We start from the raw sequence: 57,671 nt of genomic DNA, 5'->3' as shown, positions 1-57,671 counted from the left end.
ACGCCCAAAATCACGCTGCTTACATTGGGAGTGCGTAAACACCAGTTTAAGGCCAAGTGGTGTAATGGCATGTCTAACTGCTGAGCGAGCTGGTTTAGCTGGGCAATTTGCTCAAGTTTGTTGTTTTCACCAATTAACATGTCGCGCAACCATTCATAGCCAGGCAAACTTAAACGGCTATTCTCTGGCACCCCATTTAGGTATTTGCCAGTGAGCAAGCCACTCGCTAATGGAGAAAAAATAGTGGTGCCTAGCCCAGTTAAGGAATAAAGCGGCAGGTACTCGGCTTCTACTTTGTCACGAACCATCATGTTGTATTGTGGTTGCTCCATTACTGGGGCATGTAAGTTTTCGGCTTTAGCCACTGCCCATGCTTCGGTAATTTGTTGGCCGCTCCACTCAGATGTGCCCCAATACATTACTTTGCCTTGGCTAACCAAGTCATGCATAGCTCGCACTGTTTCGTAGATTGGCGTATCAATATCTGGGCGGTGGCAATAGAACAAATCTAAATAATCTACTCGTAATCTGGCCAGTGCGGCGTGGCAAGCATCAAATACATGTTTGCGGCTTAGGCCTCGTTGGGTGGGCTTGTCGCCTCCCCAAAAGACTTTGCTAGACACAACAAAGCTGTCGCGTGACCAGCCAAGCTGTTCGATGGCTTGGCCCATTAAGCGCTCACTTTCACCGCTTTCGTAGCCTTCGGCATTATCATAAAAATTGATACCAGCATCATAAGCCCTTGCCATGATCTGCTTGGCCGCTGATAAATCCACTTGTTTACCAAAGGTGACCCAAGAGCCTAAACCAAATTCACTCACTTGCAGGCCGCTGCGGCCTAATCGACGGTATTGCATATAGTTACCTACTTAAATGGAGGAAGTTGGCTCAAGTATAGAGTTAATAAAGCCACTGAAAAAAGAGGGTTAAAGCAAAAATACTGTTTGTTATATCAAACAAAAAATCTTACTTTGCGTATTATTATGGACAAGTTGATCCAGCGAAGTAGGTAAGCAGATGTCGAAGAATCATAAGAAGTTAGAGCGCTTATTGCTGTTCTATGAAGTGGCCCAGCACTTAAGTTTCTCTAAAGCGGCAGAGCACTTGGCTATTTCTCGCAGCTATTTGTCTCAGCAAATTCGCAGTTTAGAGCAAGACTTACATACCCAATTGTTGATTCGAACCACCCGTAGCGTGCGGCTCACCACCGAAGGCCATAAAGTGTTTTTGCAGGCGCAAGCCATGCACCATAACTTACTCGATCTGGAACGCGAGTTAGAACACAGTGGCGAAGATGTCGCAGGTATCTTACGGATTACCGCGCCAGCCGCTTTTGCCGAATCCTTCTTGCTAGAGGCCTGCGAAGGCTTTAATCAACGCTACCCAGAGGTGAGTTTTGAAATTGATGTTGGCCATCATCTAGAAGACTTACATGAACGCAATTTTGATTTAGCAATTCGGGTTACCGAGCAACCGCCGCAAAACATGGTGGCGCGCACTCTCATGCCTTATTGCCATTGGGTGTGTGCTTCCCCCGCATACTTAGCAGAGCACTTTGAACCAAAACAACCGAGCGATTTAGCACAATTGCAGTGTTTGGCATTTCCCAGTTGGCGCACTTGGCGTTTTCAGCAAGCCAGCCAAGTGGAAGAGTTTGAAGCACAAGGGCGGTTTGCGGTAAACGACAATAATATTTTGATTAAAGCAGCGCTGAATAGCCAAGGAGTGATACGCGTGCCGGAACACTTATTATGGGCGCATGTAAAGGCCGGGCGCTTGCAACGGGTATTGGCCGATTTTCAGGTTGAACCCCGACAAGTGTGGATGCTGTATCCGCCTAAAATTGAACACTCTTCGCGGCTACAGCAGTTTATGGCTTATTTGCAAGACTATATAAGCAGTTTGTTGACTAAATCTCGATGAGATCAACATGGATGATTCAATCACCCGTTAATGTTTATTTATCGGCCCTTTTAGCAGTTTGTGCCTATTATCACAGCACTTATCACAATTACTTTTATTATCAATAGTGCTGTGCTTTGATGTGATAAAATTTACGCCGCTTATTAGTGATCACGGAGCAGTGATACTTAGGGATTGAGATGAAACGACATAGCTTAGTAGCCTTAACCTTGCCTCTTGTTAGTGTGTTATTGGTGGGGGCTTGCAGCAGTTCTTCTTCCAACAGCAATACTTCTGAACAGAGTGAATTAGCTTGCGCTAATTACGCTGGCACTTGGGAGCTTTTTTTAGATGTTGATGACAGTGATTGCAATGGCTTTGGCAAACAGCTAAAGCAAGTATTTGTTGTGGAACAACAGCAATGCGAGCTGAGTATTGATAGTGGCGTAACAGGTAATATTAATGGCCAGCAAATCACTTGGTCTGTACCGAGTGTTCGGATTGATGGTGGGAAATTAAGTCACGCTTCGGCTACAGCTGAAATACTCGATGGAAACATTACTGGCTCTTATCAGTGGGAATGGCTCAACAGCACTTATTATTGTTCGGGCTCAACCACTGTAAAAGGGCGAATATTGCCGGAGCAAGAAGCCGCCAGCGCCGAGCTCGGCGAGTTTGATTTAACACCACCACACCCACTGCTTTCTCCGGCAGAAAACACCACCGCACACACCTTTACGGTAATGGCTAAACAGGCTGAGCAAGTGTATTTAGCCGGTGAAATGAGCGACTGGCGTCCCGATGTATTTCAAATGAAGGCGAATGACGATGGTAGCTGGTCAATTACCTTATATTTAGCGCCGGGGGCTTGGCAGTACAAGTTTGTGATAGACGGCAATTGGATAGCCGACGAAAACAACGAGCGCGCGGTAGATGACAGCAGAGGCGGATTTAACTCAGTACTGGTGATTGGCGAAGAGTCGCCGCTGCTTAGCGCAAACGATGAGATTGCGCATGGCCAGATAGTTGATGCAACCTTCGTCAGCAGTGCGCTTAATAAAGCTAGTCCTTATGCGGTTTACCTGCCACCCAGCTACCATGCTAGCGAGCAAAGCTATCCTTTAGTGGTGTTGTTGCATGGATATGGCAACAATTATCAGCAGTGGCTGGTGGACGGAAAAATTCAGCACCTTATGGATAACTTAATCGCCAAACAAGCGATTAAACCTTTCATACTGTTAATGCCGTCTGGCGAACAGAGTTATTACACTGGCGAATACGAGCAGCTCATTATGCAAGAGCTGCTACCGAGTATTCGTGAGCAATATAGAGTTAAATCAGGCGCACAAAATAGCGCAATTAGCGGTGTGTCTATGGGCGGGGCTGGAGCATTTTATTTAGCACATAAATACCCAGAGCAGTTCGGTTTATCGGTACCTTTGAGCGGCTACTTTGATATGAGCATTTACCGCGATTTTACTTGGCAGAACTTTACTATGCAGCCAGCCCTGTACTTATATTGCGGTGAAGATGACCATACCAGTTTTCAAACCAATCAGCGCTTGGTAGAGCAGCTAGAAAACCATAAGGTTGAATTTACTTATACCACAGCAGAAGGCGGCCACACTTGGCGTTATTGGAATGGCATATCAGCCCATTTCCTAAGCCAAATATCAGCCTTCTTCCATCCATAAACAATTAGCTAAGGCGGAGCGCTAACTCTAGTTAAGCGCTTCGTATACCCGTATATAATCCACTTCCATTTGGGCGGGGAATATTTGGTTAGATTGCGGGTTACCATCGTAATTGCCGCCTACCGCCAAATTCATAATGATATAAAAATCTTGGTCAAAGGGAGCAGGGAAGGCGTGGTCTTGGGTATACCAAGAACTTTGGCTAGCGTACAACTGGCCGTCAACGTACCAATATATGCCTTGTGGCGTCCAGTCGATTCGGTAAACATGAAACTCGCTAATATCGCTGTCGGTAAATAGGTAGTGGCGTTCCGAGTAGGTATTATTTGGCCATTGTGCACCATAGTGAATGGTGCCATTTACTTGTGAAGGGGTGCTACCCCGCGCCTCCATCATGTCGATTTCGCCCGAGGCCGCCCACGTGCCATATACATTGTCTTGCGGCATTAACCAAAAGGCAGGCCATAGCCCTTGGCCAACCGGCAATTTAATACGCGCTTCAAATCGGCCATAGGCTTGGGCAAATAAACCTTGGGTTTTTAAACGGGCAGAGCTGTAATTGTAATTGCCGTATTGGTCGCTACTGCCTTCGACTAGGGCTTGAATAATCAGTTGACCATTGCCGTTAAGTCGCACATTAGCGGCGTTGTTGGTATAGGCTTGCAGCTCGTTGTTTCCCCACCCTGAAATGTACTGGTCGTTGAGCATAAAGCCGTTGCCCATGTCAAAGGTCCACTTGTTCAGATCTAGCTGGCTGTCGTTAAATTCATCACTCCAAGTTAATTGCCACTGTATGTCCTCGGGTAGTGGATTGGGTGTTAGTGCTTGTTGATTTGAACCTCCTCCACCACAAGCGAAAAGTGCAGTGCTGAGAAAGCCGATTAAGCAGAGTTTATATTTGTTATTTGGCATTGAATGCTCCGTGCGTTGCTAATAATCCCATAGCCAGTTTGCCTGCTAGCCAAGCAGTGAGATAGTCAATTACAGATAGAGTTAGAGCTGGATCAATGGTGAAAAAACACTTTAAATTACGTAAGTTATTGCACTTGCCAAAGTAAACTCACTATTACTTTTCACCATAAACCTGAGCATAGTGGTGCTTGGTGATTAGCGACAAAAAACGCTGTATCAATACCGCTTATCACGATGCCTTCTTTCTCCAAATTCTCGTATTATTTGTTGCTGATGTTTTTGTTAATTTTTGATCTGGATGGCTGGTGAGGCATAGAAAAGGTGATAGTCTGGTTTTTATTAAAGGTGTGATAAAAGGAAAATTTCCTTGTTTAAAAAAGGTAATTTTCCTTTTAGTAAGCTGTTAGGCTCAGAAAATACTTAAGGAGAAATAGTGAAGCCAAAAATTTTTATCGGTTCATCTGTAGAAGGATTAAGTGTTGCATATGCAATTCAGCAAAATTTGACTCATGATGCTGAGCCTACAGTATGGGATCAAGGTATATTTGATCTGTCTCAAACGACTATGGATTCACTCACCAAAGCCGTAGATGAATCAGATTTTGGTGTTTTTGTTTTTAGTCCTGATGACGTAACGAAAATGAGAGGCTCTGACCACAACACGGTTCGTGATAACGTCATTTTTGAGTTTGGTCTTTTCACAGGAAAGCTAGGTAGAGATCGCGTATTTTTTGTGAGACCCGATGGATGTGATCTTCACCTTCCTACAGATTTACTCGGAATTACTCCCGGAGCTTATAACCCCAATCGTGAGGATGGTCGACTTCAGGCTGCAACAGGTCCTGCATGTAATCAAATACGTGAAGCCATGAAAAAGCTCCCAATTATTTCTTCAACAGGTATTAAAAAAGAATCGGATGAGTCTAAAGAGAAAAATACAGAAACTAATTCTGAATGGCTTTCCGACTTGTTTGATGATAATTATTCTGAAGCGAGAAAGAAGCTAAAGGTAGCAATGGAAAATAAAACAGGGGAGGATTTATTGGTAGATAATGCCTGGATGGCTTACATAGATCTTAAGGAAGATGAAGTTATAGGCTTAGATAAGCTACTTCAATTGGCTAGTGATAATATGGAGTCAAAAACTGTTTTATCGATCGTTTCTCAGATGTTTTCTTGGGAGAGCTATTATGATCAAGCTCTAGATATGGTAAACCGAGCATTAGAAAAATATGAGGACGACACCGGATTATTGGTCTTGAAATCAAGTTACCTTACTAGCATTGATGAAAAGGAGGATGCGATAGCACTCCTAAGCAATAAGAAATTTGCAACGAACCCTGATATTGCAGTTGCTCTTAGCGAGATCTATGAGGATGACGACTTAGATAAGGCTATCGAAGTAATTCATTCTGCATACACTAAATATCCGAACAATAAAGAGGTTGTATACAAATATGCTCGACTTCTCCAAGAAAAAAGCTGCAATAAAGAAGCTTTGTATCTGTTAAATTTCCTATGCACTGGAAATCCGAAAAGTGTCACTTACCTTGGCTATCTTAGCAATACGTGCCTTCGACTTAACCTCTATGATAAGGCAATGCTAACTTTAAAAAAGGCAAATGAGCTTGCCAAAGAAAAAGAAGCATGGCTTTTGCACAACGTTGGTAATTTACTAAAAAATAAAGGCTTCTATTCCGAGTCAGAGAAGTGGCTAAGGAAAGGGCTAGAAATAGAACCCTCTTCTGAATATGCACACGATAGGCTTTCAAAAGCAATAAAAAGTCAAAACGAAGAGAAAGAAAAGTTTTCGGCGCTATGTAAAGAAGGGAAAAGCCTTATCCGTAATCGAAATAAAGTCGAAGATAAGCCTAACAATCAAAGCCAGTCGAACGCGTAAACGCGCGGCTGCTTTGGGCGTTATGAGTCAGAATAACTCCGAGGGTTGAATGAGAAACGTTTCAGTTGATGCATCACTACAGCAAATGTTGAAGAAGGTATTGCTTGTGGTAATAGGTTCTGGGTTAATCAGTAATGCACTTTATATTTATGGTCTTGCCTATTATCAAGGCTATATAGGAAGGCTTGGATTTGAATACAATTTCTTTCCTATCGACTGGAATGACACTTTATTGTGGACTTATTTTGCAAGTCGTGAACTGGGTGCTAGCACAATTGGTATTTGGACTACTTTGACCGAAAAAGCAGTTTTAGTATTGTTTCTCGCTGTTTATATGCTTGCCAGAATATGGATGTCTATTAATGAAATGGGAGGGAGCGCCAACAAAAGGAAAGGTTCAAATAACCTATGGTTTTCAAGGCTCCTTGTAAGAATAAGGCGGTCACATCCTAAAAAATTTAAAATCTTCTACCCTCCTTTAAAGTGGTTTTTAATTAAAGAGCACTCTTTGTGGGCATTTGTCGCTTCGTATTTCTTTTTGATAGCAATTTTGTTTATCCCTATATTTATTTTCATATGGGTATATTTCCCAATGTTTGGCGTTAGTCACGGAGAAAGTATAGCTGGCAAAAGGCTCTCTAGTTATGAGGAAACCTTGTGTGGCGACTCAGAAGATTATTGGAGCCAGTGCATTGATTTTCCTACAGATCATATTAAGGGTAATAATATCCCCAAGTTAATTAAAGGAAGGTTAATTGCAAAAAATGGGGCATTGATCGGTGTGTTAACGGATAAGGGGCCTGTCACAATGTCTATGTCAAAACACCATTTTGGAAAAACTGTAAAAAACCCTTGCTACGAAGGTGAATGCACCAAGAAAGAAGGTTCGCATAACAAATCAAGCCAGATGGACGCCGAAAAACCTGACGCCTCTGCTTGAGGCGTTAGCGTGCGAAAGGAACTTGCATGAAGTACTTACAGAATTATGAGACTTTCCACCTTCATGAACTTGAAGGGGCATTAAAAAAATTAGATGTTGAGTCTAATCCAGACGAGGCCGCCTATATCAAAGAGTTAATTGATAAAGGAGGTTACCAATACCCATCTAGCGTAAAGAAGTCGAGATTGGCAGCTTGCACAATTAAGCATCGAGCATTTAAGTATTTTCTTGTTGTCTTCTTTAGTTATGGTTTATTAGTCCGGATTTCCATGCAGATGATCGAGTTCAATGCTGTGAAGTTAATCGGAGACTGTTTAACTTTCGCGATCATTGTATCTGCAATAACAGAATATAAATATTTGAAGCATATGCTAATGGTTTCATGCTTAGCTGGCTTGGTAGCTTGGTTGGGGATTGCTATTCAGTGGTATTACTCTCCTGATTTTGCGCAAACACAGGAGTATCCAGCTTATGTTGTTATTTCTTTTTTACTCTACCTATTAGCCTTCTATGGAACCTTAAAATGGGTGAAGATTGAGAGGGTGAAATTAAGCTTTAGCCGATAAGGCGAGCTTTCCCTGGCCTAGATGTTAACCACGGCTGGTTAACTCTTCGCACTGAGCTGCGCTGCTACAATACGAGCTGTTGTATTTAGCAATTGCTTGCTCGCTGTTGGTTTGTATTTGGCTGCTAAGATTAGTGGTTAAACACTGACAAGCGCCTTGGCAGTAGTCTTGGGCTTGCACGCCTGCTACGGTGAATAGAGTGCTTAAAGCGATTACTTTTATAAACGTTTTCATAGTGGCTTACCTTGATAGAGTTTGTGTGAATTCACGAATACTTTAAGGCCAGTTGCCAAGTTTTATGAATCGGGTCCTGACTTGTGTTTTTCTTTTAGCTGCGGTGCTTAGGCGTTTTGTGAACAGTGGTTTTGAGGAGGACTCAAAACCACTATTAGATGAAGGTTTAAGCGACGTTTTTACTTAAACCTTTATGGCTTTGCTTTAAGACAAATTCAATTTTGCGCTGTTCCATATCTACTCGGGCAATGGTGACCGAGATGGCTTGGCCAATGCCATAGCTTTTACGGCTGTTTTCACCAGTTAAACGTTGCTTGTTGGCATCGTAATGGTAGAAATCGCCTTTTAAAGCAGAAATATGAATACTGCCTTCAACCTGAGTGTCAGGCAATTCAACAAACAACCCAAAGCCGTTTACGCCACTTACAATGCCTTCAAAGCTCTCGCCCACTCGGTCTTGCATGTATTCGCATTTAAGCCAAGCATCAACATCCCAGCTGGCTTCGTCGGCGCGGCGAGATACTAACGAACAATGCTCAGCCAACATCAACATTTGTGCGGTGTCGTAAGGATAGCTTTGTTCAATGGCTAGTGGCGTAGCACCTTTTAGGCGCTGCACAGGATCAAAACCTTTACCACTTAGGCTCTTAAGTGCACGCTTCATGATGCCGCCAGACTCTTTGCTACGAATAATCGAGCGAATGGCGCGGTGTACCAGTAAGTCTGGGTAGCGGCGAATTGGCGAGGTAAAGTGAGCGTAAGCATCAAAAGACAAACCAAAGTGGCCTTCGTTTTCTGGGGTGTAAATGGCTTGGCTCATAGAGCGCAGCATCACCGTTTGAATAATGCTGGCGTCTTCTCGCTCACCAATACTGCTAAGTAGCTTGTTGTAGTCGGCTGGCGTAGGTTTGTCGCCACCGCCTAAGTTCAAACCTAGTTCGGCTAAAAAGCTACGCAAGCCCTTGAGTTTTTTCTCTTTAGGGCCTTGGTGTACGCGGTATAAAGCCGGAATTTTTAGCTGTTCTAAGAAACGCGCTGTGGCAACGTTGGCGCACAACATACATTCTTCAATCAGCTTGTGGGCGTCGTTGCGTACTAGCGGAACAATCTGTTCAATCTTACGTTCGCTATTAAATTCAAATCGGGTTTCTTGGGTCTCAAAATCAATGGCTCCGCGTAGTTCACGCGCCTGTTTCAATACGCCATACAAACGGTGTAAGTCTTGTAGGTGTGGCAGTACGTTGGCAAATTCTTTACACAGCTGTTGGCCTTGCGCTGAGTTGGCTTGCTCTAACATTGCGCCCACTTGGGTGTAAGTGAGGCGGGCATGTGAGTGAATCACCGCTTCGCAAAACTGGTAACTGGCCAGCTGACCTTGGGCATCTATGTTCATTTCGCAAACCATTACTAAACGGTCAACCTGAGGGTTAAGCGAACATAAACCGTTCGAAATCGCTTCGGGCAGCATAGGCACTACATGGCCAGGAAAGTACACCGAGGTGCCGCGTTTTTGGGCTTCTATATCTAAGGCACTGTTTGGCTGAATGTAGTGTGATACATCGGCAATCGCCACCAGTAAGCGCCAGTTACCGTTACTTAGCGGCTCTGCATACACAGCATCGTCGAAGTCTTTGGCATCTTCACCATCAATAGTGACAAAAGGCGTTGCGGTGAAATCCACCCGGTGTAGCTTATCTTGCTCGGCCACTTCTGGGGCTAATTGTTTGGCTTGGGCTAGTGCTTCTTCAGGCCATTCAAAGGGAATATCGTGGCTGCGGATCGCAAGGTTGATTTCCATGCCTGGCGCCATAGGATCACCAATCACTTCGCTAATGTGGGCGATGGCATTGTCACGTTTATGTGGGTAGCTAATTAGCTCTGCAGTCACGTATTGGCCATGCTTAGCACCTAAGGTTTTCTCTGCTGGTATTTCAATGATTTGGCTAATTTTTTGGTTGTCTGGCTGGAGGCTAAAGTGGCCATTGCTTTCAACTAACTTACCAATGATTTGCTGGGTGTTTTTTTCCAGTATTTTAATTACTCGGGCTTCTTCACGGCCACGGTTATTAAAGCCATTAGGTAGCGCTTGAATAAGGTCGCCATCAAATACTTTGCTCATTTGCGAGCTATGCAATACAAAGTCGGTATCGTAGCCTTCACATTTTAAGAAGCCAAACCCTTCACGGTGACCGATTACTTTACCTACCAAATACTCACTGTCGTCTACTGGCCAGTAATTGCGTTTACGATCGCTATGCAGCTGGCCGTCGCGGCTCATCGCAATTAAACGGCGGCGTAGGGCTTCTAGGTCGTTTTCACTGTCTAGGTTTAGGGCTACCGCTATTTGTTCGCGGTTAAGTGCTTGGCCTTGCTGATCGAGCAGCGCAATAATCGCGTCGCGGTCGGGAATGGGATTAGCATATTGTTGCTCTTTAGAGCTTGAGTGTTTACTCATAGTTATTGTTCTCTGTTAATAGGGCCAATAACCTTGCTCTAGGGAAATCATGAAATGTTTTAAGTATGCAGTTCAGATATAACTCTCAAGGTTGTTAGGCCTGGGCGCTTGCTTTAAAGCAAGTCGCTAAAATTTGTTACTTGCTGGCGCCATTAGTTGGCCTTGCAAGTGATGTAGTTGGTCTGACTTATAAGCCGCTTATGTGACACATAGATGACAGACAATCATATAGTTGCCGAAAGGCAAGATTGGAAAAACAAGCTTGAATTTAAAACGACGAAACGAAGGTTAAAAGAAGGCAACCTTAAAGCGGAGTTCAAAAAATAGACTGAATTTCTAATGGCCGCCACTTTATAGACTTGTGGCGGAAAGTCAACTTTTGTCGTTGAGCCTAGGTTCTTTTAGGCACGAGTGATGAGGTATTTCCTCAAATATCTAATATTGACTTAATTATTATCTAGTTCACAAATTGTTCAGCTTTGAGTTGTCCTTTATTTTTGTGTGGTTATTATTTGCTCGCTTAAAAAACATAATTAGAAACAGCGGGAATGAAAATGAGAATAACAATAGCGGCGCTAGCACTGCTGCATTTTAGTGGGCAAGCTACTCCCTTTAGTAGCAATGTGATTAACGATGTATATCACAATCAAGCCAACGGAGTCCCGACTGCTCGGGATCACAATGATGGAGTACCGGATCTTTACGATGCTGTAAATCTGTTATTGGGCACCAACTACCAAAGCAATGCCGATTTGGATAATCGTTTTGTAGCTAATGATCAATTGTTTGTTGGTGAAGGCTCTCAAAGTGTGGCCTTAGTGGGCCTAACAGCCGGTAATCACAATACCTTAGGTATCTATACAGATATTGGTGTGGGTAACGATAAAACAGCTATTTTACCCTCCGATCCATATTATGGTTTTAAGGGGGATGGCTCTACAAGTCAGCCATTTTCAGGTGTTACTTTGGATATTAATGGCGAATTTGGTTGGTATTTGGAGCAGGGTGGTCCACTTACTTACTCAACGTTCTATTCGGAAAATCAGCTAAATGGTGGTTGGGATCATACTATGACTTTTGCAATGCCTGAGCTTAACGGACAATCACGCTATCTAGATATTGGTGGAAACATTGTCGAACACATATTTACTAATGCCTATTTAATCGGTTGGGAAGATCTACCTTTTGGCTTTTTTGAGCCAGGCATGTTGGGGGATGATGATTACGACGACATGATGTATTTAGTGGATTTTAAGCCGGCCTCTATAACAACTCCTGTAGAAGCTTCAGAGCCGCTATCTGCATGGCTGCTAGCCAGTGGTTTGCTTGGTTGTTGTTTACAGCGGCGTAAACGCCGCCTGTCTGCAATGGTGGGTTTACAGAGCAAATAGCTCTTTATGAGCAAACTGCACTAGCGCCAATATCAGTGCATGCACATAGTTATCTTCGCGGGTTGCTAAGCCATTGGTGAGTAGTCCAATGGCGCCGCCTTTTTGCTTAATATTCTTAGTATTAAACAGCTTGTCCATTAGTGGGCCAAGTTCCTCACCTTGCTCTAGCGCTTGATAAACGCTTGGCGGCAGAGGCATGTTGGCTCCACGCCCTACCGAAAGGTGCTCACCACGTGCGATTGCCACATAAGCAAACGTAGCGGGGCCATCTTCAAACATATCTACGCCGCCTTCAATTGCGGCATAAAAGTCGGCAGCTTGGTGCTGCTGGCAGTAACGTAGGCGATTTACTGCACCATCGCGAGTCTGCTGAGTGGTAATGGGTTGCTCGGGCACTTGAGAGGGGGCATCAATGCCTTGGCAGTCAATCTCAGCATCTGGGTAATACATTGCGAGGGCTTTAGCAACTGCTCGCACTTTGACTGGGTTACGCGACCCTACCACTACTGTAAAATTTTGCTCTGACATATTTACTGTTCTTCAATTTAGTTGGAAAAGGCGAGGCCCTGATTTAGCGCTTGGCCAAGTTATATAGCCAGTTGCTCGGCGATGCTGCCACATGCGACTCGTGAGTCGATAATTCGGCCATCTCGCTGTGGATCGCTACCGGGGCGAATGTCCCAGTTTAATTGGTACTTTTGATTGATCATTTGCACCAATTGGTAGAAAGACAAGCCTTGCTCATTACCGCCTACATGATATATCCCCGGTTTGGCTTGCTTAGCCAAAGTGACTAAGCACTGCATGCTATGTTCAACAAAGGCCACGGCTGGTAACCACTCGGTGCTAGCAGCCAAGTAACCTTTTTCAGCATGCATATCTCTAACATGTGTGAGTAGGTTGTCTTGCTCAAAGTTATCGAACATTTGCCAGCCTAGACGAGCAATGATGGTATTGGGGTTAGCGGCAAGGGCTGCCTGTTCACAGCTTATTTTGTATAGCCCATAATCATTTACCGCATCTGCGGGATGCTCTGGGGTGAAAGGGCCGGTGCTCTCTGGGTTAAATACACTTTCGGTGCTGGTAAATAGCATTGGAATATTTTGTTCACCAGCAATGCCAGCTAGACAAGCCAGCCACTCTTCGGGCCCTGTAGCTAGGTGAAATATTGCATCGATGTGGTTGCCGCGAACATAGCCTAGCTGCTGCGCGCGGTTGGTAATGTCTAGCTCTTGGCGATTAAAGCCATGTACTGCAATGCCTTGCTTTTCTAGCGCTTGTTTAAGGTAAGGTGCAAGTCGACCATTTAGACCGGTTACTAATACGTTTTGCATTGCATAATCTCATCACTTTCTAAGAAGTGGCTATTATGCGGTTAGACGGCGTTAAGCGCTAGAGTAGGGCAAATTTAGTTAGCCAGTATTTGTTCTACTTTGTCTTCTTGTAGCCAGCTAATACAGTAGCGAATAGAGCCGGAAGGTGGGACATTTTTAGCGCCAGCTTCAGCTTCGGCGTATACCGCTTCAAAGTGTTCGGTAGGTAATACGCTGTACTGGTAGAACACTTCCATTTCTTCGCGTAAGCCATTTAGCGTGGCAGCCGGAGTGGGATCGATTTTGGCTTGAATGTGGTACATGCAAGCGGCAAAAGCATAGTTTTTAAGCGCAGGAAGCTCAGAGCTATCAATGCTTTCATTGGCCACACTGGCTTGAGAACTAAGTAAAATAACAGCAGCACTAACTATGTGTTTTAATTTCATTGTTACCTTATATATCTAATAGCAATTGCCGTTAAATATGATTTAAATCCATTTACTGTGGCCCAAAAATTATCCCAAGCTATGATACTTGTCAAACTAACAAATTGAGATTTTAGGCTTGAAATTATTATTTAATTCGTCATGTAAATTTTAATATTTGTGGTTTGTTAATAAACATGATCGCTTAAAGTATGCTTATTAACATTAATGCTAAATTATGAAATCGTTTACTTGGCGTTAGTTTTAATTGACTGAAATTTAAAGATTTATGTTTAATGTATGATGTTTGGCTGCTTTTCACAGAATTTGCGTAAATAATAGCCACTTAAACTAACAATTAAATAAAAATAACCCTCTGTTGAAATCGATGTCATTTTTATTATTTACTGATTACATAATTAATTTCCTGATACTCAAGAAGTGAAAATGCTGTCATTTTTACGTCTGCTTTATATTGTGAGTTTTTTCACAAAACTGTCGCAGATTGCACTGCGGAAAATAGCTGGTATAAAACGCAGAAATTACTTTTATCAATAATTGTGAGAAGAAAAATGCGTAATGTTTTAATCAGCTCAGTTGCACTAGTGTTCGGTTTAGGTCTTAGCGTAACTACAGTTGCTGCTGAACAACCAAGCAGCAAGCCAGCGCTTAGCGAATTCGATAAAAATGCAGAGTATTACAATAAAAGCCTAGTAAAAGATGGCTACCGCTTTGGTTGCCGTGTGCACGACGACAACGGCAAATGCACTAAGTTACAGTGGAAGAAACTGTAATAAATAAGCGAGCTTAACGCTATTAAGCTCGCGCTAATGCTTGTTGTAAGAGAACTTTTGCCTGTTCGCCAACAATTTTGATGGTTTTCTCTATGCGCTCACTGGGTTTGTTGGCGTAACTTATGCGTAAACAGTTTTGATACTTGCCTGCAGCTGAAAACAAGCTACCCGCCGCAATACCAATGTTAAACGGCTTTAAGTTTTCGTTTAGCACCAAGCTGTCGATTGACTCTGGTAACTCTACCCACAAAAAGAATCCGCCTTTAGGAAAGCTCATTTTACTGCCGCTAGGAAAGTAGCGCTGTACCCAGTGGAGCATCAAATCACGCCTAGCTTGGTACTGTTGTTTTGCCTGCCTTAGGTGTTTTTCGTAGTGCCCTTGCTCGATAAAATCGGCCACTGCCAACAGGGGTAAGCTGTTAGCGCCCAGTGAAGTAACAAATTTTAAGTGGGTGAGCATTTGCCCATAACGGCCAGGCGCTACCCAACCTACACGCAGGCCTGGAGCAATGGTTTTAGAAAACGACGAGCAAAACAACACTCTATCTTGGCTATCGTAGGACTTTAAACTGCGCGGGCGAGGTGTTTGGTAATAGCAGTCGCCTAGAATGTCGTCTTCAATAATGGCGAAATCGTATTTCTCAGCCATTTTTAGCAGCTTAAGTTTGTTCTTTTCCGGCATCACATAACCCAAAGGGTTATTAGATGTTGGGATTAGTTGCAGCACTTTTATTGGCCACTGTTCTAGAGCAAGTTCTAGGGCGGGCAAACTTATGCCGGTTTCAGGGTGAGTTGGGATCTCAATAACTTTCAATTGGTTAGATTGAATCGCCTGCATCGAGCCATAAAAGTTGGGTGAATCAATCGCCACAATATCACCTGGCTGGGTGAGTGCTTTTAAACTTAAGGATAAGGCTTCCTGGCAACCGGCGGTAATTTGGATGTTATCGGGATGAATATGACAACCAGAGTTCTGCATTAGGCGAGCAATTTGCACCCGTAACTTAAACAAACCATTGCCTTTTGAGCAGCTAAAAACTTGTTTGCTTTGATACTTAATATTGTCGCTAAGTAAGCGCTGCAATGGCTTTAAACTGCTTAACTCGGTATCTGGAGAGCCTCTGCCTAAGGCAAGAAAGTGACTATTGCTTTCTGTCATCATAAGCTCTAACACCGCTTGCCAATTATCGATCGGCACAGGGCGTTGTTCTGGTTGGCTGGTTTCTGGCAGTTGTGCGGTGCTTGGAGGTTGTTGAACATAATAACCCGACTTGAGCTTACTGCGAACAAAGCCGGCATCTTCTAACAATCGATAACTCTCTTGCACCGTAGAAATACTTACCCCTCTCGCCTTGCTCATCTCGCGGATAGAAGGCAGCTTTTGGCCAACCGGGTAATAGGCTTGAGAGATTTGTTCCTTAAGTTCTTGTGCAAATTGCTCGTAGAGGGTCATTGGCAACTCCTTAGCCAAAACATCGCTCATTAATAACACAGAGGAATACAGTTAAGCAAAGTTGTGTAGCAAAGCAGTACAGATTGAACATTAACAAGCATTACAGATAGCTATTTGCAGCATCTGTAATGGCAATATTCTTATATTCTGAATCTGTAAGCTTGCTTGTTCAAAATTTAAGCTAGAGGGGTAGCTGACTAAAACAAGGAGCGGAATATGCAGATACAAACTTCTTTCCATACGGGTTTTCATGCACTAATTAAGCGCCTTGCCCTGTATCGAGCACGTCGCCGCAGTCGCAGAGCCTTGCTAGCCTTGAATGACGAGTTGCTCAAGGATATCGGTTTAAGCCGAGCGCAAGCTTTAGCCGAAGGCCGTAAACCTTTTTGGCAAGCAGGTAAATGTGGGCGTAGCCATAGTGACAAAAATATTCGGCAAAGCAGCGGGCATAAGTTTACTCAAAAGCTAAAGGCTTAAGCGATGCCAGGCAGCTTTGTTATCTTAGCTGCCTTATCTCTAGGTGTTACGCACGTGCGTAAAGCTTACGGTACTGACACCACAGTTAATAGGTTTACATTAAAGCCACTTTTCCTCTATGGTTTAGCCTTAGCAGAGAGACTTTTTCAAGGATGTTAGGCGCTTGCTCAGCGCAGTAATAGTGAATCATCATCTGCTTGTTACCCTTCATGGAAGAAAGGAATAAATGTATGAGTAAGGTGTTATCTAGCAAACTGGCTCGTTTAGGCATCATATTGTTGGTGCTGCTAGTGGTGTATTTAATGATGCTACTAAGCAGTGACAAGGTGAAGAGCATTACCGATGCCTTAACGCCGCCTAATTTGCCCGAGCTGCAAGTTGTTCACCAAGATGGCTCTTGGCTAAAACAGTATTGGCCAGAGCAAAACTGGGGCAGCAAAGGTGATTATGTTAGTGATGATGCTAGGAAGTATCATCACATTTCCCAAGGTACTCGCACCATTCCCATTCCTTACCAATGGTTTGTGAGTTTAGAGCAACCCAGCGGCTCGCTTTGGTCTTTGCTACTGCTAAACGGTTTTTCTGATAATGGCTTGCTTTCGGCAAACGAGTTTTTGCTGCGTTTTGGCTTTATTCGCTCACAAGTTAGTGAGCAAAATCCCGATGGTTTACCTATTGGTTTTGCTCGCACCGATTCCGTTAATTTACCTGGTTATCCAACCCGCACTGCGGGGATTGGTTTTACTTGTGCGGCTTGTCATACCGGCCACTTTATTCATGGGGAAGGGGAGAGCAAAACCGAGTATGTGATTGACGGTGCTCCCGCTACCACCGACTTAAGTTTGCTTACCAAAACCTTAGCTGCTGCGCTAGGGCAAACTTTGCTTTCGAGTAAGTTACCCATTTTAGATGGTCGTTTCGACCGCTTTGCTCGCCGAGTGCTTGGTGCTAGTTATAGCCCAGCCAACAAGCTGTCTTTGGCTGAAGAGTTAGCCAGCATTGTTGCGGCCAGTGAAGGGCAGCAAGATGTTATTCAAGTAAACGAAGGCTTTATGCGCTTAGATGCGCTAAACCGCATTGGTAACCAAGTGTTTGCCGAGAATATCAATCGCCGTGAAAATTACCACGCGATAAATGCGCCAGTTAATTATCCGCATTTATGGAGCGCTTCTTGGTTTAACTGGGTGCAGTACGATGCTTCTATTATGAGCCCGCTCATTCGCAATGCTGGCGAAGCGATGGGGGTAAATGCTTACGTGGATATGCAAAGCGCTATGGATGACAACCGCTTTAGTTCGTCCATTCCAATGCAAAACTTGGTGTGGCTAGAACACTTTCTTGGTGGGGAACAGCCTAGCCAAACTAAGGGTTTTTCGGGTTTACAGCCACCCAAGTGGCAATTTGGCCCAATTGATCAACAAAAAGCCGAGTTTGGGGCATCACTTTATCAAGCTAAGTGTCAGGGCTGCCATTTACCACCCTTAGACAGCCAAGAGATTTGGCAAGAGCAATACTTTTCGCCGATTGTTTATCAGCAAAATGGCGAGCAAAAACAAACCGCAGAAAAAGTACTGCAACTTAAGCTGATTGATTTGTCGCAAGTTGGGACCGATCCTGCTCAGGCAAATGTATTGGCTACTCGCACCTTAAGCACGGCTGGGGTAAGCAATGTAGCTGCTGCGAATGTGACTCCTGGTTTAGGCATTGATGAAACAATTTGTGGCGAAAACCCTAACCAGCTTTATGGCAACCAAATGGCTGGCGCTAACTATTCGAAGAAAGATACAGCCCAGCTGGTGGACTTGCCGGTAAACGATAGTGGCGAAGTATTATTTGGCTTAGCGCTGGGCGCAATAGTGCAGGAAGCCGTTAACGCTTGGTTTAAACAGCAGGGCGTGAGTGATAAAGCCTTACAAGCTGAATTTGAAGGAGGACGCCCCAATTGTATTCGGGTCACTTCTGGCTATAAAGCTCGCCCATTGAATGGTGTTTGGGCCACAGCGCCATTTTTGCATAACGGTTCTGTAGCAACATTGCGCGATTTGCTTTGCCCAGAGGGAGGCGAGCGCCCTAAGTATTTGCAGTTGGGCAACATTGGCTATGATGCGGTGAACCTAGGATTACAGCAGCCCGAAGGTTTTGAAAAAGTAGCTAACAAAGCGCTGAAGAAAGGTCAGCAATATACAGCGGAAGGCTACTTTATCTTAGATACTTCAATACCGGGTAATCACAACAGTGGCCATCACTTCTCAGATTTATATGACCCTAGTAAACATTATTTGGATCAGCCTAAAGGGGTGATTGGCACTGCCTTTGATTCGCAGCAATGTGACGCGATACTTGAGTACCTAAAAACGATCTAATCTATGCGGTGCTTATATTGCACCTAGAACTCTGTGTTGTTCTCAATAAAAAAGGGCCCTCAGGCCCTTTTTTTAACTGTATTGACTTTATAGCGCGGCGTTTAGGATGTCGCGGCTAACATCTAAAGTGATTTTCTTATCTTCACCTAAAGCTACCATTTGGTGTTGCTCTAACTTAGTCAACAATACCTCTACATCGCTAGCGCCTAGTTCGATGTCACTTAAGCGCACTGGAACTTGCATGCTACGGAAGAAGGCTTCGGTAGCGGCAATCGCTTGTTCGATGCGTTGATGCTTGTCGCCTTCGCTTATGCCCCAAATACGTTCTGCATATTGCAGCAATTTGTCGGCTTTTGCTTCACGGCGAATTTTCATTACCGCTGGCAAAGTGATAGACAAGCTACGTGCGTGGTCAACACCATAAGCGGCGGTTAACTCGTGGCCCAACATGTGGCTTGCCCAATCTTGCGGCACGCCAGCACCAATTAAACCGTTTAAGGCCATGGTGGCTGCCCACATAATGTTAGCGCGAACCTCTAAGTCTTTGCTGCTCTCTTCGGCAAGTGCTTTTGGGCCTTCTTCAATTAAAGTGAGTAAAATGCCTTCGGCAAAGCGATCTTGGATTTTGGCGTTTACCGGATAAGTGAGGTATTGCTCCATTACGTGAACAAAAGCATCTACCACACCATTGCTTACTTGGCGGGGCGATAAACTTAAGGTTACGCTTGGGTCTAAAACTGCAAACTTAGGGCGCACTGCTAGGGCATAAAAAGGTAATTTAGTGCCGTCACGGGTGACCACTGCTGCTGGGTTGGTTTCTGAGCCAGTGGCTGGCAAGGTGAGCACTGCTCCTAATGGCAAGGCTGTATCAACCGGGTGTTGCTTGGCAATAATGTCCCAAGGATCATCGCCTTGGTAACATGCTGCAGCAGCGATAAACTTGCTGCCATCAATTACCGAGCCACCGCCTACAGCAAGAATATAATCAAGCCCTTCAGCTTTAATTTGCTCAACAGCCCGCATAAGCGTGTGATAGCTAGGGTTTGGCTCGATGCCCGAAAACTCAGACCACTGGTGATTCTCTAAGGCCTTTGCAACTTGGTCATAAACGCCATTGCTTTTAATTGAGCCTCCACCATAGGTGACCAATACTTTGGCATCCGCTGGGATCTCGTTAGCGATGGTAGCTATTTGCCCTTCGCCAAAATGGATTTGGGTACTGTTTTGGAACGAAAAATTTAACATCATATTTCCTTCAATTAACCAGCCAAGTGTTGTAGTACTTTTTCTGCAGCCATTTCTGAAGATGCCGGATTTTGACCGGTAATCATTAAACCATCTTGAATCGCAAAAGGGTTCCAGTCGGCTACTGCTTGGTAATCTGCACCGCGGGCTTTTAACTCATCTTCTAACAAAAATGGCACCACCTCGGTAAGTTGTACTGCGGCTTCTTCACTGTTGGTAAAGCCGGTTGCTGCTTTGCCTTTTACCAGCAATTGGCCATCGGCTTGTTTTACATTTAGTAAGGCTGCGCTGGCATGGCAAACTGCTGCAACTGGTTTGTTTTGCGCAACAAAGTTCTCTAGCAGCGAGATAGATTGTGGGTTGTCGGTGAGATCCCACAATGGACCATGACCACCTGGGTAAAACACCGCATCGTAATCACTAGCATCAAGGTCGGCGAGCTTAAGTGTAGTGGCTAACTGTTGTTTTGCCGCGTCGTCTTGGTCAAAGCGGCGAGTGGCATCGGTTTGAAAATCAGGGAGCTCGCTATTTGGGTCAATGGGTGGTTGGCCGCCATTAGGTGACGCTAAGGTGATGTTTGCTCCAGCATCTAAAAACACATAATAAGGGGCGGCAAATTCTTCTACCCAAAAACCAGTTTTATGTTCGGTATTGCCCAGTTGGTCGTGAGAAGTTAGAACCATTAGGATTTTCTTGGCTGTGCTCATTGATGCATTCCTTAAAATTGATGAGTAACTATGCGATCTCGCAATAGCAATGCACCTATTGTAGGTGGGTAAGCTCATTCCAACAATGCAGATTAAATAGACATTATTGGTAGAATAATTGATACAATGAAGAAGGTGTTTTAAAAAAGAGAGAGAATAATGAGCGTTAGCTTTGAGCAGCTAAAAAGTATGGTGGTATTTGCTCAGGTGGTGGAGCAGGGCAGTTTTAGCGCCGCCGCTAAGCATATTGGCATTACCCGCGCAGTGGTTAGTTACCACATCAAAAAGCTGGAACAGCAACTAGGGCTTAGCTTACTAAATCGCTCAACCCGAAGTTTGCATTTAACCGAGGCTGGCGAGCAATACTATCAGCGCTGTCATAACATTGCCGAGCAAGCTAAAGCGGCAAATTTACAGATAGAAAACCTCAAGCAAGAGCCGGAAGGTTCACTGAAAATTTCTTGTCCAGTGAACGCAGGCTTACAAACTATAGTGCCAGTGATTAACGAGTTTCGCCGTTTGTACCCCAAGGTGGATATCGAACTGGTGTTAAGTGATGACGTGGTAAATATTATTCAAGATGGTTTTGATTTAGCCATCCGCGGCGCCGAGCTTAACGACTCTGGTTTGCAAGCCGCCAAGCTAACCACCTTAAGTACCTGCTTATGCGCTGCCCCAGAGTACTTAAATAAGCATGGCCGGCCGACTAAACCTGCAGATTTAGATGCCCACCAATGGGTTATTTATACCGCAGGCTCAAGTACCTTACAGCTAAGCAAAGGTTCTCGTTCTTTTAGCATTAAAACCAAAGGTGGCATGAGCACCAATAATGCAGCAGTGCGTACTGCCTTTATTGAAGGTGGCCATGGCTTGGGGCGTGTTCCCTTGTACGATGCCTTGCCAAAAATACAGGCCGGAAAGCTAGAAGTGCTTATGGCAGATTATCAATTACAAGATATTGATGTGTATTGTGTTTTTCCTAAAGGCTCGGCGAGCTCTAAGAAGTTGCGTTTACTCATCGATTACTTAAAACAGAGCTTAGCCAAGCAAGAGGCATTGCGAGCGCGTTAGTGATTGAGGTTACATCAAGCGTTTAAATAGGGTGGCTAAACTTAAGCAAGGCTAATGTTTTTTGCTTACACCATTTCGATGCTTAGTTAAGCCCTTGTTGCTATTTAGTTTGTTGCGTAGGCTGGGGTAAATTTTTAGAGAGTACGCAGCCTTGTTCTTTTTTATCGCCTTAACCGCTACCTTTGCCTATGCCCTACAAGGGGTGCTAATGGCCAAGGTTTATCGCCAATCAGATCTGCTTAGTGCGGTGGCCTACCGCGGTTTAAGCTTGTTAATTAGCATGTCTCCCTTACTGCTATTGGTGCCGCTGTCTGCGTATTCTGGTTTTATTCATCATGCTGGTTGGTTGGTACTAGCGGCGGGTTTAGCCGCCTTGGCTAACTGGGCAAATGCAATAGCCTTTGTAAGGTTACCCGTTGGCATTGCTAGCGCTTTATCGATGGCATTTACGGCGCTGTTTGTCGGCTTGTTGGGCGAATTACTGTTAGATGAGCGTTTGAGTCCATTGCAATGGTTAATGGCCGGACTAACCTTACTTGCCGTGCTGCTGTTGGGAGCAAGTCAAACTCGTACTAACACTAAATCCACGAAGAGTGCCGCTCAATACAAACCGCTTATTGGCATTGTAGCCAGTGCTTGTTATGGCGCTTTAATGTCTTGTGCGTTGATACTGGTGGCCAAAATGTCTCGCGACAGCCACCCATTTCTAGTGGGATTTAGCTGGGAAGTGATGATTGGCGTGGTGGCTATGTTAATGGCGTTCGCGCGAGGTAAGCTTAGCGGCCACGGCGGAATGCAAAAGGTGACCGCCGCACAGTTTAAACAGATCCTCATTTTCGCCTCACCTACGGTTATTGGCACTGGCTGCTATGCCTTAGCAATGACCTTAGGCCCCATAGCCATTGCGGCAGCTGTGTTAAGCACTATGATGGTATTTAGTATGCTACTCGGCTGGTGGCTATTAGCGGAAAAGCCTACGCTCAAACAGTGGGCAATGATTAGCCTAGTTTGCATTAGTGTTATAGGACTAAAGCTAGTGGTTTAGGGGAAATACATGTTTGAACAAAGCTTAATAATCGCTGCGGCTTTTGGTTGTGGCTTGGTTGCTGGGATTTTTGTGGCATTTTCTAATTTTGTAATGCCTGCTCTCGCTAGGCTGGACGCTCAGCAAGGTTTGGCGGCCATGCAAAGCATTAATATCACGGTGCTTAACCCAGGATTTTTAGGCTTGTTTATGGGCACGGCAATCTTGTGTTTAGTAGTGCTTGTTTGGCAGGTGTTTTTTGCCGCAACAATTAACTTATGGCTGGTGGCTGCGGGCCTTTGTTATTTACTGGGCTGCTTTGCGGTGACCGCGTTTGCCAACGTACCAAGAAATAAAGCGCTGGCGCTAATTTCCGTGGATGATGCGCTAAGCGAAGCACAAAGCTTGCAGTGGCAGCAATATTTAGCGGAGTGGACCTATTGGAATCACTGGCGCAGCCTTGCTTCTGCGCTAGCGATGTTACTGTTTATGTTGGGTTTATAGTAAACCTGCTGTTTGCAAAGCTGCAATTCTATTTGCTGTTCGTGGCAACCATCTGTGTGCTTATCCCATCTAATCTAGCGCTTGTATCCGGTGCTGCAAACATGCTGTTCTCTCGACTTTAAGTTATTTTCGGCGGGCGATAGGCTTTGTTTGCTGTGTAGCCTTGTTTGAAAAATCCGCTCCTGCATAATGTTATCTTTCTTGGCTACTTCAATAAGGTTTCATTATGATCAATATCGACTGGCTACAAACCTATTGCACCTTAATTGAAACCGGACATTTTACTCGCACCGCTGAAAAGCTGGCGATGACTCAGCCTGGCGTAAGCCAGCAAATTCGTAAGCTAGAACACTACTACCAGCAAACTCTGTTACAACGAGAAGGCAAAAGCTTCACGCTCACAGAGGCGGGCAATCAAGTGTATTTGCAAGCGCAGCAAACCTTGGCTCAACTTAACCAGCTTGAACTGTCACTTAAACAAGATGATCCTCATGCCGGTTTGTGTCGGATTGCCAGCCCCGGAAGCGTGGGTTTGAAGCTCTATCCAAATCTGTTGGATTTACAAGCAAAGTACCCTGATTTGGTGTTTGATTATAAATTTGCACCCAATGCTAGCATCGAACAAATGCTGGCCGATCGTCAGCTAGATTTAGGTTTTATTACTCGCCCCAGCACCCTAAGTGAGTTGGCTACTCAAGCCTTCGCAGAAGAGGCTTTGGTATTGGTAACACCGGCACGATATAACAATGCTAGTTGGCAAGATTTATTAGATTTAGGTTATGTGGACCATCCCGACGGCGCCCATCATTCACAATTGTTATTGTCAGCCAACTACCCAGAGTTTGAGCAAACAAGCCAATTTAAACTTCGCGGATTCTCTAACCAAATTAGTTTGATTTTAGAGCCGGTTGCAATGGGCTTGGGCTTTACGGTATTGCCTGCGCACGCAGTGGCCGCTTTTGCCAAATCTGAGCTTATTGCTGCTAGCCATTTAGCTAATCCAGTGAGTGAAACCATTTATTTGGTGCAGCGCCGTTATCATCGTTTGGCTTCGCGATTTAAGTTGATCACCGACAATATGCAACAGTGTTTAGTGCAGAAATAGCCTGATTAAGGCTGGTTAAATTGTGATTAATGTCACATTTAGGTGCCCGTTCATCTAAAGACTTATTAGTTTGAATGCTTGATAAATAAGCTATTGAAAAAAGTACCTTGAAATTGGGTTGGTTAAATTATCGCTTTAAGTTTTAGAAGACGTAACTATAAGCAGTTATATTTTTGATTAGCTTTGGGCCTTTCTCTATGTAGGTTGCTGTAGTCGTTAGTGTTAAATGTCTACTTTTTTGATTTAAGCCCGCACTATTGCGGGCTTTTTGTTTTTATCATATAAAGTTCATTAAGGATTAAAGAGAGAATTAGCAGGATGCTAAAGCCCGACCCACTAGCCAAAAAACTAAAAACAGGCGATTTGGTGTTCTTTTCTGGCAAAGGTTTAAGTAGCGACATTATTCGTTACGGCACGTTTAGCAAATGGTCACATGTTGGCATGGTGCTAGAGCTAGAAGCCTATGACTTTGTGACCCTTTGGGAAGCAGTTCCTAATTCAAAAGATACCTGTTTGTATTCCCAACAAGCCAGCAATGGGGTGCAGGTAGTGCCGCTACACCAAAGGGTTAAACAACACTTGGGCAGTATTTCAATTCGCCAATTGTTAGGTGGAACCTTATCTGATGAGCACCTAAGCAAATTAATGCAATTGCTTGAACAACTAAAACTACGCCATTATGAACAAGACTTTTGGGAGCTGGCTCGGGCTGGTTGGGAAGGCCCATTTGGTGAAAACCAAGAAAACTTAGATTCATTATTTTGCAGTGAATTAGTTGCCGCTGCTTATCAGCATATTGGCTTGTTGGATAAGCAAAAGCCCTCCAATGAATACACTCCTGCGAATCTTTCAGAAAAACAGCTTACTCACTTAAATGATGGTTTCTATTTGTCACCTGAAATTGATTTGTTCTCAAATGTATAGGCAACTATTTGTCTAAAAAGGACGCTTTGGCTAACTAATTAGGCTTACCTACCAAAGCGTCAACATGACCAAACTTATTACATCGTCCAGTCACCCCCTAAACTTTTATGTAAACCAACTATGCTGTTAGCGGTTTGCAGCTGAGCAAGCACTTGTGCGTCTTTAAGCAAGTTTTGCTGGCGTTGCGCATCTAAAACAGCCAAGTGGTCCAATAGGCCAGCTCGGTATAGTGAGTTGGCTTTACTTAATGCAAGATCGGCTTGTTCGCTTGCTTGCTCAATGTTGCTGGCAAACACCTGGCTATTGCCATAGGCCATTAACATGGTCTCTACTTCAACAAAGGCTGCGTTCACGGTTTGTTGGTATTGCAAGGCGCTGTCGTTAAATCTTTGCTGCTGTATTTCTACCAAGGCGTCGTTTCGTCCGCCATCAAACAGGTTCCATTGCACCCCTATACTAGCTAGCCAAGCGGCAGAGTCTGCTTTGAATAAATCATCAAAGTTCTCAGCACTTAAGCCCGGCCCACCGGTTAAGAAAAAGCGTGGGTAACCCGCCACCATACTGGCTGCTAGTTCTTGATTCACCGCCGCCATTTCGCGCTCCGCAAAATTGATGTCGGAGCGCTGGTTAAGTAAATCAGACGGCAAACCTAAGGGGATCATGCCTTCAAAGTCTGGCAAGGCTTCTGGCTCCCCAAGTTGTTCAGCCAAGCTAGACGGGGTTTGCGCAAGTACTAAAGCCATGCGATTTAAATGCACACTTTCGGCACTGTTAAGCTGGGGCAGGGCCGCGCGGCTTAAAGCCAGTGCACTTTCTGCCTTGGCTACATCCATATCTGAACCGTAGCCGCTGGCGCTGAGCGATTTAACCAGTTTAAGGACGGTTTCTTGCTCACTAATATTTCGTTTAGCAATGGCAATACGTTGTTGAGCACCGCGATATTGTAAGTAGTTATTAATGATCTCTGCGCTCACTAAGGTGTGCATGCCTTGATGGAAAATCTCGGCCTGCTCACCCCTAATTTCTGCAGCGTTTACTTGCTTGTCTATTCGGCCAAATAAGTCCATTTCCCAACTTACATTTATGCCAGCAAAAAAGCCGCCGTTTTGCTGCTCAATTAAGTCGAACTCCCCACCCGATATGGGATTTTCAATACCAAAGGCGGGGCCCGCTAAAGGATCGTTTTTACTGAGTTGGTAGCTGGTGTAACCACCACCTAAGCTCACGGTTGGTACTTTAAAAGACGCCACCGCACTGCGATAAGCTTGCGCTGCTTGAACGCGGTTAGCCGCCATTTTAATGTTTAAGTTTTGCTGCTGAGCTTGCTGCACCAAATCATTTAAAATGGGGTCGTTAAATTGCTGCCACCACGCCGCCTCAACCGTTTGTTGGTTTACAAACTGATTAGACTGTTGCTCAGAGTATACGGTGTCTACCGACGTCTCTGGCATTTGATATTCAGGAGCACTAGCACAAGCAGTTGCCAATACTGAGATCACCATTACCGACAGGGCTTTGCTTGTAGTTAAAGGCTTAATTTTGTTCATGGTTTAGCTCCGAACTTACGCTTAGATCTTCAGCTTTGTTTTCGGTTTGTGGGTCACGGTAAAAAATCCGATACCACGCCGGCATAATGATTAACGACAAGAAGGTCGCAACCACCAAGCCACCAATAATAATGGCTGCCATTTGGTCAAATAAACGGTCACTAAGTAGCGGTACCATACCTAGTACGGTGGTTAGTGCGCCCATCGAAATGGCCATGGTGCGGTTAATTGTGGCTTCTACAACGGCCTCGTTAATGCTCTTACCTTGCTTACGCTCAAGTTCAATTTGGTCAATTAATACGATGCCGTTTTTGATGATCATTCCCGATAGCGCAACTGCGCCAGTTAGGGCCATAAAGCCAAAGGGTTTACCAAAGAAGAACAGCGTCCAAGCGCAACCTATCGCGGCTAGCGGCAAGGTAATTAAAATAATCGCAGGCTGTTTTAAGCCATTAAATAGCGCCACCATTACAATCACCATCATCAACGTCGCTTTTGGAATTTGCTTTAAGGTGTCGTCAATTGCGCGTTTTTCATCGTAGTACTCACCGCCCCATTCAAAGCTGTAACCATAAGGCAATTCAATGGCTTGAATTTGCTCGGCTAACTCTTTGCGCACATCGGAAGGTGTTTGGCCAAATACTTCTGCTTGCGCAGTGATAATTGGTACCCGATTACGGCGCCAAATAATGCTTTGCTCTTCGCGGGTTTCGAATCCGTCGACAATTTGGCTAAGCGGCACAGTGTGTAAACCCAATAGTGAGCGAACAGGAATGTTTTCTAGTTGCGCAATATCGGTGTTACTGCTTTGCATTTTAATTGGCAAGGTCTCATCGCCTTGGCGCAGCGCACCCACAACAACACCGCTAGACGCTCGTTGGATCGCTAGTGCCACGTCGCTGCGATTAATACCTGCGCGGCGCATTTTGTCTTGGTTCATAATTGGTACCAGCTGTTTACTGGTTTGTCGCCAATCATCACGTACATACTTGGTATTAGGGTGAGCATTGAAAATGGCTTGAGCTTGCGCTGACAAGTCTTGCAGAACGTGCGGATCGGGGCCTTTAAAGCGCGCTTCAATGGCAAACTTATCCTTGGTGGCTAGCTTTAAGTTTCTAAAGCGAGGTTCAGCATTAGGAAACTGCCTCATTAGCCAGTTATCACCACGTTCAATAAGCGGTGCAATAGATTCAAAATCTTTTGCATTAATCAGAATTTGCCCGTAACTGCTGTCAAACGGTTCTGGCTCAACGGTTACCGAGAAGCGCGGAGCACTGGCGCCTATGTAACTTGAAATGCTGCTTACTTCCGGTTGCTCTAATAACCAGTCCTCAATCACTTTCATATCACGTGACACCACTTCGGTTTGTCCGCCGTTGGGTAGCCAGTAATCTAAAAATAAGATGGGTCTATCGGAGCCAGGCATAAAGTTAATCGCAATTTTTGGCACAATTAAGGCAGTAACAAGTAATGCCGGAATGATGCAAGCAATAGCGCTAAAGGGTTTTGCCACTACCCAGGTAAGAACCTTACGCGCAATTTGGGCAAACTTTGGCTCTGGCTGGTCTACTTGTTTAGCCTTAGGTTTAATGAAAGCCCAACACATCAGAGGGGTAAGTGTCATCGCCACTAACCAAGACAACAGCAGTGAGCTACAAAGTATTTGGAATACAGAAATAGAAAACTCGGCAGCATCGGTTTGTGATAACAACACCGGGGTAGCACCCATAATGGCAATCACGGTAGCAGCGAGTAAGGGCACAGCGGTTTCTTTCACACTGTTAGTGGCGGCTTGATAGCGCTCTATGCCTTGGTTGAGTTTTGCCTTAAACATGTCGGTAATAACAATGGCGTTATCTACCAGCATACCTAGCGCCAAAATAAACGAACCAACCGATACCCGTTGTAAATCAATGCCAGCAACTAGCATGTAAATAAGGGTAATAAGCAAGGTAATGAGCAAGCTACTGCCAACAATGGCAGCACTGCGCAGCCCCATAAATACCCAAAGCACTGCCACCACAATAAGAATACTTTCAACTAAGTTGCTTACAAAGTTATTGATAGACTTTTGCACTTCGTCGGGCTGAAAGGCAATGGTGCCAACCTCGGTGCCAAGCGGGAGTTCGCTAGTAAACTGCTGAATCACCTGTTTTAGGGTGTCGCCCAAGGCCACTACGTTTATGCCATCAACTGGGCTTACCGCAACAGTAATCGCAGTACTACCGTTATAACGGCTTTCTGATAAAGCTGGAGTTTGGTAATCCAAGTACACATCGGCGATGTCACCAAGGCGAATTAAGCCAGAACCGAGTTCGGCAATACCAGATTTAAGTAATAGATTCTGAATATCACTTAGGTTTTCAAAGGTGCCGCTTTGGCTAACTCTTATGCGCTCTTCACCAAGTTTAAAGCTGCCCGAATCCAGCACCATGTTTTGGGTGGTTAATTGGCTAAATACTTGAGCAGCCGAGAGCTGATGCTCTGCTAAGCGCTCGCTAGGCAAATCAATATTAACGATTTGCTGGGGAACACCATGCAGCTCTACTTTTTTAATGCCATCAACGGATTTTAAGCGGCGTTGTAACTCTTTGGCATGGGCCTTTAACTCAGCTGGTGCGGCGTCGTCGCTGTGTACCGCAAACAACATCCCATATACTTCCGAGAACTCATCTTGCACGATGCTGATTTGGGCACTGGCCGGAAGCTCTAGTTTTACGTCGTTAACTTTGCGGCGTAATAAATCCCATTGCTGAGGAAGCTCTTCTGAGGTGGTGCTCTCTTTTAGATCAACAAAAATCATTGAACTGCCAGGGCGAGAAAGACTGCGTAGCTTCCACACCGAGCCCATCTCTTGCAAGCGGGTTTCAATTTTGTCGGTAACTTGCAGCTCTACTTCCTGGGCTGATGCCCCAGGGTATAAGGTAACCACTACCGCACTTTTTACGGTAAACGAAGGGTCTTCTAATTTACCTAAACCAATGTATGAGCCAATGCCTGCAATAATGCATAACACGGTAAAAAAGCATACAAAGGTGCGTTGGCGAATCGCGAATTCTGCGAGGTTCATCTTAACCCTCCTTCACGTCTAATAAATCACCTACTTGCTGTCCTTCGCTTAGGTAACGGCTACCAGCAACAATGATTTTATCGGCGTGCTTAAAGTCACCGCTTACACATACTTGTTGCTGAGTTTGGTTTACGATTTCACTGGCTACGGCTTCAACCTTGTGATTGTGAACGCGGTAAACTTTGGCCTTTGCTCCCTCAAGAATTAAGGCTGAATGAGGCAAGCAGTAGCGAGCTTGTTCAGATTGCGAGAGCGCTAAGCTTAGTTGAACCGATTTGCCTGGATACACCTCATCGAGAGTCTGCTCAAGCTTAAGTTTTACCGTATAGGTTTGCTTGATGAGATCTGGCACGGTGGCAATCTCACTCACCTTGGCGTTTATGCTATCGGTTTTCTCGTGCCAACTAACTTGCGCAGCTTGGCCAATGCTAAAGGCATTAATTTGATTCTCTGGCACTTCTATCACGGCTTCTAAGTGCTCGGGCTGGTGTAAGGTAAACACGCGTAGCGCAGGTACTGCTTGTTCGTGTTCTTCGGCGAAACGCTGAGCAATTACCCCATCAAAAGGTGCGCGTAATTCGGTATAACGCAGAGCATCTTTAGCGCGTTGAATATTCTGGTTCACTACTTCAACGCTGGCATCGGCGCGTTGTTTACCGCTAAGTGCTCGGTTTAGGTTAACCGGTGCTATGGCGTTGTCTTGGCTGGCTTGTTCAACCCGCTGGTATTCGTTGTGGGCGAGGGCTTGGGCCGACTCAGCTTCAAGTAGCTTGGCTTCTAGTTCAAGCAGGCTTACTTGGTAGTCGTGTGGGTCTAGGCGCGCAAGCACTTGCCCCTTGGTCACGCTTTGGCCATTGCTTACCAGTATTTCTTGAATGGTGCCCGGAACACGAAAGGCCAGCTTAGAGCTGGTACTCGATTGCAACACACCGTTGTAATAGCTGTTATTAGCTTGGGTGGCGGCACTTAGGCTGACTACTTTAACAGGGCGCAGCTTTACATTGCTAATGTCTGCGGTTTGTTCGGTACTGCATGCGCTAAGCAAAGTAGCGCTTAGTGCTAAAGCGAGATAGGAGTATTTCATTGCGTGCTCCGGTGGAAGGATTAATTGCACGCATGGTAAACAGTTTTATTAAGGCTATCTGCTAGCTATTCTGTTCTTGTATGTCACAAAAAGCGTGACAATTACAAATACTCTGGTACACGAGAAGCAATATAATCCAACAGTAGCCGTGCCGTATGGGTTAAACCGTTACGGCTTGGGTAGACCATCCATGCGTCTTCAGAAGAAGATACATGGTCTTTCATTAAGTGGCATACCGTGCCTTTTTCTATCATCGGGTAAGCTAAAATATAGGGCACTAAGGCTATGCCCAAACCCGCTTCAACAGCTTGGGCAATGTGGGCGTAGTTATTACTAATATGGTGATGGCTTACTTCGATTTCTTGGTTGGTAAACTGCCAGCGATTCTCTAATTTTTGGCTATAGCTTCGATAAATAATGCAGCTATGTTGCAGTAAATCTTGCGGAGTAACAGGCACTGGGTTTTGTTCTAAATATTCGGGGCTGGCAATAATCACTTTGCTAAAGCCTCCTAGCTTTCTTGCGATAAAACTAGAGTCGTCTAACGAGCCTACATACATAGCCATATCAAGGCCATGCTCAAATAAGCCTTGGTAGCTTTCGTTAGAATAACGTGCCTCAACATTAATATCGGGATAGCGCTGTTTAAAGTTTTTAAGTATGTCGATCACATAGTGATCACTACCTACATTAACCCCCATTTTTACTAAACCACTCGGGCTAGCTGTGTGGCTATGCAAAGCGCTGTTTGCGTCGTTAAGGCGGCGAATAATGTCTTGCATGCTTTCGTAGTACTGCTGGCCTTGGGTGGTAAGGTTTAGCTTACGCGTGGTGCGCACAAACAAACGGGTACTTAGGCTTTGTTCTAATTCGTTGATGCGTCTGCTTACATTAGCGCGAGGTAAATCGAGAGAGTGGGCCGCAGCACTAAAACTGCCCGATTCCACCACTTTTATGAATAAAGAAAGATCTTCTACTCGCATACGATATTGTCACCAAATTAGATACAAACTGAGCGAAGATTAACAGTATTGATGAGCAATTCAAGTTAAGTGCTTAGCGTTACAGCCTTAACAGCTGCGCAAACTGTATTGGCACTGTCTCACCTGTAAGACGAGCTAACAGGTACTCGTTTAGCAGCCTCCTTTGGCAAGGTTAAACTTGCGGCCAATATTTGCGGCTATGGAATGCCGCTCTTTTCTAAAGGGCATTTCATTATTAGCAGGTAACACAATGAAAAAGATCAACACTAGCTTAGCAGCGTTTATTTCCCTTATTTCGTGCACGGCACTGGCCGACTCAAGCCTTACTCCCCAAGACGAGGTTAACTACGGCGATCCCACCGCTACTTACAGTTCTTTCGGTTTGTCGCGCAGCAGCGAACGTACCCAATTAAACAGCACCTTTGGCTGGGGAGCGGGCAATATGATCTTTGCCGATTTAGGCGCTGCCGATAAAAAAGATGAGCAAGGCAAAATTGATTTTGATTATCGCGTTCGTTACTTCAAAGTAAACGATGGCTTGGGTTACTCCGTTGATGTAGTCGGGGATAGAAATACCACTACTGCATTGGTAGGTGGTATGTACAAATTTGATATCACCAAGAACATCTCACTGTTCCCGATGCTTTATGGCGGCTACATGAAAAGTAAACTAGATATGCCAATTAAAGACAGTAACGAAACCTTTAAAGACTCATCACTAGTACAGGGCGGCTTATACGCCATGTACGCCTTCGACGATGGCCACTGGCTATACGCCAACCCCAAAGCCACTTACGTAAGCCGAGCCAAAGATTTTGTGCCGCAAATTGAAGTGGGTGGGGGTTACATGATTAATAGCAATATGTCAGTAGGCTTTAAAGTTGACCACACTGCAGAGAGCAAAATCTCGAAAAAAGACACAGTAGGTTGGCTGCAAGCCAGTGTCTACTTCTAGTAGTAACAAGGCCTAAACTCAGTAGTGCTTAGCTCTGCTGGGTTTACGTCAAACACCTACATTTGTTCATGAATACTACCGCAGAAAGATCGCTTGGCTAAAGGCATAAAAAGCAAGGTGATTGCTTCTTTTCACAACGGCTTGCACTATTACATAATGATATTTTTGTTAATTTTGGGGCTGGGCAACTGATGTAGCTTAGGAAAGGTGATAGCCTTTGTATTATAAAATGCGTGAAAAGAGGAAGGATTCCTTGTTTGAACAAGGAATTTTTCCTCTTAATAAGTTGTTATACCTATTTCATAGTTGAGAGGACATTTTGGACGTTGACTCAGTAAAGAAGCATCTACAAGAGTTTTTTATACAAAACCCTCTAGTACTTATTGGCTCGGGATTATCTTTGGGTGAAGGAATATCTGGTATGTGGCATCTTTCTCAATATTTGAAGGAGGAAATCCCGAAGCTTGTTGAAGGGGATTTATTAGATGAATGGAAGCAAGTTGAGGATCAAATAGATAAGGGTGTAGGTTTTGAAGACGCTATGGCATCTTTAAAACAAGGCAGTGCTTTGGTTCCATTTATTGTTTCTGAAACGACCAAACTTATAAGCAAAGATGAAAAATCAATAATCGAGGCTGTTGTGTTGCAAGAAAAGCGATTAGCATTTTCTCTTTTGTTAAACCACCTGTTACACAATCAAAATGAACTCATTATTGTAACGCCTAATTATGATCGTCTCATAGAGCTAGCTTGTGAAACATGTGGTCTCGATATAATTACTGGTTTCAATGGTTATTACTGCGGAACACATGATCCTGATGGTGAAAAAGACAAAATTTCAGTTATTGAAAGAAGAAGAAATTTAAGAGGTGGATCAGGGGTTAAAGTTTCAGTAAAAAAACATGCGAAAATCTTTAAACCTCATGGAAGTTTAGATTGGTATGAAGTCAATGGGAATATTATAAGGTCGCCTTACGAGAGTAGTGCGAGAAGATTAATTATTACTCCAGGTACTAGCAAGTTTAGAGAAGGTTATCAACACCCATTTGACTATCACCGTGAGTTTGCAAATAAACATATTCAAGAAGCCAAAGCGATATTGATTGTCGGATACGGTTTTAATGATGAACAGCTTGAGGTTCATTTGTTAAATAAGCTCCGTGAAGGTGTTCCTACTTTAGTTATTACCAAAGTCTTAACACCGAATGCAATAAGAATCTGTGACAAGCTAAATAACGTTACCTTGGTTTCTGTTGGTTCAGACGATAATGAGACCAAAATTAGAATTGGTGGAGTTGAAACTCTTCTTGATGCCAATTGGTGGTCACTTAAAGAATTTATAACTGGAGTTTTAATATGACAACAGAAGAGTATGTGGTATCAACTGAAGGTGACTGTTATATAGGTAGAGTAGCTAGTGTAGATACAAATCGAGCACTAATATTAGCCGAGTCACCAGAGGTTATTCAAATATTAACAGTTTCAGATTTAGTCGCTATTCAAGGAGCTACACCTCAAGAGTTTTTGATTGGCATAATCGAGAAAGTGAAAAGAAGTATCGGAAGTCCTATATTAATGGATTCTGAAGCGGAAGAGGATGATGAGGAAGATTTTGATGTAGTCATTGATCATGATGTTGTTCAAGTTGCACTGATTGGTACTTATTGGGAGGTTCTTGGAGATAAGCGTCAAATATTTAAGCGGGGTGCAAAGTACTTCCCTAGAGTTGATAAACAAGTCTTTTTAATACAAGAAGAAAGTCTTGAAAGTTTGATGTCAGTAGTTGCAAGTGATACTCCTGAGGATATTCAATTAGTACTTGGTACATATGGGAATACCCAATCTAAAGCAGTTGCAAATGGCGATAAGCTTTTTCAGCGTCACGCAGCTCTGCTTGGTAGCACTGGTTCAGGTAAAAGCTGGACGGTAGCTTCTCTACTTGAGCAAGCTGCAAAATTAGAGCATACAAATATTATTCTTTTTGATCTTCATGGTGAGTATAAAACTCTAACTAGAGAAGGTGTAGAAGCTGGAAAAGATCCAATAGCTGAATATTATAAAATAGCCGGGCCAGCTGATATTGAAAATAAAAACTCTAGCTCTGTATTTGTGCCGCACTGGCTGCTTAATAAAGATGAAATGTTAGCTTTGCTCTTAGACCGTTCTGATAATAACGCGCCTAATCAATCATCTCGATTTACTCACCATGTAAGAGAGCTAAAGCAACAATACTTAGTTGAGAATAATCTCACAGAACTTACTGATGGATTAACTATTGATTCACCTATTCCGTATTCAATTCGTCACCTTTTAGAACGACTTTCTGCAGATGATAAAGGAATGAAACAAGGTGCAAGAGGTGAGGTTAAAGGGGATTGGAACGGTAAACTGACTAGATTTATCGGGCGACTTGAGACGAAAATAGATGATAAGAGAAATTCGTTTTTGTTTGAATCTCCTGATGGAGCAAATGAGTACGAATGGTTAGCTACTTATGCCAACCAATTTTTGGAAACAAAAGCAGATTCATTCGGCATAAAAGTTATAGATTTCTCAGAAGTCCCTTCTGACATATTACCAATAGTAATTGGTGTATTGACCCGATTTTTGTATAACGTACAGTTTTGGCGAGCAGAAGAAGACCGAACTCCTATCGCCTTTGTATGCGATGAAGCACATATATACTTGCCAACAAAAGATGCTAGTGATGCTGATTCAAGAATTGCTTTAGACACTTTTGAAAAAGTAGCAAAAGAAGGCAGAAAGTATGGAGTGTCGTTACTTGTTGTTAGTCAGCGACCTTCAGATGTAAGCCGAACTATTTTGAGCCAATGTAACAACCTTATAGCATTGAGGCTAAGTAACCCACAAGATCAGCAAGTCGTCCACAAAATGATGCCTGATTCATTAAGTTCGCTTACCTCTGTTTTACCTATATTAGATACTGGTGAGGCAGTAGTATTAGGAGACGCTGTCTTGCTACCTTCGCGTATAAAGTTGAATAAGCCAAACTTAGAACCCGCAAGTGTTACTAAAGACTTTTGGCAGGATTGGTCTAGCAAGGAATCTAAAGGTGATTCTATAGTCGATGCGGTAGAATCATTAAGACGACAGTCTAGGTTAAGATAGGTATAACAAGTTGCTTAAACGGATAAATAACAGTTGGCCATCGCTTCTCGATTATATCCAACCGCTCTTTCGGCTTAGCAAGGAATTAGTTTTCAACTAACCCATATACTCACTCCCAATAAAAAGCCCTCAACAATGAGGGCTTTTTGCAATACCTTTCCTGGGTAGCTTTTAGAAAAAGTAGGCCATGTTTACCTGTACAAAACTGTCTTTGCTAAAGGAGTAGGTTGGGTCTGCGAGGTCATCGGCGTCGATGTACCAAAGATCTAGCTCGCCTTTCCAGTTTTCGCCAAAGCGGCGGCTGGCTTCTAGGGTGACTACGTTGGTGTTGTAGTCGAGGTCTATCGCGCCTCCTAACAAAAACTCACTACTTTGCGCGTCGTTTAATACTAAGCGCGCGCCTAGGTAGAGATCGTTTTGAAAGGTAGAGGTGGCCTCTTTGCCGTCACTATTCCAGTTGTACTCTGTAAGTAAACCTAAATCGGCAATGCTGTCGAATAAACCCACTAGGGTATATTCGTAACCGCCAACAGCAGCGGTGTAACTGTTGCTGCTGGTATTGCGATATAAGCCTTCAAACTTCCATAACCAATCACCAATGGTGGCTTGTAGATCTACGCCAAGTTGGTCCATTTGCTCATAGTAGGGGGTAAGTTTAGTGCCGTCGGCGCTAGCAATTAGCAGTGGGTCACGATTGGTACCACGAAAGTAGGCGGTGCCTACATCCCAGTCGCCAAAGGTTTGCGCCCAGCGCAGGGCTAGATCAACATGTTTGTCTTTAGCGCCCGATTCATACTGGGCATTATCTTGGTCTACCGGTAATGGCGGGCGAAAGCGGCCATCTACGCCGGCAAAGGTTCGCTCTCTAAAGCCCGGTAAAATGAATACATCCCAAATGCCGGAGTCTTGATAGGTATTAAAGTGCAGCATGGGTTGGCCAAGCTTTTCGTCGCCATCGGGCGATTCGATAAAGTCGGTTTGGTTTATCACATCTACCAAGTGTTGGGTTTCGGTTACGCCCCAAAACACTTTGGCTATGCCAATTTCGAGCTCGTATTCGTCGGCTAGGTGTAGCCATTTAAGCTCGCGAATGTCGGCATGAGTGCGCTCAGAGTCCATGGAGTCGGCCCGTGCAAAGGGCGTAAAGGTGATGCTGTCGATGCCATCGTTCCACTCCCAGTACAGCTCGGGCTCGGCACTTATCGAGCCTTGATGCTGCTGGTCTTGACCCGGAAAAGCACCTTGCTCGAAAAAGCCACGATATTGCACAGCCACATTGCCGCGCAGCTCCATGGCTGCGCTGTTTGTGCTTAATAAGGCTAGGCTTAGCGCTGTTGCAAGCGCAGAGTTAGTCGCTCTCATTAGCGGGCTCGCTTAAGCTTGTTTTTGTTGAAGTCTGATTCTTTTACGCCAGTTTTAAACTGATAATTATTCCAGAACATTTCGGTTTTTTTGTCGGTTTGGTGGTTCACCATCAGCATTTTAGAAGGACGCCAATGTTTGTCGGCATACACTTGGTAATCACTCATGGTGAGGGTTTTTAGTAGCTGACCTTTACGGTCGTAAAACTCTACTTTGTGTACGCGGTAGGCTTCTTTGTCCATCCAGGTAATTTGCTTGGTATAACCTGAGTACTTATCTACCGGTACGTTTTGCACTACATAGCTGTCGAAGCCGGCAATGGTTTCGTCGCGCAGGTAAGTGTAGGTATATTTTTCTACTTCAAATGAGCTTAGATCTTCAAAGGCAAACTCGCTGCCCATGTAAGGGCCCGATTTGTTGCGTGAACCAATGCGTTTTACCCGTTTTAACGCAGGTAGGTATAACCATTGCTCGTCGGGCTCTAGGGCGTGAGAAAAGCTTAAAAAGGCAGTGCCTTTTACGTCGGCTGGGTGGTCAAACACGCTTAAGGCTTTGTCGCCGTCGCCTTCTACTTCTAAAGATTGAATGCGAATAGAGCGGGTGCTTTTATCGCCTTGCGCGTTGTACAGCACCATTTCTGTGTCGGCTTTAGAGTCTACCCAACCTAAATCAAAGGCTTTGCGCTCTTGAGCGATGCGTAAGCCTTTTTCTTCTGCGGTTTCTGCTAATGCTTGTTGGCTAAACAACAGGCTAATACAGATAACTGCGGCACGATTAAGCCACATACTAAGCGGTTTTTTGTTGAAGTGCTGCTGCATTTTCTGCTCCCTTTGCACGGTCAAAACTAATCAAGAGTAATGGTAGTAGTAAGAAATCGATGATTAAGGCTACGGCAATAATAATAGAAGTAAGTAGCCCCATATTGGAGTTAATAGTAAAGGTTGAACCAATTAATACTGAGAAGCCAACTACCAATACCGCGGTGGTAATAGCCAGTGCTTTACCTACGGTTACAAAGGCGTAGCGCACTGCGTCTTCGGCAGATTTACCCTGCTTGCGGGCATATTGGTACTTGGTAAGGAAGTGCACGGTGTCGTCGACCACAATGCCTAAGGTAACGCTAATAACAATCGACAAACCAAGGTTTATGTTGCCATCAATTAGCGCCCAAATACCAAAGCCAATGCCAGCGGGTACTAGGTTTGGTAGCAAGCTAATAAAGGTTAGCCGCAGTGAACGTAGCGAAATACCAATTAACACCGAAATAAGCACCAGTGCCCAAAATGCACCTTTGAGGGCTTGCGGCATATTGCGCTCACCAATGTGGGCAAACATTAGGTTAGGGCTGGCGGCGATTACTCGATACTCGGGCGCATTTTGTTGCCACCAATCTAAGGAGCGTTGCTCTAGCGCTATCATGCCGATAGAGCCCATGTTTTTGGTGGTAATGGTTAAGCGCGTTGCCGATTTATCTACATTGATTTGGTTATTTAAATCTAAGCCGTAGGGCAAACTCATTTCATACATTAATAAATACTGGGCCGAGAGTTCGCGCTCTTCGGGCACTAGGTAATAGCTTGGATCGTCTCCATGCATGTTTTTGTTTAAACGGCGCATAATGTCGGAGATGCTATTTACGTTGTCGATCTCTGGTTGTTGGCGTAACCACGCGCTAAAGTCGGCCACTTTTTGCATGTAGTGAGGCTGGTTAATGCCGCTACTTTCACCGCTTCTTATTTCATAAGAAATGGTGGTAATCCCGGATATATTTTCCTCCATAAAGTCTGTGGATTGACGAAAGTCCACCTGCTTGCTGAAGTACTCCGTAGCTACGTCGTTAAGTTGGTTGCGTGGGATCATGGCCAAGAAGCCAATAATCATAACTACCGTAACTGGCATTAACCATTTGCGAGAATCAATCACAAAATTTGCTAAGCGGTCGTAGTTTGAACGGCTGCTGATGCTCGGCGTTTGTTTAATTGGCAGAATGTTGAGCAGGGCAGGCAAAATGGTAAGTGCGTACAAATAGGCCAGCATTACACCCACCGCCACAATGGTGCCTAAGGCTTGAAACGGCGGTGAATCTGAGAAGTTTAAGGTTAAGAAACCAATCGCAGTGGTGGCACTAGTAAGGAAAATAGCGCGGTTGTTTATTTTTAAACTAAAGGCGAGGGCTTCTTTTTTAGATTTACCTTGGCGCATCTCGTAGAGCATAGAGGCGATAACGTGCACACAGTCGGCCACTGCTAAGGTCATTACCATGGTGGGCACATTTACCGTAACGGTATTGAGTGCAAAGCCCATCCAACCGGCCATGCCCATGGTGCTGGCAATAGTCACTACAATGACCACTAGGGTAGCTAGCATGCCTAATACCGAGCGCAGTAAAATGGCTAGCATCACTAAAATTAGCAAGAACATTAGCGGCACTAAAGTGGACATGTCTTTCTGGCTTTGTTCGATGAAGCTGTTGTTCATCATAATCATGCCAGAGAGCAAGATTTTATGTTCTGGGTAGGCTTGCTGATACTTGGCTTGTAGCTCACGTACAAACTGCGAGGTTTTAGGTACCTCGGCCTGCATATCGTCTTCAGAGATGGTGATGGTGGCAGCCACTACTGCTACGCGCCCATCTAGGCTAATTAAGCGGTTTTCTAGTAGTTGTTCACTTAGGCTAACTTGCTCAATTTTAGATACTTTTTCAGCATCTAACATATCTAGCTCTAGCAATAAGTCTTCTACCCAAAGGTCATCTTCTACGGCTTCGGTATGTTGAAAGTTGGTGATGGAATCGACCCGAGTAGAGTTGGGAATAAGCCAAGAGTCGTCGGTAAGCTCTTTAATGAGAGTGAGAGATTGCGGGTTGAATACATCGCCTTCGTTGGGGGAGATAACAAAGGTGACCGAATCGGTTTTATTAAACACCTTTTGCATGCTTTCAAATTCTTGCAGCTGAGGGTTGTCCTCACCAAAGAAAATGCGGTAATCGCCTACAAAGGTAAGAAAGCGTCCGCCAGAGCTCATTGCTACAACGGCTAACATTAATAACATGAGTGTTAGCCAAGGTCTGGCAATCACTTGATTAAAAAATTTCTTTTCCATAGCCCTGTCCTTTACCAATTGCACCATTCAATTGGTTTAGAGTGAATTATGACGATTTGTCTAAAATTGACGAATCGTCACTTCCTTTGCTTAAAAAACCGCAGTAATCGGCGGTTTTAATTGAATCTAAATGCGTGCGTTTATTATTCCACTTAACAACAATAGAACAACTTGGCACTTTTACTCTTAGAACTTACAAATCTTTATTCGCTAATTGCTGGTTTGCGTAAAGCGCTTAATACAGCGTTTCGTTTTGCTCCAGCATGGCCAACTCTTTGGCATATAGCTCTTGGCCTATTCGCTGCCAAGTGGCTAAGTAATCTTGTTGATTAGACAAGGGTTTCCAATTTAACCCGTCACACAACAAATTTACGTTGTATAGCAATGCGTATTGGCTGTCGAAACCCGCAGAGCAAAACTTGCTGGATTTATTTACCACTGCGCTGCTTAGCGCATTGGTGCCAAAGGCCATCGACCAAGCGGCAAATGTAGCAGCATTGGCATCTACATTTTGACTGGCTGGTATTTCACCTAAAGCAACAGCTTCTTCAATCAACTTAACCGCAATACCGACAATTTTGTTTTCGTGTTCACTTACGCTGGTACTGCGAATACTCGAGGTTTTCTCCATGATGTTAGGTGTTTTCATACTTAACACTACCATCGACAGAGTAGGGTAAAGACGATTAAACAAACGGTAGCCATAGGCCATTGCAATCATCTTCTCTCGAGTGCTACCAGCAAAATCATTAATCCGCTGGTATAGCTCTATTTGTAATCGCATAGAGCGGCAGCACAAGGCACACAATACATCTTCTTTACAGGCAAAGTGGTTATACACGGTGCCTTTTGAATACTGTGAACGCTGGGTAATTTTATCCATCGTAAGGCCAGCAAAGCCGGTTTCAGCCATCAGCTCCAATGCTATATCTAGCAGCAGCTCTTCGCGGTTGGCAATTTCTTGGGCTTTTCTGGTTTTGGTATTCATTTTTTCTCGTTATTGACACTTCGTCACAATGTGACGATTCGTCAAGTTATACGCCTTGATAATTAATTGTTCAAGTTTTATTTATGTTTGATGTTTTGCTTTTGGTGCTTAATTTAGTTTAAGCGCCTGTTTGTTTAGCCAATGACGACTTGCAAAATTGCCACAAAAACCTGAACAGCTGATCAAAGTGTAAGTAAATACTGAGCTTAAGGGCAAGTTGCAACACTAAGTTAGTTGAGCAATAGCTAAAAATGTTGGGCTTTTAGGTGTAAACCTTACTTGTATATTGCTTATACAATCTAGATGAGCGAAAAGTTTTTGCGATGTGTCAATTTAATGTGGTTATTGTCTGTGATTATGGTGTTTCATCCTATAAGGTTACGCCTTCGCCAATTATATAGCTTCACGAAAGGACCATAAGAAGCATGAAACAACAATCAAACAACAGCATATTACGATTTATTACCCAAGGCAGTTTAGTGCTGCAGATCCTTATCGGTATTATCGCCGGTAGCATTTTAGCCGTTTTAGCACCTAGTGCGGCTACGTCTATTGGCATGTTAGGTAGCCTATTTGTTGGCGCTTTAAAAGCCGTAGCGCCGGTATTGGTTTTTGTGTTGGTGGCGGCCTCGGTTGCTAGCCATAAACGTGGCCAAAATACTCAGCTTCGTCCGATTATTTATTTATATTTATTTGGTACTTTTGCCGCGTCGTTAACGGCGGTAGCCATGAGCTTTATGTTCCCTACCGAGTTAGTGTTAGTGAGCACCGAAACTTCGGCTAATCCTCCGCAAGGCATTGGCGAAGTATTACACACCTTACTATTTAAAATTGTCGATAACCCAATTAGCGCCATTATGAATGGCAACTACATTGGCATTTTAGCGTGGGCAATTGGTTTAGGTATTGCCATGCATAGCGCATCGGACACCACTAAAACCTTGTTTAATGACGTGGCTGCGGGTGTATCAAGCATTGTGCGTTTTGTTATTCGCTTAGCACCAATTGGTATTTTTGGCTTGGTGGCAAACACTATTGCGCAAACGGGCTTCTCGGTATTGCTAGGTTACAGCCAACTATTGTTGGTACTCATTGGCTCTATGTTATTGATTGCCTTGGTGATGAACCCGCTGCTAGTGTTCTACAAAATTCGTCGCAACCCTTACCCATTAGTATTTAAGTGTTTACGTGAAAGTGGCGTAACTGCCTTCTTCACCCGTAGCTCTGCTGCGAACATTCCAGTAAACATGGACTTAGCCCAGCGCTTAAAGCTAGATGAAGATACTTACTCGGTGTCTATCCCACTTGGTGCCACCATTAACATGGCCGGTGCTGCAATTACCATTACCGTGTTATCGCTAGCGGCAGTGCATACCTTAGGTATTCAAGTAGATTTTGCTACTGCCTTGTTACTGAGCGTAGTGGCAGCGGTGTCTGCTTGTGGTGCCTCGGGTGTTGCTGGTGGCTCGTTATTGCTTATTCCATTAGCGTGTAGCTTGTTTGGTGTGTCTAACGATGTGGCCATGCAAGTGGTTGCTGTAGGCTTTATTATCGGCGTATTACAAGACTCTGCCGAAACTGCGCTAAACAGCTCTACCGATGTATTGTTTACGGCTGCTTGTTGTAAGGCTGCTGAAGAAAAGTAGTTATTCATAATGAGTATTTATAAGCAGCGTTTAGGCGCTGCTTTTTTATTGGCAATTACCTTAAAATTTGAAAATTATTTAAACAACATCAATATATTGCAGTTCTTTTCTAATAAGCCGCGTGTTGAGCTTTAACTTTAAAATAATTATTACTAGTATGGCTTTTTGATGTTGATGCAAGGGAAGTGCAGTGCTAGTTAGTCGACCATTCTTTTTATTCTTTCTGCTGTTTGCCAATCTCTTTTACTCCACCATTTCATTAGCTGCTAACGATGCGTTGTGGCGAGTAGGTGATAAACCTAAGTGGATTGTAGAAGCGGATTTAAGCAAGTTAAACCAAGCTGATCTTGGTGTAGAGTCTGTAGATTATTTGGTATCGGATACTCAAGTAAGTTTGCTTAACAAGCAGCCGCATTACTATCGCTATATCCGCTTTCAAGTGAATGACAGTGCTGGCGTTGAAGATAATTCAGATTTAACCATCACCTTTAATCCCGACTTTCAGCGGGTTGAGTTGCACCACATAAACATCATACGAGGCGATAAATCGTTTAACCGTTTGGTTGCTGATGATATTCGAGCAGTGGACATTGAACCCGAACAACATAGCAAACTGTATTCAGGACAAAAGCAATTACAGCTTTGGTTAAAGGATGTAAGAGCGGGTGACATTGTCGATTACAGCTTTAGCGTAATTGGTGAAAACCCAGTATTTGATGGCCACTTTAGCCATACCTTTGGTTTAGGTTGGGGCGTTCCGGTGGGAATAACTCATGCCAGTATCGTGGCGCACAAAAGCAGAAAACTTAGCAATCAACTTGCCGATATCGACACAGAGGTAAAGGTAAACACCGAGGGGAACAAGGTTCGCTACTCGGTGCTTATCGAAAATTCGCCGGCCTATTATGAAGATGGCCAAGCCCCAAACTGGGATTCTGCTTACCCTACTTGGCAAATCACTAGCTTTGAAGATTGGTCGCAAGTGTCTAATTGGGCTGAGTCTTTATTTAAAACCTCGGCTAAGCATTCTGCTGCCTTCGACGACTGGCTTAGTGAACTTAAAGCTAAACCCACCAAATTAGCCATTGAAGAAGCGATACGCTTTTCCCAACAAGATATTCGTTATTTAGGGGTGGAGATTGGCGAGAATTCACATCGCCCACATTCTCCATCTGAAGTGTTAGCGAACCGTTATGGAGACTGTAAAGACAAGTCTTTGTTGTTGGTAAGTGCATTAAACGAGTTGGGAGTAGATGCTTACCCAGTATTGGTGTCTAGCTATAAACACAATACCTTGGCTGAGCATTTGCCGGGTTACAACGCCTTTAATCATGCGATTGTGTATTTGAATTATAAGGGGCAAGACTATTGGGTTGACCCAACTAACGCATATCAGTCAAACCTGTTGGAAACCATAGTGCCAGCGGCTTTTGGACAAGCTTTGGTTATTTCGCCAGACAATCAAGGCTTAAGCAGTATTCCTGATTTTGTCGCTGAAGATAACCTTGTTGAAGTTACCCAGGAGTTTATTGCTTCTGATTTTCGCTCGCCGGTGCAACTCACGGTTGTTAATACCTTTACCGGCGCAGAAGCTGACAGAATGCGTTATGAAATTGCAGGCCAGAGCGCTAAACGCATGACAAAATCGTATTTGTCTTATTACCAGCGTTTTTATCCTTCGATTAGCCTAAAACAAGATTTGCAAATTAGTGATGACAAAATTAGCAATCGTATTGAAATTAAAGAGCACTATTTGGTGAATGAGTTTTGGCATGAAGTTGAAGGCGACGCTGAGTTTGTGTTGGTTTCTGATGCGGTTGAGCATTACTTAAAAGTGCCGCAGAAAATTCAACGTAAACAACCTTACTCCTTGGGGCGTCCGATAAACATCCAGCAACAAGCAAAACTATACTTGCCCTACGACATCGATTTTAGTTGGGCTAATGAAGAACAAACGCTAGAAGACGAACACTTTAAATTGTATACGCGTTTTGACTACCGCAACAAAGTGATCACTTATCAACAGCAATATCAGAATAAGCAAATGGCGGTTGCCGCCAGTGAGGTAAAGCAATATGCCAAGTTAATGAGGAAAGCTAGAAAGGCCTTAGAAATTAATTACAGCGTGACCAGAGTGACCGAAGATCAAGCCTACGATTCGATGAACGAACTAGTGAGCTTCTTGCTTGAAAAGCAAACCAATAACCAGCAGGAGGCATTGTAATGAAAGCTTTTTATATTTTAGCCTTAAGCTTGATGCTGAGTGCTTGTGCAAGTAACGATACCGGCCGTACAGTTCCTTCTGTATCTGAAACAAATAACCCGGTGGTTAAAACCCAAGAGCCGGCAGAGCTATACAGTGATAGATATTTTGTTAACTATGCTAATGCGCTGAATCAACATACTGAAAATGCGCTTAGAAGTAAAATTGATGAAGCTAAAATGGTTGAAAAACTGGAAACTGATTTAGCGTTTACTTTTAATGCCAATCAGCGAGCAAACGTTACTCAACTTCTGTCTAGCTTAACGGATACTTCGATTACAGCCATTTTGGCCCAGCCAGGCGGTAGCTGGAAATATGTAGACAGTGATGTTCATACTAAGCAGCAAGCAACTAGCTATTACCGTTTTACCCTAGATGGCACCTTTGCCTACTACGAAATAAGCTGGTTAGATGGCCACATCGTTGATATTTTCAATTTGTTTACGGGGGTTGGGATCTCAGACAGCTTCGACCTGGTTATCGATATGGAGCAATATCGTAAAACCCACCCCAATAGCGGTATCCAGCGCATGGGCGATTTCTTTGAGGCGGTTCGACAAGCTAGTTATACCGAGATGCTGTTTGCCTACAACGAGATTCCTAAGCCGTTTCAGCAAAAGCCTTTAGTACTGGCAGGCTTAATGAAAGCTTATATCAACCAACCCAGTTTGGTGATGCCACGATCTTTTGTAGTGTATATGGAGAAGCACCAGCCGGTTCATCCACGTTTCTACGCCTATTACTACGACAATCAGCAATTTGACCTAGCGATTGAAAGCTTAAAGCGTTTCCCAGAAACCGTTGTTAAAGACGTAAGAGTGCAAGTAGAGATTGGCAATGCCTTGTACGAAAGTGGCCAAACCGAGAAAGCCGAAGACTACCTAGTGAATGCCTTATTGAAGGCGCCTTCAGAGCCATTTGGCTATATTTGGTTGCTGGGCCTGTCTATTGATACCAAACAGTATCAGCAAACAGAGCTTATTCTTAAAGTGCTCTATGACAGGTTTGAAACGCGCTATAGCAAAACAGATTTGCTTACCTTTGATAGGGGTGAAGAATATTTAAAATCAGCGAGCTATCAACGCTATAAGCAATATCTTAACTAACTTAAAGAGAACAAAAAAAGGCGCTAAATTAGCGCCTTTTTTATTACTTAGTTGCCGCCTTTTGTTTGGCTTGTTCATACTCGGCTTTAGCTTTGCTGCGCTCCCACAAAGGTCTTAAGAGTGGGCTAAATAACACTAGTGCAGCAATGCTAATAAAGGTGAGAGTTAGGGGACGCTCCCATAAAAAGCTTAGCTCGCCATCGCCAATTAATAGTGCTCGGCGTAGGTTGTCTTCGAGCATTCCACCAAGAATAAAACCTAACAACATCGGCGCCATAGGGAAGTTGAGTAAACGTAAGCCCAAGGCTGCCATACATATCGCCACCATGATCATGATGTCCATGCTATTAAACGACACCAGATACACCCCAGTAATTGAGAACAGCAAAATCATCGGCACCAAATAAGGGCGAGGAATGCTTAGTAGCTTGGCGAGGTAGGGGATTAGCGGTAAGTTTAAAATTAACAAAATCACATTACCAAAATACATAGAAATGATGATCGACCAAAATAGGTCGGGGTGCTCGATGTACATTCTTGGCCCCGGCTGAATACCGTAGGCTATTAAGGCTCCGAGCAATACCGCGGTAGTGCCCGAGCCGGGAATTCCTAAGGTAAGCAAGGGAACAAAAGAGCCGGTCGACGCAGCATTGTTGGCCGATTCGGGCGCAGCCAAGCCCTTTAATGAGCCTTCACCAAATTCTTTCTTTGCGTCGCCTTTGGCGAGATTTCGCTCTACGCCGTATGCCAGAAAAGAGGCGATGGTCGCGCCAGCACCGGGAAGCACGCCAACAAAAAAACCTAGAAATGAAGAGCGAAGAGTAGGCGCTGCAACGGTTTTAACTTCTTGTTTGGTGAGCTTAAGGCTACCTAGCTCCGACATCATTTTTTGTTCGGTAGCGCTGTTATTGGGGTTCTCGGGTTTTAATACCGACATCAAGGTTTCGGCTAGGGCAAAGGTTGCCATGGCTAACAATAAGAAGCTAAAGCCATCGATTAAATCCAGTTGGCCAAAAGTAAAACGCTCTACACCTTCACTTCTGTCGGTGCCTACGGTGGCTAACATCAAACCCACAATGGTCATCATTACCGCTTTTAATACTTGGCCTTTGCCTGAGAAAGCAGCCACGGCAGAAAGACCAAGCACCATTAAGGCGAAGTAGTCGGCGCTTTGAAAACTTAAGGAAACCGAGGCCAAAGCTGGCGCGGCAATTAACAGCATAATTGCGCCCAAAGTACCGCCAGTAAACGAGGCATAAGCAGCAACGGCTAAAGCTTTACCCGCTTGGCCTTTTTTAGCTAAGGGATTGCCATCAAAAGCGGTCACTACGGTAGCACTACAGCCTGGCGCATTAATTAATATCGACGAGGATGATGCGCCAAATATAGCGCCGTAATAAACACCCGCCATTAAAATTAAACCTGATGAAGGCTCTAAACTATAAGTAAGTGGGATCATCAAAGCGATAGCAGTAATTGGCCCAAGGCCGGGTAACATGCCAATGAAGGTACCCACTAAGCACCCAACTATTACCATCATTAAGTTCATTGGCATAACGGCGGTACTAAGCCCAGCTAAAATTCCATCTAACATCATCGTGTCCTTATATTGCTAGCCATTAAACCAGTGCCACAGTTGCCCAGGTTCTAAATAAATATCTAATACTTGGGTTAATAGCGCCCAAAAAGCCACGGTGAACAATATGGCTACTACCAGTGCCTTTTTATGGTGGGTTTCACCCATGATGCGAAAGCTCACAACCAGGAAAATAATGGTGGCTAATACAAACCCCATCCAATTGACGAGTAGGCCATAGGCGAACATAGCAACGAGCAATTTGGCGGCGGGGCGCCATACCAAATGTTTTACGCTGGTTCTAAAATCACTACCGCCGGTGAGCATCAAAATGATTGAGCAAGCAATACCGCACAATGCTAAAAACTGCGGCAGAGTGCGCGGGGTGAAGGGTTCATATTCCGCGCCGGGAAATAGCGGAATGTCGTAGCTAAAATAGCCGTAGAACAAAGAGAGCAGCAAAAAAATTAGGCCGCCAATTCGTTGATTGCTAATTTGCATTGTTAGCTCCAAATGTAAAAAAAGTCCGGTGCCTAGGCACCGGTGCTTAACTGAGTACTACCGATAAGCAAATAAAGCAGCAAGGGAGTTGCTGGCTAATAGGATTACTTTAGAAAGCCTAGCTCTTTCATTAGGCTGCCTACTGTTTTCTCTTGTTGTTCTAAAAAGCCGAAGAACTGGCCATAAGGCACAAAGTTGTTTACCCAGCCATTACGTGAACGCACGGTTTCCCATTCTGGGGTGGTGTACATTTCTTTAAGCATGTCTGAGAACTTCTCAGCTTGCGCTTTGCTGGTGCCTGGTGCCGCAAAAAAGCCACGCCAGTTAGCGAACACAGTGTCGTTGCCCATTTCTTTTAAGGTTGGTACTTCGGGAGCGTCTTTAACTCGTTTTTCTGCGGTAATGGCTAAGATACGAATTTGGTCGTTTTTCGCCATTTCTAGCGCTTCGCCTAAGCCAGTTGAAAGCAGTGCGGTTTCTCCAGAAAGCAAACCTGCCATGGCTTTACCGCCGGCATCGTAAGCTACGTAACGCAATCTTAGTGGGTCTAAGCCTTCGTTTTTAATGGCTGCGGCTGCTACTAGGTGATCTAAGCTGCCGCGCGCACTACCGCCAGCAACTTTTACTTTATTGGGGTTATCTTTGAAGTCGGCAATTACTTGGTCCCAATGAGTATATTTGGAATCGGCTCTAACAATTAACGCGCCGTAATCAGCGATTGTGGCAGCAATGGGAGTAAGATCGCGGAAAGACTGCGGGAATACGCCGGTTAATGAGCGAACCACAATCGGCGTTGAGTTCACCATTAAGGTATGTTCTTGGGTTTTAGCTGTTTCTATTAAGTGAGCAATGGCTTTACCGCCGCCTCCACCACTCATGTTTTGGTAAGACACCTTATCGATAATGCCTGATTTCATTAAGGCTTCGCCGGTGCCTCGGGCGGTTCCATCCCAGCCTCCGCCTGCGCCTCCGGGGATTAAAAAGTGCACTTCTTCTGCGTGAACTGTGCCGCTTAGGCCTGCGGCCAATACTGCGGCCCCTATTAATGTTTTGACCAATTTAATCTTGGCTAACATGTTTGCTCTCCTTGTTGCATAGGGCTTTCAGCGTGGCTGAAAGTGGTTGCTGCCATGCTTAAATACCGCTAGCTGGCGAATAAAGTTAAATTAATGTTAATGGAAGCCTGAGATTTTGAAATGTAAGCCAAGTAATGGCTTTAAAATCCATATTGGTAATTAAGTGCATATTGTTCACGGGAGCTGCTCGCTAAGCTCGTGCTAAGCTAAATTGAAACAAACAGGGAAAAGTTTAGATGTATCAACAAGCTCGCTTACCAAGCTACCGTGCTCGCTTATTGCTAATAATGCTGATTTACAGCCTTATTCAGTTAAGCATTGTGGTAGTGACCAGCTATTGGTACGTAAGCGACTCTGAATACCAAGACAAAGGGGAGCGGGCCTTAGATGTAGCGCGAGTAGTGGCTAAGCTGCCCGATGTAGTGAGTGCGGTAGAGCGCCGAGATAGCGCAAACTTACAGCCTTTAGCAGAAGAATTGCGCCGCACCATGGGCGCCAGTTTTATTGTGGTAGGGGATGTTGATGGGATCCGCTTGGCTCACCCCAAAAGCGAACGTATTGGCAAACCGATGGTGGGAGGCGATAACCATGCTGCTCTGGTACTAGGGCAAGAGTATGTGTCGCAAGCCAAGGGATCTTTGGGGGTATCGGTGCGTGGTAAAGTGCCAGTTAAAGATCAACAGGGGCAGATCATTGGTATTGTCTCGGTTGGATATTTGCTAGAGAAAATCGACGTACAACTGCAACCCTATTTGCACTTTATGGTGCTGTTGGTGATGGCGGTGTTGTCTCTCAATATGCTGATTGGTTGGTGGCTGGCTCAACGGATAAAAGACACATTGTTGGGTTTTGAACCGGAGCAAATGACCCGCTTATATGCAGAGCTGCAAGCCACCTTAAACACCATTCGTGAAGGGGTGATAGCGATTAATCGAGAAGGCATTATTACTAATGTGAATGCTAATGCGATTCGCTTATTAGGCAAAGACCTACAAGGAAAATCGATTAGTCCGGTTGGTTTACCGCTGCGAGATTGGCTACCCGATAGTGATATGGCTGAACTACTCGATCAGCCGCAAGCGCAAAGCGATGTGGAGTTACTGCTTAACGGGCATTTAGTGATTGCTAATCGAGTGCCGATGAAAGACCAGCAACAAAACTTTATTGGCATGGTTTCTAGCTTTAGGCGGAAAGATGAGATCACCTTGCTCACTAAGCAGTTATCGCAAATTAAGGCGCACTCAGAAGCCTTGCGGGTACAAAACCATGAGCATTCTAATCAGCTAAATACCATTGCTGGTTTAATTCAGTTAGGCGAAAGTGATAAAGCCTTATCTTTTATTGGCCAAGCAAATGATCAATTCCAAGAACTGATTCGCTTTTTGATTGAAGCAGTAGAAGACTCGGTAATAGCGGGCTGTATTTTGGGTAAGTTTCACCGGGCGAGGGAGCTTGGTTTAACCCTAAATATTGACCCCGACAGCAGCTTGCGCGACTTACCAGCACACTGTGGCTCGGAGCAAATCGTTACCATAGTGGCTAACCTTTTAGATAACGCTTTTGAGGCAACACGTGCTAGCAATGGCCGCGAGCCGATTAATCTCTCTATGACCGATTTGGGTAACGACATAATTATAGAAGTAGAAGATTTTGCTGGTGGTATTCAAGATAACTTACAAGCCAATATCTACGAGCAGGGAGTGACCACCAAAACCCAAGGCGACCACGGCATTGGCCTTTACCTAGTAAAAGAAACCGTGCAAATTTTGCGTGGAAATGTTGAGTTTAGTAGTGACAATTTGGGCACCCGTTTTACGGTGTATATTCCCAAGCAGTTAAAGCAGGAGTAGCCATTTGATTCAGGTATTAATTGTTGAAGATGATGCGGGGATTGCCGAGATCCATCGCCAGTACTTGCAGCGTGTGAGTGATTTTGAAGTATCTGGCATTGCCTTGAGCATTGCCGATGCGATGATCCACATTAAGGCTAAACCTCCACAACTTTTGCTGTTAGATGTGTACCTACCCGACGGCACCGGCCTAGAATTGCTAAAACATATTCGCAGCCAAGATCTTGCCATTGATGTTATGTTGCTCACCGCCGCTAAAGAAGCCTCAACCTTGCAAGAAGCGCTGCGTAATGGGGTATTTGACTACATTCTAAAACCGGTGGTATTTCCGCGTTTACAAGAATCCTTAAATAACTATAAGAACTACTTACGCAGGCTTGATCAAAACAGCTCTTTTGAGCAGCAAGATGTAGATAAGTTAATGCCAATGAGTGAAGGCGCGGTAGCCGAAAGCAAAAAGCGCTTACCCAAAGGCGTGGACGCGGTAACGCTAGATAAAGTGCGCGCACTGTTTAGTGAACATGCTTCTCTAACGGCTGAGTTAGCCGGCAAACAAATTGGCAGTAGCCGCACTACAGCAAGGCGTTATTTGGAGTATTTAGTGAGTTGTAATGAGCTTACGCCTGAGGTGGCTTATGGTGCAGTAGGCCGGCCAGAGCGGGTCTATCATCGGGTTAATTAAAAGTTATTCACCAGAATTTGAAATCAAAAAGGCTCGCTATTGCGAGCCTTTTAGTTACAGAGCGTTGCTTATTGGTTGCAAAGACTTGCTTAGTTTACCGCGTTGTCTGCTTGGCTAGTCATGCTTGAACCAAAAGAAATACCTTGGTCATTCACGGCCATATTCATTTGCGCTTTAATTCGGTAGTCTTTTAAGTCCATCAATTCCTGTGGCACTTCTTCTCCGCTTAATTCAATACCACTAATAATCGGCTCAAACATTTGCTGGTAGTCGATGAACATGCTTAAAAGCCCGTTGTTCGCCACTGGCTCTGAAGCTAGTTGTTGACTCACTTCTGCAGCACGCTGGCCGTTAAACAATACAAGGTGGTTACCTTTAAGTGCTAGCTGGGGCTGAATGTTGGTGGTAGGGGGTAGCGGAAGTAAGTGGCTAACATCAACCGGTGTGCCATCGGCTGGCAAGCTTATACTGGCTAGCTCTGGTGAGAACTGTTTGGCAATGTCGAACAAGGCACCTGGGTTGTCGGCAGACACACTAATAATGGCGTCTAGGCTTTCTAGCTCTTCTGGGCGGCTAATGTCAGCCAGTTTGTAATCAAACACGGCCATGCCAATGCCCTTAAGGCCGTTAGCCATGCCGGTCATCATGCCAACCATACCTGGGTTTTGTTGCTGCATAGCCATTTGCACGTTTTGTAGCGGCTCACACTGGTAATCAGGGGTAAGCATTTCTTCCCAAACGGATAGTAATGAAGGCACCAGTTGGTTTACATCAATGCCATAAGCCATGCTAAATACTGCATTTTCGGTGTTTGAAGCATAAGAAGGAATAAAGCCACTCATCGCTTGGTAGGCGCTAAGTAATACGCTGTTGTTGCTCTCTACCACCATGCGCACGCCAAAGCTGCTTTCTTTATCGTTGATGCTTAAGCTATCAAAACCCATTACCGTTTTTGGCCAGTTAGCGGTAATGCTGGCAAACTCTTGCTCACAAACTGGAGTACGTAAGCTTGTAAGCTCGTTGCTATTATCCATTTGGGCTAACTTAGTAAGGTGTTTTGCCAGTAGGTTGCCATCTTTTGTGGTTATTGCTTTAGCAATCTCTTGGTGGTTAATAAAGCCAATGCCTTCTTCCATGAAGCCATGTTTGGTTAGGCTGTCTTGGATTAATGTGGTGGCGTTGATCGGCTGCTCTGCTGGTTTAAGACCTAATGCGGTTTCTAACAAGCTGTTTTCATTAAGCGAGGTATTTAAAGTAATGGTAAGTAGGCCATTGTTTACGGCTACGACTAAATCTGCGGTTTCTGAGTCACTGTCATCGCTCAAACGATAAGCGCGATACTCAACGCCGTTAAGCGTTTGTTTAGTATGGCTAAAACCACTTTGCTGTTCGGCTTTATCTAACCAAGCCCAAATAGCATCGGCTTTGCTTACTTCTACTTTAAGTACTGGGATGATGCCTAAGGTATAAAAGTAGCTGTGAATATCGTTGGCTAAACCAAAGGTATCTACAAAGGTTTGCCCGTCTTTTAGTGCTTCGTTGTAGCTTTCGAATAAGGCAATGAAAAACTTACCGCGCGGGTCACTTACATCTGTTTCGGCAAAGGCGTCACTTGGTAAATTGTTGTATGAACCTGCCATTGAATCAACATAGGCTTTGATTGGGAACGGTTTTAGTTGAGCAGAAAATACCGCAGTATCGGCAGGAATATACGCGAGTGCACCCGCTTCGCTATTAAGGTTTGTAGCCTGCTGAGAATACCAGTAGCCACCCGCTCCGGCCCCAATGGCTAACAAACCGCCTGCGATAAGAACATTCTTCATCTAAAACTCCGTGTATATTTGATTAACTACCTTCAGATGAAACGCTTTTAGCTTCAACTTTACAGGTGCAAAGGGGCTATTAAATCATTGATAAAAATGCACTTCAATTAATAAGTGATTAAACAATTAATTAGCGGTTTTGTATTAGCCGTAGGGTTAAGTTGTAGGGTGTTTTGTAGGGCACTTTAAAGGCGATATAACGCTCAACAATGAGCTTTATTTGGGCTGCCAATTATCCGGTTAAGGCATCGCCTAAGTGTTTTATTAGGGGGAGTAATAATCTTGCCTAGTTTTCCCAATAAGGGGGAGCGCCATAGTATTCTGCGAAGTAATCAAGAAAGGCTCTCACTTTAGGTGCCAAAAGCCGAGAGCTGGGATAAACCGCCCAAATAGCAGCTGCATCATTAAGGCTATAATCTTGTAGCACTTCGACCAAGTTGCCATTTTCTAGCTGCTTGTAGACTAACCACTCTGCACACATGGCAACCCCCAAACCTTGCAAGGCTGCGTCGCGCACCGCTTCTCCGTGGTCTACTCGAACTCTGCTTTTTAGCTTTATGTTTTGCAGGCCATTAGGGGTATTGAAGCTCCAAGTATCAAAACCCATCTGCTTAATACAGCTATGGTGCTTTAAATCTTCGAGGGATGTTGGGTTTCCGTATGCTGCAAGGTAATCCGGTGAGGCGCAGATAATCCGTTTATCGGTAGCTAGCTTTTTGGCAATAAGGGTTGAATCTTTCAGATCTGCATCTCGGATGGCGACATCAAAGCCACCTTCAATCATATCTATCATGGAGTCGGTCAAACGAATATCGACAGATAGCTCTGAATGCTTATCCAAAAAGCCTTTTAGAGCGGGTATAACATGCATTCGGCCAAAGGAGGCGGGAGCGGTAATTCTTAATGTACCCGTTGCTTGGGCTTTGCCTGTTCCCACCGTTGAGCGGGCCGCATCAACGCTGGCCAATATCTCATCGGCATAGGGTAAAAGTGCTTCGCCTTCTTCGGTGAGTGAAACCTTACGGGTGGTGCGATGAATAAGTCGAGCGCCAATGCTTTCTTCAAGCTTATTGATATGCATACTGGCTACCGGTGCAGACAAGCCAAGTTCTTTTCCCGCTAGGCTAATATTGTGGGTGGCTGCGACTCTTACAAACAAGCGGAGGTGCTCAATATTCATCGTATTATTTAGACCTTTTTGTTAGGCAAGTTGTGAACGGGTAAACTGAAGCGCAGTGCATTGTTTTAGCTTAAACCATGCGTATGCGCCTGCAAGTGTATTGGCAATACAAGCCGCGATAATTGTTTGAATAATGCTATCTGTTGATGTGCCAAGCCAAATGGCTGGAACATATAAAACCAACAAACGAACCATAGATACAAACAAGGCACGGCGAGCTTCCCCTAAGGCATTAAATGCTGAAACCACCAGCATGCAAAGGCCAAGAGGTGCATAGCTAAAAGGAATGACCCACAGAGCGATGCTAAACCAGTTTTGCATCATCTTATCAGCACTTATCAGCGGAATAATATAAGGAGAGCTGATCGCTGCGATAAGAGCAATGACTAGATGAAACACAAGTAAAAACTTGGCGGTAACCGTTAACACCTCAACAATTTCGTTTAGCTTACCTTCGCCAAGGTAGCGGCCAATAATAGGGGGGATGGCCATGGTTAAAGCTAGAGTAAAAACCAGAAGAAAGCTTTCTAGTCGAGACAGTAGGCTCCAGAAGGCGATTTCCTCGGTGCCAATCTGAGCAATTAGCAGCATACAAATAAAGGCGCTTAATGAAGGCAGTGACTGATTCAATATGGTTGGCACCGTGGTGCGAATTAACTCTTTGCCATAGTAAAAATAGGGCGAGTTTTGTATGGCTTGCTGTTTAGTGCTACTGAGTGAGCTTAAGTTTATAGCAGCAAACCACTGTTTGCCGCGTGCTTTATACAGCATATACAGAGTACAAATGCTGTAACTTAAGGTAGAGGCAAGGGCTGCCCCTACAATGCCCATGTTAAAACTAAAAATAAGCAAAGGGTCTAGTATCAGGTTGATAATACTGGCCAACAGGAACATTTGTCCGGTGGTTTTTGTATCTTCATTTGCTCGATAGACACAAGATACCAAGTATAGCGCGGCCACAGAGATAGCACTTAACAGCCAAACTGGCCAATAGCGATTAAAGATCGCTGCCAACGCTAGTTGTTTTGCCGAGCTTACATCGGAGGCAATGAAGGTCGCCAATATTGGCTCTTGTAACAGCCACAACACCACGCCCAGTAGAGTGATAAACAAGGTGCCGCCAGCCGCTGCTAATGTGGCAACGGTTTGAGATTTTAGCTTATCGCGGCCGCCACAGGCTTTAGAAATAATAGACGTTGCTGCAACCCCAATACCTACTTGAATACCAATAAACGCTGCTTGAAAGGGTAAGGTAATGCCATGAACCGCAAGTTGGTTAAGGCCAAGCATGCCGATAAATACTGAATCAACCAGTTGCACCAACATAATGGCAAACAAACCCACAGTGAGTGGCAGCGTGCGCTTGATGATGAGTGTTAAGGTTGGCGATACGGCAAACATCTAGATGACCTTGGTTTCGGTGAGGGCAGAAACAGCAGTGGCTTGCTTTACGGCAAGCCACTAAGCGTTATGGGTAGCGACTAGGGTCTATTGGCCTTTGCTGATGGTTTTTGCAGCAATTTATTAGCCATTTAGGCAAGGCAGTGAGTGTGCAGTTAAGTGGGCTTAATAATCACTCGCTAACGCTGAATAAATGGCTAAGAAATGCTGCCCGAACAAAACTTCAACACCAAAGATCATCAGACCCTAGTTAATATCAACGACAACCTTGCCAATTGCTTGACCACTGGCTAGGCGATCGTGCGCTGCTGCGGCATCGGCTAGGGCAAATTGTTGGCTATCAAGTACTGGTTTTAATTCGCCAGCCTCAACAACTTTTGCCAGTGCTTCTAGGATCTTACCGTGTGCAGCTCGACCTTGGTTGTAGATCATCGGTAAAAGCATAAACACAACATGTAAAGACAGGCCTTTCATGTGCACCATGGTTAAGTCTTGTTCGTGCATAGACAGCGTGGTGGCAATTTGACCGTTTAGCTTGGCCGCTTCAATAGAGTTATTGATATTGGCACCGCCCACTGAATCAAAAATTACGTCAAACCCAGCGCCCTTGGTGTACTTTTCAACATAGTCTGCAACGGCTTCGGTTTTAAAGTCGATTGCTGTTGCGCCAAGCGCTGCGATGAGATCAGTTTGCTCGCCAGCGGCACCAGTTGCAAAAACCTCAGTACCAAAATGTTTAGCAAGTTGTAGTGCAACATGTCCCACGCCACCGGCGCCGCCATGAACAAGTACTTTTTGACCTGCTGTAATGCCTGCTCTAACCAAACCTTCGTAGGCGGTAATACCCACTAACGGCAGCGCAGCGGCTTCTCGCACGGAGATGTTGCTTGGCTTGTGAGCGACTAAATTCGCATCTGCCAGCATGTATTCTGCCAACGAGCCTTGCAG

General features: G+C 44.4%; 47 protein-coding genes (2 of these 47 cut by a window edge). 22 read left to right on the top strand and 25 right to left on the bottom strand.

Annotated elements, in window-relative coordinates; genetic code table 11:
• Window positions 1-857 carry the 5' portion of an aldo/keto reductase gene (locus tag OAG1_RS16380; RefSeq protein WP_338622033.1) on the bottom strand. The gene continues 127 nt to the left of window position 1, outside the view, so the window shows 857 of its 984 coding nt (coding positions 1-857); the start codon lies at window positions 855-857; its stop codon lies beyond the left edge, outside the window.
• 160 nt (window positions 858-1,017) lie between these two features.
• On the opposite strand from OAG1_RS16380, the gene OAG1_RS16375 reads away from it, so the two are divergent.
• Window positions 1,018-1,923, top strand: coding sequence for a LysR substrate-binding domain-containing protein (locus tag OAG1_RS16375; RefSeq protein WP_338622032.1), 906 nt, complete (start codon window positions 1,018-1,020; stop codon window positions 1,921-1,923).
• A gap of 179 nt (window positions 1,924-2,102) precedes the next feature.
• On the top strand, window positions 2,103-3,596 hold the full coding sequence (locus tag OAG1_RS16370) for an alpha/beta hydrolase-fold protein (RefSeq protein ID WP_338622031.1): 1,494 nt from the start codon (window positions 2,103-2,105) through the stop codon (window positions 3,594-3,596).
• Between the two features lie 27 nt (window positions 3,597-3,623).
• On the opposite strand, the gene OAG1_RS16365 is transcribed toward OAG1_RS16370, so the two are convergent.
• Window positions 3,624-4,508, bottom strand: a complete 885-nt coding sequence (locus OAG1_RS16365) for a glycoside hydrolase family 16 protein (RefSeq protein ID WP_338622030.1) — start codon at window positions 4,506-4,508, stop codon at window positions 3,624-3,626.
• Between the two features lie 433 nt (window positions 4,509-4,941).
• On the opposite strand from OAG1_RS16365, the gene OAG1_RS16360 reads away from it, so the two are divergent.
• From OAG1_RS16360 to OAG1_RS16350, 3 genes are read left to right on the top strand one after another with little or no spacing between them, the layout of a single operon-like run.
• Window positions 4,942-6,408, top strand: a complete 1,467-nt coding sequence (locus tag OAG1_RS16360; RefSeq protein WP_338622029.1) for a TIR domain-containing protein — start codon at window positions 4,942-4,944, stop codon at window positions 6,406-6,408.
• A 49-nt stretch (window positions 6,409-6,457) separates the two neighbouring features.
• Window positions 6,458-7,348: a hypothetical protein gene (locus tag OAG1_RS16355; protein ID WP_338622028.1), complete on the top strand. Its 891-nt coding sequence runs from the start codon at window positions 6,458-6,460 to the stop codon at window positions 7,346-7,348.
• A gap of 26 nt (window positions 7,349-7,374) precedes the next feature.
• A complete protein-coding gene (locus tag OAG1_RS16350; protein WP_338622027.1) occupies window positions 7,375-7,914 on the top strand; it encodes a hypothetical protein in 540 nt (179 codons plus the stop codon).
• 24 nt (window positions 7,915-7,938) lie between these two features.
• On the opposite strand, the gene OAG1_RS16345 is transcribed toward OAG1_RS16350, so the two are convergent.
• Together OAG1_RS16345 and rnr are read right to left on the bottom strand one after the other, a co-directional pair.
• Window positions 7,939-8,148 (bottom strand): hypothetical protein, encoded by a 210-nt coding sequence (locus OAG1_RS16345; protein ID WP_338622026.1) that lies wholly within the window; start codon window positions 8,146-8,148, stop codon window positions 7,939-7,941.
• A 166-nt stretch (window positions 8,149-8,314) separates the two neighbouring features.
• Window positions 8,315-10,603, bottom strand: a complete 2,289-nt coding sequence (rnr, locus tag OAG1_RS16340) for a ribonuclease R (protein ID WP_338622025.1) — start codon at window positions 10,601-10,603, stop codon at window positions 8,315-8,317.
• A gap of 554 nt (window positions 10,604-11,157) precedes the next feature.
• Between rnr and OAG1_RS16335 the strand changes: the two genes are divergently transcribed.
• Window positions 11,158-11,994: a hypothetical protein gene (locus OAG1_RS16335; protein ID WP_338622024.1), complete on the top strand. Its 837-nt coding sequence runs from the start codon at window positions 11,158-11,160 to the stop codon at window positions 11,992-11,994.
• Here the strand turns inward: OAG1_RS16335 and yjjX are convergent.
• From yjjX to OAG1_RS16320, 3 genes are all read right to left on the bottom strand, one after another.
• The gene (gene yjjX / locus OAG1_RS16330; protein WP_338622023.1) at window positions 11,980-12,522 is read right to left on the bottom strand and encodes an inosine/xanthosine triphosphatase; all 543 of its coding nucleotides are present in this window, start codon (window positions 12,520-12,522) and stop codon (window positions 11,980-11,982) included. The two genes, OAG1_RS16335 and yjjX, sit on opposite strands and share 15 nt — an antisense overlap.
• Before the next feature lie 59 nt (window positions 12,523-12,581).
• Complete coding sequence (locus OAG1_RS16325; RefSeq protein ID WP_338622022.1) at window positions 12,582-13,328, bottom strand: sugar nucleotide-binding protein; 747 nt, start codon at window positions 13,326-13,328, stop codon at window positions 12,582-12,584.
• A gap of 74 nt (window positions 13,329-13,402) precedes the next feature.
• Window positions 13,403-13,753 (bottom strand): hypothetical protein, encoded by a 351-nt coding sequence (locus tag OAG1_RS16320; protein ID WP_016400878.1) that lies wholly within the window; start codon window positions 13,751-13,753, stop codon window positions 13,403-13,405.
• Window positions 13,754-14,304: 551 nt separating this feature from the next.
• On the opposite strand from OAG1_RS16320, the gene OAG1_RS16315 reads away from it, so the two are divergent.
• A complete protein-coding gene (locus OAG1_RS16315) occupies window positions 14,305-14,526 on the top strand; it encodes a hypothetical protein (RefSeq protein ID WP_016400879.1) in 222 nt (73 codons plus the stop codon).
• Window positions 14,527-14,548: 22 nt separating this feature from the next.
• On the opposite strand, the gene OAG1_RS16310 is transcribed toward OAG1_RS16315, so the two are convergent.
• A complete protein-coding gene (locus tag OAG1_RS16310; protein WP_338622021.1) occupies window positions 14,549-15,979 on the bottom strand; it encodes a PLP-dependent aminotransferase family protein in 1,431 nt (476 codons plus the stop codon).
• A 216-nt stretch (window positions 15,980-16,195) separates the two neighbouring features.
• Here OAG1_RS16310 and OAG1_RS16305 point away from each other — a divergent pair, with 216 nt between their 5' ends.
• Both OAG1_RS16305 and OAG1_RS16300 read left to right on the top strand, forming a co-directional pair.
• Entirely contained in the window at window positions 16,196-16,456 is a 261-nt protein-coding gene (locus OAG1_RS16305) for a DUF1127 domain-containing protein (RefSeq protein WP_338622020.1), read from the top strand.
• Window positions 16,457-16,686: 230 nt separating this feature from the next.
• Window positions 16,687-18,819 carry a di-heme-cytochrome C peroxidase gene (locus OAG1_RS16300; RefSeq protein ID WP_338622019.1) on the top strand — a complete coding sequence of 711 codons (2,133 nt, stop codon included), beginning with the start codon at window positions 16,687-16,689 and terminating at the stop codon, window positions 18,817-18,819.
• A gap of 87 nt (window positions 18,820-18,906) precedes the next feature.
• Here OAG1_RS16300 and OAG1_RS16295 read toward each other — a convergent pair whose 3' ends face one another.
• Together OAG1_RS16295 and OAG1_RS16290 are read right to left on the bottom strand one after the other, a co-directional pair.
• The gene (locus tag OAG1_RS16295) at window positions 18,907-20,064 is read right to left on the bottom strand and encodes an iron-containing alcohol dehydrogenase (RefSeq protein WP_338622018.1); all 1,158 of its coding nucleotides are present in this window, start codon (window positions 20,062-20,064) and stop codon (window positions 18,907-18,909) included.
• A 14-nt stretch (window positions 20,065-20,078) separates the two neighbouring features.
• Entirely contained in the window at window positions 20,079-20,771 is a 693-nt protein-coding gene (locus OAG1_RS16290; protein WP_338622017.1) for a type 1 glutamine amidotransferase domain-containing protein, read from the bottom strand.
• Between the two features lie 159 nt (window positions 20,772-20,930).
• Between OAG1_RS16290 and OAG1_RS16285 the strand changes: the two genes are divergently transcribed.
• From OAG1_RS16285 to OAG1_RS16265, 5 genes are all read left to right on the top strand, one after another.
• On the top strand, window positions 20,931-21,842 hold the full coding sequence (locus OAG1_RS16285) for a LysR family transcriptional regulator (RefSeq protein ID WP_338622016.1): 912 nt from the start codon (window positions 20,931-20,933) through the stop codon (window positions 21,840-21,842).
• 151 nt (window positions 21,843-21,993) lie between these two features.
• Entirely contained in the window at window positions 21,994-22,887 is an 894-nt protein-coding gene (locus OAG1_RS16280) for an EamA family transporter (RefSeq protein WP_338622015.1), read from the top strand.
• Between the two features lie 9 nt (window positions 22,888-22,896).
• Entirely contained in the window at window positions 22,897-23,370 is a 474-nt protein-coding gene (locus OAG1_RS16275) for an anthrone oxygenase family protein (protein ID WP_338622014.1), read from the top strand.
• A 226-nt stretch (window positions 23,371-23,596) separates the two neighbouring features.
• A complete protein-coding gene (locus OAG1_RS16270) occupies window positions 23,597-24,475 on the top strand; it encodes a LysR family transcriptional regulator (protein WP_338622013.1) in 879 nt (292 codons plus the stop codon).
• A gap of 318 nt (window positions 24,476-24,793) precedes the next feature.
• Window positions 24,794-25,399 (top strand): YiiX/YebB-like N1pC/P60 family cysteine hydrolase, encoded by a 606-nt coding sequence (locus OAG1_RS16265; RefSeq protein ID WP_338622012.1) that lies wholly within the window; start codon window positions 24,794-24,796, stop codon window positions 25,397-25,399.
• Between the two features lie 77 nt (window positions 25,400-25,476).
• Here the strand turns inward: OAG1_RS16265 and OAG1_RS16260 are convergent, their stop codons facing one another.
• From OAG1_RS16260 to OAG1_RS16245, 4 genes are all read right to left on the bottom strand, one after another.
• Entirely contained in the window at window positions 25,477-26,946 is a 1,470-nt protein-coding gene (locus OAG1_RS16260; RefSeq protein WP_338622011.1) for an efflux transporter outer membrane subunit, read from the bottom strand.
• Window positions 26,933-30,016 carry an efflux RND transporter permease subunit gene (locus OAG1_RS16255; RefSeq protein WP_338622010.1) on the bottom strand — a complete coding sequence of 1,028 codons (3,084 nt, stop codon included), beginning with the start codon at window positions 30,014-30,016 and terminating at the stop codon, window positions 26,933-26,935. Before OAG1_RS16255 ends, OAG1_RS16260 begins: the two co-directional genes overlap by 14 nt.
• A 1-nt stretch (window position 30,017) precedes the next feature.
• On the bottom strand, window positions 30,018-31,100 hold the full coding sequence (locus tag OAG1_RS16250) for an efflux RND transporter periplasmic adaptor subunit (protein ID WP_338622009.1): 1,083 nt from the start codon (window positions 31,098-31,100) through the stop codon (window positions 30,018-30,020).
• Between the two features lie 101 nt (window positions 31,101-31,201).
• Window positions 31,202-32,083 carry a LysR family transcriptional regulator gene (locus tag OAG1_RS16245; RefSeq protein ID WP_152779973.1) on the bottom strand — a complete coding sequence of 294 codons (882 nt, stop codon included), beginning with the start codon at window positions 32,081-32,083 and terminating at the stop codon, window positions 31,202-31,204.
• A gap of 250 nt (window positions 32,084-32,333) precedes the next feature.
• On the opposite strand from OAG1_RS16245, the gene OAG1_RS16240 reads away from it, so the two are divergent.
• The 3 genes from OAG1_RS16240 to OAG1_RS16230 all read left to right on the top strand — a co-directional run bounded on the left by OAG1_RS16240 (window position 32,334) and on the right by OAG1_RS16230 (window position 36,167).
• A complete protein-coding gene (locus OAG1_RS16240) occupies window positions 32,334-33,038 on the top strand; it encodes a hypothetical protein (protein ID WP_338622008.1) in 705 nt (234 codons plus the stop codon).
• Window positions 33,039-33,357: 319 nt separating this feature from the next.
• Window positions 33,358-34,398, top strand: a complete 1,041-nt coding sequence (locus OAG1_RS16235) for an SIR2 family protein (RefSeq protein ID WP_338622007.1) — start codon at window positions 33,358-33,360, stop codon at window positions 34,396-34,398.
• Window positions 34,395-36,167 (top strand): ATP-binding protein, encoded by a 1,773-nt coding sequence (locus OAG1_RS16230; RefSeq protein WP_338622006.1) that lies wholly within the window; start codon window positions 34,395-34,397, stop codon window positions 36,165-36,167. Before OAG1_RS16235 ends, OAG1_RS16230 begins: the two co-directional genes overlap by 4 nt.
• A gap of 171 nt (window positions 36,168-36,338) precedes the next feature.
• On the opposite strand, the gene OAG1_RS16225 is transcribed toward OAG1_RS16230, so the two are convergent.
• The 4 genes from OAG1_RS16225 to OAG1_RS16210 all read right to left on the bottom strand — a co-directional run bounded on the left by OAG1_RS16225 (window position 36,339) and on the right by OAG1_RS16210 (window position 41,619).
• The gene (locus OAG1_RS16225; RefSeq protein ID WP_338622005.1) at window positions 36,339-37,529 is read right to left on the bottom strand and encodes a hypothetical protein; all 1,191 of its coding nucleotides are present in this window, start codon (window positions 37,527-37,529) and stop codon (window positions 36,339-36,341) included.
• Window positions 37,529-38,347 carry an outer membrane lipoprotein-sorting protein gene (locus tag OAG1_RS16220; protein WP_016400901.1) on the bottom strand — a complete coding sequence of 273 codons (819 nt, stop codon included), beginning with the start codon at window positions 38,345-38,347 and terminating at the stop codon, window positions 37,529-37,531. The genes OAG1_RS16225 and OAG1_RS16220 overlap by 1 nt, the downstream gene beginning before the upstream one ends.
• Complete coding sequence (locus OAG1_RS16215; RefSeq protein ID WP_338622004.1) at window positions 38,316-40,631, bottom strand: MMPL family transporter; 2,316 nt, start codon at window positions 40,629-40,631, stop codon at window positions 38,316-38,318. The genes OAG1_RS16220 and OAG1_RS16215 overlap by 32 nt, the downstream gene beginning before the upstream one ends.
• Before the next feature lie 235 nt (window positions 40,632-40,866).
• Window positions 40,867-41,619, bottom strand: a complete 753-nt coding sequence (locus OAG1_RS16210) for a TetR/AcrR family transcriptional regulator (protein WP_016400903.1) — start codon at window positions 41,617-41,619, stop codon at window positions 40,867-40,869.
• A 425-nt stretch (window positions 41,620-42,044) separates the two neighbouring features.
• Here OAG1_RS16210 and sstT point away from each other — a divergent pair, with 425 nt between their 5' ends.
• From sstT to OAG1_RS16195, 3 genes are all read left to right on the top strand, one after another.
• Window positions 42,045-43,265, top strand: coding sequence for a serine/threonine transporter SstT (sstT, locus tag OAG1_RS16205; protein ID WP_338622003.1), 1,221 nt, complete (start codon window positions 42,045-42,047; stop codon window positions 43,263-43,265).
• A 190-nt stretch (window positions 43,266-43,455) separates the two neighbouring features.
• Window positions 43,456-45,489 carry a DUF3857 domain-containing transglutaminase family protein gene (locus OAG1_RS16200; protein WP_338622002.1) on the top strand — a complete coding sequence of 678 codons (2,034 nt, stop codon included), beginning with the start codon at window positions 43,456-43,458 and terminating at the stop codon, window positions 45,487-45,489.
• The gene (locus tag OAG1_RS16195; RefSeq protein WP_338622001.1) at window positions 45,489-46,634 is read left to right on the top strand and encodes a hypothetical protein; all 1,146 of its coding nucleotides are present in this window, start codon (window positions 45,489-45,491) and stop codon (window positions 46,632-46,634) included. The genes OAG1_RS16200 and OAG1_RS16195 overlap by 1 nt, the downstream gene beginning before the upstream one ends.
• Window positions 46,635-46,677: 43 nt before the next feature.
• Here the strand turns inward: OAG1_RS16195 and OAG1_RS16190 are convergent, their stop codons facing one another.
• The 3 genes from OAG1_RS16190 to OAG1_RS16180 all read right to left on the bottom strand — a co-directional run bounded on the left by OAG1_RS16190 (window position 46,678) and on the right by OAG1_RS16180 (window position 49,787).
• Window positions 46,678-48,228: a tripartite tricarboxylate transporter permease gene (locus OAG1_RS16190; RefSeq protein ID WP_338622000.1), complete on the bottom strand. Its 1,551-nt coding sequence runs from the start codon at window positions 48,226-48,228 to the stop codon at window positions 46,678-46,680.
• 18 nt (window positions 48,229-48,246) lie between these two features.
• Window positions 48,247-48,711 (bottom strand): tripartite tricarboxylate transporter TctB family protein, encoded by a 465-nt coding sequence (locus OAG1_RS16185; protein ID WP_152779958.1) that lies wholly within the window; start codon window positions 48,709-48,711, stop codon window positions 48,247-48,249.
• Window positions 48,712-48,815: 104 nt separating this feature from the next.
• The gene (locus OAG1_RS16180) at window positions 48,816-49,787 is read right to left on the bottom strand and encodes a tripartite tricarboxylate transporter substrate-binding protein (protein WP_221076313.1); all 972 of its coding nucleotides are present in this window, start codon (window positions 49,785-49,787) and stop codon (window positions 48,816-48,818) included.
• Between the two features lie 236 nt (window positions 49,788-50,023).
• Between OAG1_RS16180 and OAG1_RS16175 the strand changes: the two genes are divergently transcribed.
• Window positions 50,024-51,637 carry a sensor histidine kinase gene (locus OAG1_RS16175; RefSeq protein WP_338621999.1) on the top strand — a complete coding sequence of 538 codons (1,614 nt, stop codon included), beginning with the start codon at window positions 50,024-50,026 and terminating at the stop codon, window positions 51,635-51,637.
• Window positions 51,638-51,641: 4 nt separating this feature from the next.
• Window positions 51,642-52,319 carry a response regulator gene (locus OAG1_RS16170; RefSeq protein WP_152779954.1) on the top strand — a complete coding sequence of 226 codons (678 nt, stop codon included), beginning with the start codon at window positions 51,642-51,644 and terminating at the stop codon, window positions 52,317-52,319.
• Window positions 52,320-52,408: 89 nt separating this feature from the next.
• On the opposite strand, the gene OAG1_RS16165 is transcribed toward OAG1_RS16170, so the two are convergent.
• The 4 genes from OAG1_RS16165 to OAG1_RS16150 all read right to left on the bottom strand — a co-directional run.
• On the bottom strand, window positions 52,409-54,142 hold the full coding sequence (locus tag OAG1_RS16165) for a hypothetical protein (protein WP_338621998.1): 1,734 nt from the start codon (window positions 54,140-54,142) through the stop codon (window positions 52,409-52,411).
• Window positions 54,143-54,428: 286 nt separating this feature from the next.
• On the bottom strand, window positions 54,429-55,322 hold the full coding sequence (locus tag OAG1_RS16160; RefSeq protein ID WP_338621997.1) for a LysR family transcriptional regulator: 894 nt from the start codon (window positions 55,320-55,322) through the stop codon (window positions 54,429-54,431).
• A gap of 21 nt (window positions 55,323-55,343) precedes the next feature.
• On the bottom strand, window positions 55,344-56,723 hold the full coding sequence (locus tag OAG1_RS16155; protein WP_338621996.1) for an MATE family efflux transporter: 1,380 nt from the start codon (window positions 56,721-56,723) through the stop codon (window positions 55,344-55,346).
• Between the two features lie 246 nt (window positions 56,724-56,969).
• A protein-coding gene (locus OAG1_RS16150) for a zinc-dependent alcohol dehydrogenase family protein (RefSeq protein ID WP_338621995.1) crosses the window boundary here: on the bottom strand, window positions 56,970-57,671 show its 3' portion. Its footprint extends 288 nt past the window's final position; the window shows 702 of its 990 coding nt (coding positions 289-990); the start codon falls outside the window, past its right edge — the gene reads right to left on this strand; its stop codon occupies window positions 56,970-56,972.

This window comes from Agarivorans sp. OAG1 (assembly GCF_037076485.1).
GTDB classification, from domain to species: domain Bacteria; phylum Pseudomonadota; class Gammaproteobacteria; order Enterobacterales; family Celerinatantimonadaceae; genus Agarivorans; species Agarivorans albus.
Note: the sequence above shows the minus strand (reverse complement) of the source record. Positions and strands in the feature narration are given on the sequence as shown.

Excerpts from the sequence above, each read along its gene's own strand:
- OAG1_RS16375 (WP_338622032.1), top strand. The coding sequence starts at position 1,018 with ATGTCGAAGAATCATAAGAAGTTAGAGCGCTTATTGCTGTTCTATGAA.
- OAG1_RS16370 (WP_338622031.1), top strand. The coding sequence starts at position 2,103 with ATGAAACGACATAGCTTAGTAGCCTTAACCTTGCCTCTTGTTAGTGTG.
- OAG1_RS16365 (WP_338622030.1), bottom strand. The coding sequence starts at position 4,508 with ATGCCAAATAACAAATATAAACTCTGCTTAATCGGCTTTCTCAGCACT.
- OAG1_RS16355 (WP_338622028.1), top strand. The coding sequence starts at position 6,458 with ATGAGAAACGTTTCAGTTGATGCATCACTACAGCAAATGTTGAAGAAG.
- OAG1_RS16350 (WP_338622027.1), top strand. The coding sequence starts at position 7,375 with ATGAAGTACTTACAGAATTATGAGACTTTCCACCTTCATGAACTTGAA.
- OAG1_RS16345 (WP_338622026.1), bottom strand. The coding sequence starts at position 8,148 with ATGAAAACGTTTATAAAAGTAATCGCTTTAAGCACTCTATTCACCGTA.
- rnr (WP_338622025.1), bottom strand. The coding sequence starts at position 10,603 with ATGAGTAAACACTCAAGCTCTAAAGAGCAACAATATGCTAATCCCATT.
- OAG1_RS16335 (WP_338622024.1), top strand. The coding sequence starts at position 11,158 with ATGAGAATAACAATAGCGGCGCTAGCACTGCTGCATTTTAGTGGGCAA.
- yjjX (WP_338622023.1), bottom strand. The coding sequence starts at position 12,522 with ATGTCAGAGCAAAATTTTACAGTAGTGGTAGGGTCGCGTAACCCAGTC.
- OAG1_RS16325 (WP_338622022.1), bottom strand. The coding sequence starts at position 13,328 with ATGCAAAACGTATTAGTAACCGGTCTAAATGGTCGACTTGCACCTTAC.
- OAG1_RS16320 (WP_016400878.1), bottom strand. The coding sequence starts at position 13,753 with ATGAAATTAAAACACATAGTTAGTGCTGCTGTTATTTTACTTAGTTCT.
- OAG1_RS16315 (WP_016400879.1), top strand. The coding sequence starts at position 14,305 with ATGCGTAATGTTTTAATCAGCTCAGTTGCACTAGTGTTCGGTTTAGGT.
- OAG1_RS16310 (WP_338622021.1), bottom strand. The coding sequence starts at position 15,979 with ATGACCCTCTACGAGCAATTTGCACAAGAACTTAAGGAACAAATCTCT.
- OAG1_RS16305 (WP_338622020.1), top strand. The coding sequence starts at position 16,196 with ATGCAGATACAAACTTCTTTCCATACGGGTTTTCATGCACTAATTAAG.
- OAG1_RS16300 (WP_338622019.1), top strand. The coding sequence starts at position 16,687 with ATGAGTAAGGTGTTATCTAGCAAACTGGCTCGTTTAGGCATCATATTG.
- OAG1_RS16295 (WP_338622018.1), bottom strand. The coding sequence starts at position 20,064 with ATGTTAAATTTTTCGTTCCAAAACAGTACCCAAATCCATTTTGGCGAA.
- OAG1_RS16290 (WP_338622017.1), bottom strand. The coding sequence starts at position 20,771 with ATGAGCACAGCCAAGAAAATCCTAATGGTTCTAACTTCTCACGACCAA.
- OAG1_RS16285 (WP_338622016.1), top strand. The coding sequence starts at position 20,931 with ATGAGCGTTAGCTTTGAGCAGCTAAAAAGTATGGTGGTATTTGCTCAG.
- OAG1_RS16275 (WP_338622014.1), top strand. The coding sequence starts at position 22,897 with ATGTTTGAACAAAGCTTAATAATCGCTGCGGCTTTTGGTTGTGGCTTG.
- OAG1_RS16270 (WP_338622013.1), top strand. The coding sequence starts at position 23,597 with ATGATCAATATCGACTGGCTACAAACCTATTGCACCTTAATTGAAACC.
- OAG1_RS16265 (WP_338622012.1), top strand. The coding sequence starts at position 24,794 with ATGCTAAAGCCCGACCCACTAGCCAAAAAACTAAAAACAGGCGATTTG.
- OAG1_RS16260 (WP_338622011.1), bottom strand. The coding sequence starts at position 26,946 with ATGAACAAAATTAAGCCTTTAACTACAAGCAAAGCCCTGTCGGTAATG.
- OAG1_RS16255 (WP_338622010.1), bottom strand. The coding sequence starts at position 30,016 with ATGAACCTCGCAGAATTCGCGATTCGCCAACGCACCTTTGTATGCTTT.
- OAG1_RS16250 (WP_338622009.1), bottom strand. The coding sequence starts at position 31,100 with ATGAAATACTCCTATCTCGCTTTAGCACTAAGCGCTACTTTGCTTAGC.
- OAG1_RS16245 (WP_152779973.1), bottom strand. The coding sequence starts at position 32,083 with ATGCGAGTAGAAGATCTTTCTTTATTCATAAAAGTGGTGGAATCGGGC.
- OAG1_RS16240 (WP_338622008.1), top strand. The coding sequence starts at position 32,334 with ATGAAAAAGATCAACACTAGCTTAGCAGCGTTTATTTCCCTTATTTCG.
- OAG1_RS16230 (WP_338622006.1), top strand. The coding sequence starts at position 34,395 with ATGACAACAGAAGAGTATGTGGTATCAACTGAAGGTGACTGTTATATA.
- OAG1_RS16225 (WP_338622005.1), bottom strand. The coding sequence starts at position 37,529 with ATGAGAGCGACTAACTCTGCGCTTGCAACAGCGCTAAGCCTAGCCTTA.
- OAG1_RS16220 (WP_016400901.1), bottom strand. The coding sequence starts at position 38,347 with ATGCAGCAGCACTTCAACAAAAAACCGCTTAGTATGTGGCTTAATCGT.
- OAG1_RS16215 (WP_338622004.1), bottom strand. The coding sequence starts at position 40,631 with ATGGAAAAGAAATTTTTTAATCAAGTGATTGCCAGACCTTGGCTAACA.
- OAG1_RS16210 (WP_016400903.1), bottom strand. The coding sequence starts at position 41,619 with ATGAATACCAAAACCAGAAAAGCCCAAGAAATTGCCAACCGCGAAGAG.
- sstT (WP_338622003.1), top strand. The coding sequence starts at position 42,045 with ATGAAACAACAATCAAACAACAGCATATTACGATTTATTACCCAAGGC.
- OAG1_RS16195 (WP_338622001.1), top strand. The coding sequence starts at position 45,489 with ATGAAAGCTTTTTATATTTTAGCCTTAAGCTTGATGCTGAGTGCTTGT.
- OAG1_RS16190 (WP_338622000.1), bottom strand. The coding sequence starts at position 48,228 with ATGTTAGATGGAATTTTAGCTGGGCTTAGTACCGCCGTTATGCCAATG.
- OAG1_RS16185 (WP_152779958.1), bottom strand. The coding sequence starts at position 48,711 with ATGCAAATTAGCAATCAACGAATTGGCGGCCTAATTTTTTTGCTGCTC.
- OAG1_RS16180 (WP_221076313.1), bottom strand. The coding sequence starts at position 49,787 with ATGTTAGCCAAGATTAAATTGGTCAAAACATTAATAGGGGCCGCAGTA.
- OAG1_RS16175 (WP_338621999.1), top strand. The coding sequence starts at position 50,024 with ATGTATCAACAAGCTCGCTTACCAAGCTACCGTGCTCGCTTATTGCTA.
- OAG1_RS16165 (WP_338621998.1), bottom strand. The coding sequence starts at position 54,142 with ATGAAGAATGTTCTTATCGCAGGCGGTTTGTTAGCCATTGGGGCCGGA.
- OAG1_RS16160 (WP_338621997.1), bottom strand. The coding sequence starts at position 55,322 with ATGAATATTGAGCACCTCCGCTTGTTTGTAAGAGTCGCAGCCACCCAC.
- OAG1_RS16155 (WP_338621996.1), bottom strand. The coding sequence starts at position 56,723 with ATGTTTGCCGTATCGCCAACCTTAACACTCATCATCAAGCGCACGCTG.